This window comes from Phycisphaerae bacterium (assembly GCA_035384605.1).
Classification (GTDB): Bacteria; Planctomycetota; Phycisphaerae; order UBA1845; family PWPN01; genus JAUCQB01.
The window spans coordinates 1-51,251 of the sequence record DAOOIV010000025.1 but is presented as its reverse complement, the minus strand read 5'-3'; the positions used below and the strand labels follow the sequence as shown (position 1 = coordinate 51,251).

Sequence of the window (51,251 nt, the reverse complement as noted above, 5' to 3'; positions counted from 1 at the left end):
CGGGCCGAGCGAGCGAGGGTGCGGCCCGGAAAGGATTCCGGGCCGAGCGAGCGAGAGTGCGGCCCGGAAAGGATTCCGGGCCGAGCGGGTCGGTGGGTTCGTTTGGTCGGAGAGAGTTCTTGGGGTGTTGGCTCTTGGCTTCGGCCGGAGGGGGCTGGTCTTCAGGTTTCAAAGAGCGGGCAAGGGAGCTTCCAGCAATCAGCAATCAGCTCTCAGTCGTCAGCTAGACAAGGGGGGGAACATGAGGGGTGCTCCGGAAAGGGCGGTTGGAGCGGAGCGGCGGCGGGGCTTTGGGCTCTGGGCTGTAAGCTCGCGGCTCTTGGCGGGGCCGGGGGTGTGGGGCCTGTGACAGAAGCGGCGGCACTCCTGGCGGCTGACCCGGTTGTCGCGAACGCAAGCCGAAAGCAGACCGCTTCAGCGGTCTTTCCCGAAGGGCAAACAGGCCGGCCGTTTTACGACTGGTTCACGGTCGGCCAATTCCTCCCTCACGGTGTCACCCCATCGAGCCTGTTTTAACGGGCCTGTCCTTGTCGAGTAAGCCCGTTGAAACGGGCTGAGACCATAGGAAGAACAACCGCGGGCGACCACAACCGGTCATACAACGGTCGGCCTATCAGCCCGCCTTGGGCGGGAAGACCCCCTCAAGAGGGTTGATTGCCCAACCTGGACCGGTCGGCATGCCCGCCCAGACGGTCGCGCACTGCAGGCGGAGCAGAGATCTCTTACAATCTGGCGCATTGCTCGGAGGTGCGCGAGCGTGACAAGACGCGAGGAACATCAAACCAAGCATCGGCGGGTGGTCGAGTACATGGAATCCCATGCCCTCGATGCAGTGGTGCTGGCTCAACGACCGAACTTTGCCTGGTACACCGCCGGGGGGCTCAACCATGTGGGAACGGCCGACAGCACCGGCATCGCCGCGCTGTTGATCACCAGGGAGCGGACCATCTGTCTCACCAACAATATCGAAGCCCCGCGACTGGCCGACGAGGAACTGGCCGATTTGGACATCGAGGTCAAAGCGGCATCCTGGTTTGATGAGGAGGCCCTGAAGCGACTTTGGTTGGCGGAGGTCGGTGGACTTCGGACAGCCTGCGACGTGCCATTTCCTGCCTTGCCGGGCGGGGTGTGCTGTCTGGACACAGACTTCGCGACGCTTCGATGGGTCATGACGGAGGGTGAAATCCGACGCTACCGCATCCTTGCCCGGGACGTGGCGGAGTGCCTTGAGGTTGCCTGCGGCCAAGCCGAGCCTGGCATGACGGAATTTGGTTTGGCCGCCCGAATAGCCCAGACGGCCCTCGCCAAGGGCATTCGCACTCCAGTCCTGCTCGTGGCGGCCGATGATCGCATAAGGCATTATCGGCATCCCATTCCGACCGGTCGGGTTTTTGAACGGTACGGTATGGGTGTCCTGGGTGGTGAACGGCACGGTCTGACTGTCTCAGTAACCCGCCTTTTCAGCTTTGGCCCCATTGACCCGGAACTTCGTCGCAAACATGAAGCAGTCTGCCGAATCGATGCGGCCATGATGGCTGCCACCCGTCCGGGCAAGGCCATGGGCGAGGTGTTGGCTGTTGCTCAGGAAGTCTATGCCCAGCAAGGCTTTACCGACGAATGGACCTTTCACCACCAGGGTGGGCTCACCGGTTACCTCGGGCGCGAAATCCGCGTTGCTCCTGGCTGCCTGATTGCCATTCAGGGGCACCAGGTTTTCGCGTGGAATCCCTCGATTGCGGGGACCAAGAGTGAGGATACCCTTCTGGTCGGTCCAGGGCGGAATGAGATTCTTTCTCTGACGGGGGGGTGGCCCACGATGCCGTTTGCCGTTCAAGGTCAACAGTACTGTCGCTGCTGTGTCCGGGAACTGTGAGTATTCCCGTTCAAAAACGGGAAGGTATGACCGGCGGCACAGAACCGACCTTCAAGCGCGTTTAAGTATTTACTTATCAATTACTTAAGATCTTGCTGACGAGCTATCTCCTACCGCTCAACTTGAGCTTGTTTGGCAATTGGGGACTGCGAGAACGGGTCTTGTCCGCCCCATCGAAAACTCACAGGATTTGGTCAGCCGGTTGCTGGGCGTCCCAAGGACTCCAACGGCCTTGACAAAACCACTCAACTATCATAAAGCTACCGACCGATTGGTACTTTTTGTGGGAGGCGCGCCCATGAACAATACGAACACAGCTCCGGTTCAATCGCGCGGCGAGGCGACGCGAACCGACATTCTTCAGGTCGCCCGCCAGTTGTTCAGCAAGCATGGCTACCACAGGACTGGTATCGCCGACATTCAGGAGGCGACGGGCCTGACCAAAGGTGCGTTCTATCATCATTTCCATTCAAAGGAGGATCTGGCGCTGGCTGTGTTGGAGCGGACCCGCCAGGAATACGCGGAACAACTCTTTGCCCCGGCCATGAAGCAACACACGGCTGCGGAGCGTCTCGAGGCCCTGCTCGACCAAGCGGCCGAGTTGAACAACCGGCCCGAGTGGTGCAACTGTCAGATGTTGGCCACCCTGACGGCCGAGCTGACCCCCGCCGACGGCCGTCTTCGAGAGGCGGTTCAGGACATCTACGACGACCTTCAGGATCGCTGCCGCAAGCTGCTGCGTGAAGCCCGCGATGCCGGCCACACCAGCGACCAGGTCGATCCGGACACAGGGGCCCAGTGGATCGCCAACACGTTGACGGGGTTGAGTCTGGCGAAGAAACTGGGAATCGCCCGCGTGCCGGCGACCAACCTGATTGACGCGATGAAACGCACTCTGATCAAACGCTCAGGCAGGGTGAAGGGACAGGCCTCGGGAAACGGTGAGTCATCCAAGTCACAACCGCGCACGATACCTGGGGGGAGGAGCGACGCATGAACGGCACGGCGGTCTTGAAGGCCCAACTTGACATGAGTCGCCAGTGGCTGATGGCCCTGCTCGCGGACGTCGAGGGGGCGGAAGTCACCGCACCCACGCCTAACGGCGGCAATCATCCCTTGTGGGCTTTGGGCCACATCATCCACTCCGAGGCCGGAATCGTCAACGGTTTTGTCCTCGGTCGGCCAAGCCCCCTGGCCCGGTGGGACAGACTCTTCGGTAAGGGCAGCCGGCCGGTTAACGATATCAGCGTCTATCCTTCTCTGACTGAGCTGCGGGCGGAGTTTGACAGGGTTCGCGGTGAGACCCTCAACGTGCTCTCCGAGATGTCTGAATCGGATCTTGACAGGCCGAGCAAGGCTCCCACGCACCTGTCTTCCCTGTTCGGAACGATCGGCCAGTGTTTCGCGATCATCGGCCTCCATGCTTGTTTCCATGCCGGCCAGATTGCCGATGCACGCCGCGCCGCGGGAAAGAAACCCGTGTTCGATTCTCAGAACTGAACCGGCCTTGTGCTCGCCTGCGCCAGGGCCGTCCTGGTTTCTCACACTGCTGCTGCTATTACGTCTCCACCGCCTGCACATTCCTGGTCAACCGCTGTATGACGCCTGCCTTGGTGACGAAGAAGAACGGCACATTCAGACTGGTCGACGTCGATGCCGTGAACCTTGGCCTTCGGCCGACTATTGGCACGCCTGGGCCGGCATGCACATGTTGTAGCCGCCGGCCGAACAGCAGATGCTCGGAAACTCGCAATCCAGATCGTTATCGCACAGCAAATCGCAGAACGTCGCAATCTGGCACGTTTGCTCGCCGCCGATCGGCCCACAGCATGTCAACCCCGGCGTCGTGCAATCCGAGTCGAAAGTGCAGGCGGCGCCCATTGTTCCTGGCTTTGCCTTGCATGCGACTCCGGATCCGTCGTTGCTACTGCTCCCGTTGCAGCCGCTCAAGAACTCCACCTGCTCGGGTGTGAGGACAAAAGAAAACCCGCCGGAGCAGGTCATTTCCATCCGCCCCGACTCGCTGACACTGACGGTGTACGAGGAGCCCGATGCGGTCGTGATCGTGGTTTCGCTGTCATTGCCGGTGATCGTCCCGCATAATGGGTTACCCTTGGCCGTCGGCCCGTAGACTCTTGTGACAGGTCCTTGAAAGATGGAGAACTCCGACTCCATCTTGGAGCCGTTCTCGAACTCAAGGACAAAGCCGGCACCAAAGGGGTTGAAAGGATCGATCTCGTAGAAGCATGCGCCTTGCGGCGCATAGCACGCATAGAAGTCGCCCAAGCCACTGGCACAGGTGTTCCAGAACGGGTTGTCGGCGATGCTGGCTACCACGCAGGCAGCCTCGTCGATCGGGCCGGGGTCGACGTCTTCGGTGGTGATCACCGGTACCTGGGTGCAGTTCGCGGAGCAGTCGGCCGGATATCCCCCTGCGGCCAGCCCCGAGCCGCTGTGGATGGAGCGCGTCGTCACGCAATAGGAGTCATTCCGCATGGCCGACGGGCAACTGTCCGAGATCGGTGTCCATACCTCGATTCGCATGTCGGTATTACGCTCGACGTACATGCAGAAGTAGCCGTACATATCCGTGTAGTCTGAGGAGATTCTGCCGGCCGACTCCGGGATCGCCTGGACGAAGGCACCGGCCACCGGATTACCTTGCGCATCCTTGACCAGGCCCCAGATACAGGTCGGCACGATGGGCCGATCGATGTTGCACGGCGACAGATGGCCAATGGTGGCGATGTAGCTGTCGGTTTGAGGATCGTAAATGGCGTCACCATGTTCGGATTGGACCCAGAGACTCGTGGCCGCATCGAAGATCCACACCTCCGACGTGTCGGGCTTGTCTCCCTTACTGGGAGCCGGCACCTGCACCGTGATGGTCTGTCCTTGGGCGATCTGCAGCGGCTGACCGTTTTGCGTGACGGTGATGTCCAGGACCCCGTAGGTGACCAGGGGCAGTGTTTCACCGGTCAGCGTCAGACCCCGCAGCTCGCCGGGATAGGCAGCCAACTCCGCAGCCGTCGCGGGATCAAAGGGCGTGAGGCGGACATCGACGTTGCCTGTAACCGGCCGGCCCGAAGCGTTCACGAACGCACCGGGGGGGACTGTGATCGACGCGTTTCGCGCACCCGTGACCACCCCGCCGTCGGAGGCGTTGAGACTCTGCGGCTCGGCCATCGGCATCAGCGTGACAGGCAAGTAGGAACTGCCCGTCTCGTTGACGTCGACGCGAACGCCGGCGGTCACGTACCCTTCGCAGGAGATAACGACAATGTGTTCCTGTCCGACAGGCAGGTCGAGATAGAACATGCCCTCATTGTCCGTCGTAGTGGTAACGCCACCGCAGGCAACATAGGCGTTGGCGATGCGCCGGCCCGCCACGTCTTTGACGGATCCAATGACGTTGGCCTGCCCGTTGGGCAGCGGGCCGCCATTTCCATCATTCGATGGGCAACCGGCCAGAAGACATACGATACCAACTGCCCAGCATTCCCGGACAAGAAGAGATCTCTTTGGGAGCCGGATGACGTTCTTCACGTGTGTCATGGCAAGTCCTCCTTCTGCGATGGCTGGGAGATGACATGCGGCCTGGGACTCCGATTTGCCCGTTCAGCCCGGGGATGCGACGTCGATGAACTCTATTGAACCAACCGTATGTTCTCTGACGTCCTTGCCCGGCCGCGCCCCTTGGCCGCATTCTAATTATACATCACCTGCGACGGCGCCAAAGCTGTTTTCAGTCTTTCTCCGGGTTCAGGAAATGAGGCTTCCGTCCACGCGTGCGAAGAGGGTTTTCGGTCTCCACGGCCGTTGTGGGCACCTTCAAGCCGGGTGTGTTGTTGCAGGCTGCATTCAACCCGTCGATCAGCCCGCCGCACCGGCATGGCATGAACCCGAAAACATCATTGGAGGCTTACTTGGCCGGAGCGGCCGCCGTGAGAAAGAGCATCTTCGTCGGCTGAGCAACGGCAAGAAGCTACTGCGCTTCAAAGAGCAACAACTCGGAGGACATCATGGCCTCCAAGCGGACAGGCAACCCGTCTCGAACCCATTCCATGCCGTCTCGTATTGCCGTTTCCCCCGTGCTATCAAAGGTCGCGCGATAAGTCTTGCCGCGGTCCAACCCGCGGGGTTTGAATAGATAGGTGTCTGTGTCGCTGGTTCCGATCCGAACGATGGTAGCCCATCCTTTGCCGCGGTCCGGAGCCGTGTATTCCATCGCAAACCAGCCGCTTGAGGTGACTCCCCCCGTCGCAGAGACCGGGGCATGGTGATACATCCTGCAAACCGGCAGGATCGGCCGGATGAACGTCTTGTAGAGATTCACGTAATGTGCATAGCGCTCGCGCTGGCGAGGACTGAGTTCACCCAGGCTCGGGGCAACGCCCAGAAGAAGCCAGGGCGTCGAGAGAGTGAAGACGTTCCGCAAATAAGTATCCATGTGGCCGCTGCCATTGACTCCGTGGGCCCCCTCGGCCAGGCCGATGACGAAGACTTCCGGCGGCAGGGCCAGAGACTGACCACTGTAGTTCTGCAGGACCTTGGGCATGGTCAGGCCGTCGGTGAGGTAGTGTTCATGGAACCTGCCCATGGTCCCCAGGTCGTTTCGAGCGCCCCCGGCGGCGCATTGCTGGAGGATCAGGTTGGGGTACTTGGCGCGGATCCGCTCGAAGAGACCGTAGAAGGCTTCATAGTAACGCCAGTAGTTGTCCTCCGTGAAGCCGTGACGTGTCGCGGAAGGTCCTTCACTCGTGGGCAGGGGGTTGTAGTCAAGCCTGTAGAGATCGAGCTTGTATTGGTCAATGAGCCGAGCGAGTTCGGATTCCACGTAAGCGGCGACCTCCGGTTTGGTGAGATCCAGGATGGCGCGGGGTCCTACCCAGTCAGGGTGCTCCCGGGCCACCTTGCTGGTGCCGATATCGTTGCCCACGTTCCATGCATTGACGCGTTCGATCTCGACATACAGGCCGAAGAGCAGGCCCTTCTTGTGAGCGTAATCCACGATGGGCTCGAGACCGTGCGGAAAGCGAGCAGGCGAGGGAACCCAGTCTCCGGGATTGTCCCACCATCCGGCATCGACGATGAAGACGTCCGCCCCGATGGCCGCTGCCAAATCGATGTTGGCCAGTATGTTGCTTTCGTTCATGCCGGCCGTATCCCCGAACTCGTTGGCCAAGTAACCCTGGTCGCCTGTTGCCGAATACTGTACCAGGCAAGCCCGCTCTCGTGGGTAGGCAGGCAGGACGGAGCGGCGCAGGTGATCGTGCACGGCTTGCACGGCGCTGTCGAGGTCGCCTTCGATGTGGCCCAGATGCACCGCCGGCGTCTGAACGGTTTCATCCTGACCGAGGATTCGCTGGGCACACCCTGCCGACGGCCCGATGCCGAAGTGCAGTGCGCCGTCTTGCTCGCACCGGAAAGTCATATGCCAGTTGGCGGACCATGCCAGATGGCCGACGAAGTATTCACCCCTGGCTTCGTTGCGGACGATGAAAAACGGAGCGTCAAAAGCCTGCCCCAGAAGGCTTTGGATCACTGTGTCTCCTGCGGGCAACGGCTTCCACTCAAGCCAGCCTTCGAAACCTTGGTCCTGCCGGGTGAAGTAACCCAACGTATAGTCGTGCTCGATTCCGTGGGGTGGCAGCAGACGGGCATTTGTCTGCGCCCAGAGCCTGCCCGCCCAAGGCGAAACCGTCATCAGTGCAAGCGGTTTCCTGCCGTTATTCGTTATCTCCAGCCAGCGGGTCAGGACAGGGGTCCCGTCGAGCATAGTGTGTACTCTTACCGTGACGGGAGGGGCTTCGCGCGAAAGCTCAACGACGAAGTGGCGCCGGCTCGGGTTGGTTCCCTGTGCTTCGGTCGCCGAGACCCATCTCCAACCCTTGGAGAGCGGGATCAGCGGCGCATCCGGAGCGGGGTCGTCCCTGACCTGAAGTTCAAACGCGTCTTCGGCCCATCGCTGGTACGGGAGATTGATCCGGCCGCTTGGAGTCCAATACCGGCCGACCCATCGATCTTCGACCAGCCCCTCCACGTAAATCGTCGTTCCGGAGGTGTAGCGTACCTCGTGGTCAGGTGCCGGTTTCACGTTGACGTCGATGAACCCTTGTGCGGCCAGCCTGGAATCCACCAGACCCATAGCCGCGACCGCGACAATACCCGCGCGCATCAGCATTGACATTGCCCCCTAGCGAGTGACTTACGCACCTGCGGTTTCACCACCATTTTCTCGAAGGCCGGTTTGGCCGAATTGCCCGGGCCGTCCGGGCGATGGTCGAGCTTGGCGACGCCAATTACTGCAGTAATGTACTGGTGGCATGCCCGTTTATGAAGACGGCGTTGGTAGAGCACAGGGGGTGCGTGATCCGGTTGGTACGGAAACAGCCCTGCCGGGGCTTGTGTCCCGACCATCGTGTCGCATTCCGCCTGAAATCGTTGGCGATGACGAGGGTCGTGACTACGTGGTCTTCGTGAGGCAAGAACGAGCGTGGCGGTGCGGTCTGACCATTCAAAAGAAATCTGGGAATTGACCTTGTATGTTCAAGCTTGGGCCGAGAAGCGCGCAGCGGCTCTGCCCTTCCGGACTCGGCTGAATAGTCGCATCCGAATAGCGGTCCGGCCAGCCCTGGGGGGCCGCCGGTCTCACCCAATGCGCCGTTGGCGGATCAGAACCAACCCGCACAGACCCAGTAGAGTCAGCGCCGCCGGTTCGGGAGTGATGATCACGTTATCGAGATAGAAGTTGACGGGATTCTCCGCTGCCGAATTGCTGCCCGTCCAGAACTGGAACCAAGTATCGCCAGGCTGCCAGCCCATTTGGGCAAAGGTCAGTTCGAAGTGCCAGGTTCGCAAGTCGGACTGGCCCACGTTCTGCCAGGCGTCAATGAGTTTGTCGATCTGTGTCCAGCCCTGAGTGCCGTCGCTGTTGCCGACAGCATTGAACTGATACCACACGCCGCTGGCGGGCGGGAAACTGGTGCCGTCGACCATGACGTCGAACGCGATCTTGGCCGTACCGCTGTTTGCCAGCGCTTGCATCGCAAGCTGTTGATTGGCGCTTCCACCACCGGGTCCCCAGGAGAACTCCTTGGTCATTTGCATCTGCCAGCCGCCGACCGTATGGGTCTGCATCACAGTCGGCGTGTTTCCCCAGCCGGCAGGGGCATTTGCCTGCCAGGACACGTTCTGGAAACCCTCAGCATCGCTGTTGAAGGTGTATACAAGGTCAGCATGAGCCGAAGCGCTGACCATGAACAGAAGGGCCATTCCAATAAAGATCGGTTTCATCTTGTTCTCCTCCAACAAGAAGGTGTGTGGAAAATGACCTCTCTCTCCCCGCTTGCCGGTCATCGTGCGTCGCACTGTTTTCGGCAGCGGAAATCCTCCGAAATGCGTGTCAGGTAGTCTACCGCATCAGTGCCCGGCCGGTCAAGCACAATCTTTTCCGAGACCGGCGGATTCGGTCGGCTCCGGCAGCAACTCTAAATCGTTACCAGGGGCTTGGTTATGGCCGTTCGGCTAATCGTTTCTGCTCGTCATTTCACAGGACGGGCTCGCCGGCTTGACCGCGTTCTCCGGTCCTCGTTGCTCAGTCAGCCCATTTCACCACCGCCAAACTGCGCGGAGCAAGCAAGAGCCTCATTCCATCGCCGCGGACGGCGATCTCCGCGGACTGTGGCGGGATCGACAGCTCCAGTCTGGGAGCCTTCATGCCTGCCACTGTCAGAAGGACCTCGGCGGGGCGATCATTGAAACTCTCGACGGCTGCGACGTTACCTTCGAACAAGTACAAAGCGACTCGCGTGGGGCATTGAACCTGGACTCCGAACGGAGCAGTCATGCGGTCTCGGATCCGCTGCAGCGTTTCGGCCGGCATGTCCATGAGTTTCCACGGGTCGTTCGGGACGTCCAGGATGCTGATCTCGGGCACGGCCCAGTCAACCGAGCCCGCCAGCTTCTCGGCCAGTTGCCTGGTCAGGAGAAGCGGCTTGTGCGCCGCGACCATTGTCGCAATCTTGGACGCAAGACCCGCGTCCGCCGAGGCTTGGAGAGGAAGAAACATCGCAGCAGCGTCGGCGCGGATCTCGACGGCCGGTACGAGCGGTAAACCCAGCAAGCCGATGTAATCGTAGATGTAACGGTTACTGCCTCCGGGGCTGTCGGGCGGCTTTGGGGCGGCAATACCTCGCGGCGTCTTGCCCCGCAGGAGGGCCGCGAGTTCGAAAAGCTGCGGGAACTCGCGGCGGAACGCCTGAACATTGGCTTGCCCCTCCGGACTTTGCAGTGAACCGTAGCAAAACAAGAGGACTTCTCGCGCCCCGGCCAGGACCGTCTGCCGCCCTTGCTCGAGATACACAGCCGGGATGGTGCCGTATGGGTCGAACCATCCACCGCCGCATTTGTCGCCGCCGAGGGTGGCAAGCCAGCGCATGATGAAGTAGGCCTCATACTGCGACTTACGGCCCCACTTCTCGTTGTCGGGGTCGCGGGTCTCGGTGCCGACCCAGATCTTGTCAAACATGCGGGTTTGCCGCAGTACGTCGTAACCTTTTTCGTGGAACTCGTCATACCATTGCGGGTATTTGATGATGAGGCTGACGGCGGGATTGACCCTGCGGGCCGGTTCGAGAATGCGTTGTCGTGAGACGTCAACCATCAGGTCGCAGCGAAAGCGGTCCCACGACCGGTCGCCACGGGCGCGAACACAGTCCTCACATTCGCATCGGGTGGCCAGGAAATCGTCGATCATGATCTCATCGAAGAGTCCCGCAGCGTATTCGAAGATCTGCGTGAGTTTGTCAAGGCCGGCCTGTTCGGTAAAGCAGGGAAACATCCAGCCATTCACGCTCTTACGTCCGATGCCAGTGGTGGTCACGCACCCGCTGACCAGAAATCCCTGTTGCCGGAACCGTTGTTTCGCGGCAAGCAGGGCCGCGCGCTCCGCGGTATATCCGTCGCGGAAGGTTTCCAAGTAGACATGCGTGATTCCGGTTTGCCGGCACCAGGCGATGGCTTTCTCCATGCCGGCGGCATCCGACAGATGCCTTTGGACATCACGTGCAGTGAAGAGCGTAGATATCCGCAGGGTGCCTGCGTGCTGGTCCGCAAGGCTCCAGAGATCCGGTTCATCGCTTGCGGGACGGGTTGTGGTCGCCTGAGGCTCGTCCCCGGCCGCAAGTCCGGCCCACAGGCAAATAACCAGTAAGACGGCATTCCGGATTACATCTCGGCTACGAAAAGCTGAAACCCAAGACATGAGATTACCTCCCGATGGGGCTACCGAAAGGACGGGGTCCTGATCGCGGCTCGCGACCGGCGGGTATGATTCGCCGTGGCAGGGGCGACTCAGCCCGGATACGAGTTGCGTATCCTCCGCGGCGCCGGATCTGCCGGGCCTGTCAGGATGTTCGTCCGCCGGCGCCGGACTGTCAAGCGAAACCACGGCAGGCTTTGCCCGGGGAAAACGAATCACCGGAGAGGTGCTGCAGACCGGCTCGCTTGGGGACGATCCCAAACGATGGCTTGCGCCCCGCTGAAAGGACAGGGCCGTAAAGTCCCTTCCAAGTCCCAAGAGAGAACAGCTTCAGCCCGCGTGACCGGGAAAGTCGAAAAGAGGGTGGGCGCAACCGGAAGGCTTCGGTACGATAGCAGAGTGCAGCTCGGTGGACGGCCGGGCAAGATCGAATGGCGAATGCCGGGCTGGAAACCTTTCCTGCGGACTTGAGTTCGATATGCGCCTGCTCAGCATCATCCTGGCCAGTCTGGCGGCGATCATCGCGGTGACGGTGTGGCTGCAGCGGGAAGCCACGATGAGCGCCGGGCCATCGCCATTTCCACCGAAACTGCTCCATGTCGTTGGTCCGGGCAACACGTTGGCGTCGATTGCCCGGCAGGCCAACAACCCCTTGGTATTCAGCTACGATTCGCAGACACGAACCGCGGTCAGCCGTGCCACGCTGATCATCGAAGGCGAGTTGCAGCTCGGCAAGCCCGGCGATCCGGCATCGGGGGAGTGCCTCGAGATGGCTACCCAGGTGTGCGGCGACCTGCGAATCGAGGTTCGCGCCGGCGGCGTCCTGCGGCTCGACCACTCCACCCTTCGGACGGTCAGTCAGGTGTTGAGTAACACCGCCTGCTCGCGAGGTTACGCATTGTTCGTCGATGGCTCGTTGCTGATGGATCACGCTCGGATCAGCTACCTCTCGGGCAGTACCAGCCAATGTCTTCGCCAGTCGGCTCAAGCCGTCATCCGAGACTCCTCTTTCGCTTACTGCGACGGTAGCGCCCTCAGTTGCGTCAACGTCGACGGCGGCCGGATCATCATCGAGCGAAGCGAACTGTTGTGCAGCGGGAACTACGCCCTGATCGTCCAGGGATCAGGTGGGGCGCCTTTGGTGCTGAGAGACACGGTATTTGACTCACAATTGGGTGACGTTCTTTTGACCGGGGAATCAGCCCAGGTCGTGCTGATAGACTGCGTCTTCGATCCTGCCAAGATCGTGTTCAATCGCGAAAGCGGAGAGCTGACGGTCCAGTGGACCAGGCGATTCAAGGTGATTGAGGCCGACGGCCGACAAGCTGTAGCCGATGCGGTGCTACGAGCCAAACCAAGGAATGGCAGTGGCGACCTTACGGTGGTGGAAGCCAGGACCGATGGTGCAGGCGTTGCGTCGCTGACGCTGACTGATCGTGTCATCCTGCCGGGAGCGCAGGGGCGAAACACCAGCCCACAGGTAAGATATGACGTGACGGTCGTCGGCCCCGGAGGCAGGGGTATGGCGAGGCTGGAAGATCTTGCCGTACGAGGCAAAGAAATCAAAGGATCGGAGCCGATCACGCTTGAATTAAGGTGAGCCATGCTCGGTTGTGGCGTGTCCGCAATCAATGTTCTTCGCATTTCCCGGCCCGGCCGTGACCCCGAGGGGAAAAGCTTGTTGATCAAAGATCGCATGCGGGTTGTCGAGCGGCCTTGGACCTGCGATTCTGATCAGGCTCCCGACAGTCTGCGGTCGGCGGTGGACGCCGAAAGCCGCTGGTTGCCTGCTGCCGGCAGTTTCGGAGACGGCAATGTCCGATGAGAGATCGGGTCCAGTGGTGCCGTCAGTCATTTCGGTCGGCCGTCCGCGGTCCAATTGGATTCCTCTGCCGCGACAGCGAATCATCTCCATGCTGGTCGGCGCCGCAATCCTCGCCCTAGTGCACTTGCTGGTCGGTTCTGCATGGGCCCGTATCACCGGGAGCGCGGACCAGCCTGGCGGATCGCTCAGGCCGCAGATCAATCTCGCCCTGTTTGTGGCCAATCTGGTTGTTCTCGGGTCCGTCCTGCTGAGCCACCGGTCGCTGAACTGGCCGCGCGTGATCGCGTATGCGGTCGGCTATGCCGTTATCGTGTGGCTTCTCTGGCCCCTGATGCGGATCATGCCGGAAAACGCTTTGTTGCTCGTGCTTTCTCTGGTTGCCTACGCAGGCTTGCTCGGTCATCCCTGGCTGGTGGGGTACCTGTATCTCTTCCTGCTATCGCAGCGGTTTATGCCCGCCTACCTGTATTCGGCGTTCCTGCTTGCCGCCCTGTTCTACACGACCCTCCCGCCGGCGGTCCGGGCGTGGCATCACGGGCGGGAGCGGTTCGTTCCCTTGTGTCATTTGGCGGGCATGATGTTTCTGCTGCTTCTCTTGCTGCCGATCATCTATTTCTGCACCCTGACTTCCGCTCAGGACATTCACGCCCGGCTGAAAGAAGCAGATGTCCTCTCCGCCCTGGCAGTAAGCCTCAGAACCTCGGCGATCGCCGCTGCGGTGGTCATGCTGTTCGGTGTGCCGCTGGCTTATGCGATGGTTCGGCGCTGCTTTCCGGGGCGTGCGCTGATCGATAGTCTGATCGATCTGCCGATCGTTCTGCCGCCCCCGATTGCGGGCATCACCCTGCTGTTTTTCTTAGGCCCCAAAACGCCGCTGGGCCGGTTTCTTGATCAGCATTTCGGCCTGCAGTTCTTCGACAGTGAGTGGGGCATCATCGCGGCTCAGGTCTTCGTTGGTTCGCCTTTCCTGATCCGCGCCAGCATGGTTGCTTTTGAGGCGGTGGACGTTCGTTACGAGAAGGTGGCTCGGACGTTGGGGGCCTCAACGGCTTCGGCCTTCTTGCGGGTGACCTTGCCGATGTCCGTTCGTGGTATCCTGATCGGTACCATCCTGACGTGGTTCAGGGCCATGGCGGAGTTCGGTTCGCTGAGGGTTCTGGCCAACCGGCCGCGAACGATTCCCGTGCTGGCTTACGAAAGGTTCATTGAATTCCGCCAATCGGAATCGCAGTCGGTTGCCGTGCTGGTATTGCTGTTATCGCTGGGGGTCATCGTGGGAATGTGGATCATTCGGGCCATGCCGCGTCTGCTCGGCAGGGCGATAGGAGCTGCCAATGCTGCGCGTTGAAGGGCTCCGTCGAAAGGCCGGCGATTTCCGTCTATGCGTGGACCGCTGGGAGGTTCCGGCGGGGACGTACCTGGTACTCGTGGGGCCAAGCGGAGCCGGCAAGACGATGCTGCTGGAGACAATCGCGGGGCTGGAGCAGCCGTCGGAAGGCCGAATCTGGATCGGTGATCGCCTGGTTACCGATCTGCCGTCGGAGTCGCGCGGGATCGGGTTCGTATACCAGGATTGTTGTTTGTTTCCGCACATGAGCGTGCGTCAGAACATCGACTTTGCCCGCCGTTATCATCGCGGCGGGGATCGGCAAGACGGACCGGCCACGACCGAACTGGCGGAGATGCTGGGAATCGGCGGCTTACTGGATCGCCGACCGGACAGTCTGAGCGGCGGCGAGCGGCAACGCGTGGCTCTCGCTCGGGCCCTCAGTATTCGCCCCAAGCTCATGTTTCTCGATGAGCCGCTGGGGATGTTGGATCCGGTCTCGCGGGAAACCGTTGCCACGGAGTTGCGCAATTGCCACCGGCGATTCGGGACAACCACCATCCACGTCACGCACGATCATGCCGAAGCCCGGAGCCTTGGCGATGAAGTGGCCGTGATGCTTGCCGGTCTGCTGGTTCAGTCCGGCCCGGCCGAAGAGGTCTTTCGGAAACCCCACACGACGGCCTTGGCCCGGTTTCTCGGCTGCGAGAATCTGTTCGAATGTCAGGTTGTTCGGGACGCGCGTGCGGGACAGGTTGAACTGTCGCTGGGCGGGCAAGTACTGAGGTTTTCCTCGGCCATCAGCGGACGAGCGATCGCTTGTGTGCGATCAGAAGAGGTTCGGGTCCAGCCCTGGGCAGGTGCGATGCCTCAGACCGCTTCGTGCGCAATCTTACCCGGTACGCTGATCGAATCGTCGTTACGTGGTCCCCTGATCCGCATGGTGGTGGAGACCGACGGCATGCGATGGGTCAGCCTCGCCGGGCGTGCGCTGAGCGATGCGGAGCGGTGCCGCGTGGGGATGAAAGTCGCCGTCCTTGTCGATGCCAAGGCCGTGCATCTGATTCCGGCGGAGACGTGACGATGGCACTGCTTGGATTCATTTTCAAGATCTTTCACGAACCGTTGGTCCCGGTGGCGGGGACGGTGGACCTGGCCCCGTTTCTGGTCATGGTATCCCTGCTGAGCGTCGGGGCCGTCTTCATGCGGCTGCGGCCTGCCTGGCGACGCCAGTGGTTGCGGCGGATCGTCCAGTCCGTGGGCTTGTTGGCTTTCGTATTCGGGCTGCATCCGTGTGCCTGCATGGTTCGCGACCTGTTGCGAGGCGGCGCCTGGATCAACTACAACAACGTCTGGGCGTTTCAGTCGATGATGCTAGTCGTGCCGGTGCTTGCGTTTGGAATGGCATGGGGAAGGGCATTCTGCGGATGGGTCTGCCCAATCGGCTTTGTTCAGGAGCTGGTGGGCAAGTTAGGCGAGCCCCTCTGCCGCGAAGGGAGTTCCAGAGGCGTACTATGGGTACGCTTTGTCATGGCGTGCTCGCTCCTGCTCGGAACCCTGGCTGCATACGCTTTCATTCGACCGCACAACGAGCCGCTGCTGCAGGGCATTCCGGCCGCATATCTGATGGTCCTTTCGATCCTGATCACCTTCAGTGTGGCGGATCGTCAATGGGAGGTCGGCCTGCGGAGGGTGCGTTATGCGTCGCTTGCCTTCTTCGTGGGGGGAACCATCCTGAGCATTCACATGCAGGCCGCTTTCTGCGTGCTTTTCACCAATGATCGCCAGTACACCATGTTATTGCTATTGGCGGGTGTCCTGGCCGCAGCGGTTATCCTTTCGTCGGCCTGGTGCCGATTCTTGTGCCCGGAGGGGGCTTTGCTCAGCCTGGTGACGCGCGTGAGCGGTTGGCGGGTGCGGTTGGAGCCAAGCCGCTGCACGAAGTGCAACGCCTGCCGGCAGGTCTGCCCGACGGACGCGATCGAGGCGGGTCATGTGGATGACTCTGCCTGCCTGGCCTGCTGTCGCTGTATCGACGCGTGCCCGTCCGGGGCGCTCGACGTCGAAGAAGCGGCGAGCGATCAGAGGTCTTCCCCGGAGCCCGTGGAACCCGCCAAGGCAGCTCGAGCATGATCAAACGACATCGATTCACGTTGGCCTGCTGCCTGTTGCTTTCTTCGGCCTCCTGTCGGCAGAAGGCAGTCCCCGTCGAGAAACCGCTCCTGGCCGAGGAATTGCCGCAGTTCGACCAGCCCCTGTTGTATGCGGCGTGGAATCAGGAGGGAAGCTGGCCTCAGTTCTGCCATGACCCCCTTCACAGCGGGCGATCAGACGTCGATCTGGGTTCGGCGGAGATGGAACTCGCGTGGCGATTTCGGCCGACAACCCGGGCATGGACGTATCAGCCGGGCTTTGCGGTCTGGTCATCTCCTGCGTCGGGGACGATCGCGGGTCGGCCTCTGGTGGTTTTGGGTTCCCAGGATCGAAACGTCTATGCGGTGGATGCCCGTACCGGCGAGAAGGCGTGGGAGTTTCGCCCTGGTGCGCCCGTGTTTGCGGCGCCTGCACTGGGAGTCGTCGGCGGACGGGCGATGGTGTTCGCTGCCTCACTCAACCGATCGATCTACGGACTGGATGCCGTCGACGGCAGCCGTATCTGGCAGTGTGAAACAGCGTCGTGGTCATTCACCGCCGCCCGAAGCGTGATGGCCTCGCCGACGGTTGTTGTGGACAATCGTGGTGAGGTTCTCTTGCTCGCGGGCGTATGGAACGCAGATCGCTCTGCGACGCAGAACGTGCAATCAGGTGAGTGCCTGGCCATTTCGGCCGCCAACGGCGAGGTCAAATGGCGTCGGCGGCTCGGGAGCGTGCCGGTCAGTTCACCTGCATTCGCCAGAGTACATGGTGTGGAAACGGTTTTTGTCGCCTGCGGAGATGGGACGGTCCATGCGCTCGCTCTGGCGGACGGTGCCGTTTTGTGGACGGCGGTGCTGAATGAGGAATCCCATTCATCTCCTTCCATCGGGCTGGTCGAAGGGTTGGCCCAGGTTTGCATCGGCAGTCGGCTCAACAGCGTGTTCGGTTTGAGTGCCTCATCGGGTGCCAGAAGATGGCGGGCTGAGACGGGCTATTGGGTTGATGCCACCCCGGCATGGCTGAAAGAGCCGAGCGATGGCGGTCCCCGGGCGGCGGTCGTGGCCGGTTCATATGACCGAAGTGTCTACAAATGGGACGCGCATGACGGAACGTTACAGTGGCAGGTCCTCACTGGGAATTACGCCTATTCAAGTTGTGCATTGGCGAGAATAGGGCAAACACCCGTCGTTCTGGCGATGTCATGGGACGAACACCTCTACTTGTTCGAAGCCGGCAGGGGACAGATGCTCTGGCGGTATCAGGGCGGCCCCCTTCTATGGTCACACGCGTACATGGGGGACTCACTCTGGGCCTCGCCTGCGGTGATAAAGGCCGAAGGCCGACCGATGTTATTGTTTCCCGCTTTCGATGGCGTGCTCTACGCCTTTCGGCCGATTCAACCCACAGCGGCGTCAAGATCTGCCGACCCGAGACACTGAGCGCCCGACAGCGGTTCAGGAAAACGATAAGCATAGGCAATATTTGCAGGCGGCCCAGCAATTTCCCAAGTCTTACTAGGGACTTGCCTGATACAACTCCAGGGGTTAGACTAATAGTGCATGGTCGAGAGTCGTATCCGCGATGCGGCGTGTTGTTGAATGAGAGTTCTTCGCGAGTGTCTCGAGCTGCGCCGGCAGTTCGATGTGGAGTCGCGGTTGCAGATCCGGTCAATTGAAGAGGGAACACTCATGTACGTCCATTGCATTCCCGGCAGATCGAAAAAGGCTTTCACGTTGATCGAGGTCTTGGTCGTCGTCGCCATCATGGCTTTGCTCATGTCGATACTGCTGCCCAGCCTGCGCAACGCTCGGGCGCTGAGCAGGGCGGTGGTTTGCAGTACGCAGTTGAAGCAGATCTTCAACGCCACCGTGATGTACTCGCAAACCAACGACGATCGGCTGCCGTACTTCGGCTGGTACGAGGCCGCGCAGTCTGGTCGCCATTGGTGGATCACGCAGCTTGCCAAGAATCTCGGAAACGAATACGCGATCTACAAGTGCGCGATAGATGAAGATCCTGCCAGGATGGCGGTCGTCCGCGAGAAAGGTGTCTTGTACATGTCGCAGGGCAACGAGCCCAACAGATTCAGCATGGACATTACCTATCGCAGCGCGTGCGACACGCTGGAGCATTACAAGTTGCGGGACGGGACCACGGGATACCGCGCCCGGAAGATCACGTCGTACAAGCGACCTTACTGGTCCATCCTGATGGTTGAGGCCAACAGCAAGAGGGACGAGTCGACCAGCGAGTGTTTTCGCTTCAAGGACGACCTCCAGTACATTGCCGACCCGGTGTATATCCGAAACTATCCTTTCCTGAAGGGGTTTCAGAGGCACCTGGGCAAGTCGAACCTGATGTTCGCTGACGGACATGTCGAGCGACTTACTCCCAAGCAGATCGCCGCCGCGGCGATCAAGCAGGAGCATTATCTGGATTAAGGAGCTCACGCAGGCATCGAGGTGTGTGCTGCGGGATGCGAAAACACCCTTTTCCGGTGTGTGTCGGCAGGGAGGTGTGACCGTGAGAGAGTTCATTTCCGCGCTGTGGCAAAACGTGGCGACATCCTTCCGGGATGGCAAGGGGCCGGCCCGCTGGGTCGTCATGGGCACGGGCGGAGCCGTCGTCGTGCTCTTCCTGGGGTGGCTGATCTTCGCGAAATCTGCGGAGGATTTCCTTGACGTTCCGGACTTGAGCGAGGCCCAGATTCGAAGAATCGCGACCGAGCTCTTGTTGAGTGAGAATCCGATCATCCGTGAACGCGCCGCCGCGAAGCTTACAAGCGCCGGCAGCAAGAGTGTGCCGGTGCTCGACCAAGTGGTTCTTGAATTGGATGACCTTCGGCTTTCCGAGGCCGCTTTGTGCGTGCTGCTCAGCGTGGATCGGAACGCGGCCGCGAAGACGATCGAGAGCCTGATGGCCAACGCGGATGTCGAGGTTCGACGAATGGCGGTTCGATCCGCGGGCACCTGCGACGACCCGAAGATGGCGGCCATCCTGTCCAAGGCCCTGCGCGATGCCGACAGCGGCGTCCGGCTGGCCGCAGCCAACGGCATGGCGCGGCAGAAGAGCCGCACCGGGGTTGCGGATCTTGAGAGAATGCTCAATGACCAGAGCCCGACGGTGCGGAGGCATGCCGCCAGGGCTCTCCAGAACCTGACCGGAAGAGACTACAGTCAGCGAGCACGCGCTCCCCAATAGACGGTTGCTTGGGTTGGCGAGGAAACCGCCGAACTGCGGAAGCCGGGGCCGGCTCTCGCAAGACCGGAATCGGCAGGGTTCCCCTGTGTGTGAGCGAGTTTCGGCGGGCCGGCGCGACGGCCGGATGGTCGCGTTCCCCCTTCCTTTGCCGGGTCTGATTTCCTGGGCCGTAGGCCGTCCCGGGATCGTCGCGATGATGCCGGAGCAAGCGGTTCTCAGTCCGCGACCTTCGGTATTCCCGAAACAGGCGGGGACGACAGCCAGGGAGCATAATCGACTGCTCCCCACTCGCCGTTGACCGTCTGATCCTGGATGACTGCTTTGACGCCCTTTTCATCAGCCGTTCCCCACCAGTTTCCCCCAGCCTGTATTCCGCCCGGTCCTTCGTTTCGCAGGGCGGCCGTGCCGTTCTTCTCGAAGGCATTATTCTTGAAGACGGCCGGTTGAGCGTTTTGCAGCAAGACCCCCAGTCGACGGTTTCCGGCGAACGAATTGAGAGTCACCTCCGGATCGCAGTCCAGGCGAAGCACCAGGCCGTGTTCCTCATTGCCGTCCATGCGATTGGACGTGATTCGGCCGGAGCAGCGTCCCTCGGCCACGAAGCCGCTGTGTTTGTTGCCCACGAATGCGCAACTCGCTACGGAAAGCTGAGATTTGTCTTTTACGAGCATGCCGTGCTTGCCGTTTTCTTTGCATGCCGTCGCCGTGACGATGGGACTGGCCTCGTCGATGGCTTCAATGCCGTTGACAAGATTGCTCTGAAGCCGGCACTCGCTGATGACGGGTGAGCAGCGATTCCGAAGAAAGATACCGTTGCGTCCGCAGGCGTTGATGCTTGTGCGGTGTATCCGCGTCTCTTTGCCTGTGCCCTGGAGCAGCAGGCCATGACTGGTCGCGGCGGTGATTTGGCATTCGTCCATCACGAGTACGGATGAGCTTTCGGCCTCGACCCCGACGCGCCGGGCCTGTTCAATCTTGCAGGCTCGCATGGCGAGGCGACCGCCCTTGCCGACCTTGACGCTCACCCGGCCGCAGCGGTCGAACACGCAATCGCTGAGCTCTGCGGCTCCGCCCATGGTTTCCAGGGCGGTCTCCGCGCCAGCCATTCGGCAGTGACTGAAGCGACAGGTGCTTCCGGCTTCGGCAGGCTGATACCGGATCCCGAACCACCAGTCGCGATCCGGATCACCATCCAAGGGTTCCATGATGATTGGCCTCTCGGACGTGCCCGTTGCCTCGATGCGACCTTTGACAACGATGCCGCCACGAACGCCGAAGTGGATTCTGACGCCGGGTTCCATTCGCAGGGTGGCCCCCTCGGCCACCGCAAGCAAATCCGTCACCACGTAAGGGCGAGAGGCCGTGAGCGTGGTCTCGCCGGCACCGATCTTGTCAAGCAGAACGGCATTCTCGGCCGTCATCTTCCCGACGCGTTCGGCCTGAGCGGCCTGGTGCTTGTCCGTCAGGGATTTCACCTGCTTTTCGGCCCAGCTACGCTGGGTGTCCTCCGAACCAGGGTAATCCAGAATGATACGGTCCAGAGTGACTCGCGTCAGACCGATCTGCCCGAAACGCTGGTGTGCCGCGGCTTTGGCGACGAGCGCTTCCTCACAGATCCTCGGCCAGATGTCCGTGTGCGTCCGGACCAGTTCATCCAGGATCCGAATGGCAACCTCGCCCTGGCCGTCCAGACTGAAGACTTCGGCCTTTGCCATCTGCGCGTTGGGCAGATCTTCTGGAAGCGGACACTCGGCGATGATCCGATCCAGGCGTTTGAGAGCATCGGGAATCTGCTTGAGGTTCGCCATGGCCAGCGCGGCTTGGATGTCGGCGTCCCACCTGTATGAGGCGTTGGTGGATTCGCGGATAACCTCCTCAAACACGGCAAGGGCCTCGGCGTGTCGTCCCTCGCCGGCCAGCTCCTTGCCCTTGCAGAGCTTCTGATAGATTGCCACCTCAGGCACCGTTGTGCCTCCTGGCTGGTCTGCAATCGGTTTTTCGGATCTGACGCCGGAACGTTGCCAGACAACAAAGCCGGCACCAAGCAGCAGAATGACGATGACGCCGATGATGAATTGGTTTCTATTTCCACCTGGTTTCGAAGACATGCCTTGGTACCTCCCAGTGACCCGGTGTCCGATCGGGTGCTATACGATAACGCGCGTGCCTCGATACCGCTATGATTCGGGCCGACAGGATCGGTGACGAGTCTTCGTTCGTGAGAGGACCATCGAGTTGTTCGCTCGCGGCTGATGTGCGATTTGTGCGTATGTTTTTGGGTCACAGGGCGCTTGGGTTGCGGCCGAAAGCCGCCTTGGAACCTCTCGGGATTCTGAAAGAGCCGCCTGGACCGTCACGGCCCCCTTTTCAACAATGCCTTCGCGAACCGTTGACATGCTTTCCGCCTTCAGGTAACCTATCATCAACGTGCGCACCTGCCCAACAGGCTCGCACGCTCAGGTCAATACAAGGGCGGCTGCAATTCTGATTCGCCGGAGGTCGAGGCACCGGGCCACTACACCAGTCATCAACATGACATCCTGGCTTCAACGTGCTTGGGTTGCGGCTGGTGTTTGAGGTGGTGATTCTGATGATCTCACAGGTGGTCGCGGCAGGGTTAGCTGTCAGCGCGCCTGTTTCCATGTTACGGACGTTTTCCTGAGGCTGTCTGCTGAGATCATCGAAGTATAGCCCGGGTAGCACGTCGGTCCGTGAAAGGAGGAGTACGATGCGCAAGCAGTTTACATGTTGTGCGGGTCTGGTTTTGGTGTGCGTTTGGGCCTCAGCGGCTTACGCCCAGACGATCGGTGATTGGGAAGGCGTGATGGACGGGTGGGCCATTGCTCCGACAGCTCCGCCGGGCACCACGGTCGCGTTCAGTACGACGGGGGTTACACGGAATGCTTCGTCCCTCAAGGTAACCGTACCGGCAGGCGGGTGGCAGCGGGCTGTGTACATATCGCTCAATACCCAGGAGTTGCGGGACGCCTTCTTCAGCAACTATGAGTTCGCCGTCGACGTGACTCGCATAGCGGCCGAATGGGCCGGCACGGAAACCTGGACCAACGGGGTCCAATTGATCATCAACGCGGGATCCAATTCGGGAACTGCCTGGGGTATCTACACCGATCTTGGCTGGAGGGCCTCGTGGAACTTCGCCAACGGCAACAACACCACCACGGCATCATGGGATTATCGCCACGTTCTCCCGACCATCAATCGGAACAACCTCGAATGGCTGGAACTGATTTTCGTCACGAACTACAGTGATACAGCCTATACCCAGACCGGTTCCTACTATCTGGATGATGCGCATTTCTTCCCGGGACTCCCGCTGCTCGGCGACTGGGAACAGCGCAGGGACGGTTGGTATTTCTGGGAACCCCCTCAGGTCACCCATGACTACGACGCGGTTGGGGCCACGCTGCACGATTACAGCTTCAAACTCACCGGCACGCAAGCCGGCTGGAGAAACGGTCCTGTTCTCGACATGGCCGCCAGTGCCGCACGAATCGACGCCTTCCTGGCCAATGACGTTTTCTCGGTGGACCTGACCCGGCTGGCAAGCGAGTGGACGCCGGATCCCGCCGTACAATGGCCCGGTTGCACGATTCATTTCATCGTCAACGCGGGTTTCGATGATGGCACCGCCAGTATTTGGGGCGACTGTGGCGGAGCCGGTAACTGGGACAGCCGAAACGGCGACTGGACAACCACACTGAGCTGGAACTACTCGGCGTACAAACAGACCATCAGCGACCATCGGACGGCAATTTCGTGGTTCCAGCTTGTCATGTGCTTGAACAATTGGGGTTACACCGCCGGTTTTGTTTACCATCTCGACAATGCCCGGTTAAGCCCGCCGCCGCCTCAACCGCAGGGCTTCTACACCATCAACAACTTTGACACGGCCGACGAGGTGGTTGACCCGACGACCCAGGCGGCCATCTGGTTCCAACAGAACCCCGAGACCGGGCCGCCTACCACCTTGGAGTGGGATCCGACGGTGGACGCCGACAACAGCCCCACGTCGGGTTCTCTGAAGGTGACCGTCGCTTGGGACCCCAACAGCCCGCCCGCGGAATGGCAGACGCTGGTTGCCCGTGACGTCTTCCCGGGCGGCGAGAACATCCCTTCGGGCGCGGACCTCAGTGCTTATAGTTATTTCCGCGCGAAGGTGAAAGTCGACCCGAGCTCACCAATGGACGTGTGGGGCGCGTTCGGGTGGAGCAACTGGGTATTCCGGAGCATAGGCTGGTCGTGGGATCAATGGGCCGGTTCCGGAGCCAACCTGGACACCGACGGTCCCCTTGTCGACGCGAACGGCTGGATGAGTTTCAACGTGTTCATGTCGGGCGACCCCGCGCCGGTGCCGCCTCGGGACCTGTTCCGAGCGCTCACGTACCAGCTTGGCGGCAGCGGCGAACGGGACGGTACACCATGGACCCTCGACGGCACGACCATTTTCTGGATCGACAGCATCAGCGTCGGGCGGTTCCAACCATGCCACGACCAGTACCATTGCGAGATCTGTAACAACAGGGTGGACGACAACGATGACGGATTGGTCGACTGTCTCGACTCGGATTGCCCCGGTACGACCGTCTGGTGTCCCCTGGAGACCGTCTGTGACGACGGCTTCGACGGTGAAGATCTCGATGGGCTGGTCGACTGCGCCGATCCCGACTGTGCCGCAGACCCCAACTGCACGCACAACGATCCGTTCGCGGACATGGACAATGACGGCGACGTGGACCACAACGACTTCGGTCTCGTGCAGGTGTGCTTGTCCGCCGCACCTGTGCCTCGCGGTTGTGGTTTTCTCGATCGGGACGCCGATCAGGACGTCGATGGCCAAGACCTCCTGGCATTCGAGGCCTGTGCAAGTGGACCGGGGATCCCGGCCGACAAGGCCTGCGACGACGAACGGTAGCCCTTGGGACGCTCGGTGAGCGAGTTGCGTACGCCACGTATGCGCCAGAGTCGCGGGGTGTAGTCCGAGCCAGTGCCGGCATCGGAGACCTGTCGGCGAAGCTTCAAGAACCGGCAAGTCTCTTCGGCTGCGGCGGGCTTTGGATGCGCTTTCGGCATGTCGGACGGCCATCGGGAGGCAGGATAAGGGGATCTGAGGAGTATGAAGATGTTGGAGAACTTCCGGCGGGCCGCCTTGTTCATCCTCGCCGTTTTCATTTGTCCAGCCGCCGCTTCGGGTCAGCAGAACCAGGCGATCTACATCGATGCTCTGGGAAGCGGCTGGCAGGACTGGTCGTGGAACACAACAAGGGATTTCAACAACGCGAGTCCCGTGCACGGAGACGGCGGCAAGTCGATCGCCGTCACCTACACGGCGGCTTGGGCCGGGCTTTATCTGCACAACAACACCAACGTTCTGCTCACTGATTACAGCGCCATTCGTTTCTGGATCCACGGCGGCACAACCGGCGGGCACTTGATACAGGTGCTTCCCTTCGACTCGGCCGGCCATGCCGGCACCGCAGTCGGCATTCCTGCCACCACGGCCGGTACCTGGACGAACGTGGAGATCGCGATTTCCTCTTTTGCGTTTCCGGCCTTCAGCGGTTTTGCCTGGCAGGACCGCCGAGGGGCTGCCCAGCCGGTGTACTACCTGGATGACATCGAGCTTGTCGCGGCGGGGCCGCCCCCGCCCGGGCCGGGCCCCGCCCTGAGTGTGGATGTGGCCGCCGACCGTCACGCCATCAGCCCGTTGATCTATGGCTGGAATTTCGCCGGGGCCCAGATGGCGGCTGAACTGAGCCTGCCTATCAATCGCTGGGGCGGGAACGCGACCACGCGGTACAACTGGCAGTTGGATACATCCAACCGCGCGAGCGACTGGTATTTTGAGAATATCCCCGACAGCAACCCCAATCCCGGTCAATTGCCCAACGGCTCGAACGCCGATCGCTTCGTCGAGCAGAACCTTGCCACCGGCACGGATTCGTTGATAACCGTACCGCTGATCGGCTGGACTCCGAAGGATCGGGCTTATGCCTGCGGCTTCAGCGTGGCCAAGTATGGCCCCCAGCAGAAAACGGATCCCTGGCGGCCGGATTGCGGCAACGGCGTCCGGACGGACGGTACATACATCACCGGCAACGACCCCGCCGACACCAGCATCGCCATCACACCCGCTTTTGTGAGTGACTGGATCGCTCACCTGGCCGGGCGATACGGCACCGCCGACCAGGGTGGCGTGCGGTTCTACGACCTCGACAACGAGCCCATGCTCTGGAACTCGACGCATCGCGATGTCCACCCCGGCCCGACCACCTATGAGGAGATCCGCGACCGAACGATTCAATACGCGTCGGCTATCAAGGCAGCGGATCCGGCCGCTTTCACGCTCGGCCCCGTGGTGTGGGGTTGGTGTGCGTATTTCTACTCGGCCCTTGATGGCTGTGGTCCCGGCACGGATTACGCTTCGCACGGCAACGCTCATTTCGTGCCCTGGTATCTCCGGCAGATGCGGGCGTACGAGCAACAGCAGGGTGTTCGGATCCTGGACTACCTTGACATGCACTACTATCCGCAGGGCAACAACGTGGCTTTGAGCAGCGCCGGCGACGCCGTCACGCAGGCCCTCCGGCTGCGATCGACCCGCTCGCTGTGGGATCCCACCTACGCGGACGAAAGCTGGATCGCCAACGTCCAGGACGGTCCTTATGTGCGCCTGATCCCTCGCATGAAGCAGTGGGTGGCGGAGAACTATCCCGGTACGAAGCTGGCGATCACCGAATACAACTTCGGCGGGCTCGAGCACATCAACGGGGCACTCGCCCAAGCCGATGTGTTGGGTATCTTCGGACGCGAAGGGCTCGATCTGGCCACCCTTTGGGATCCGCCCCAATCGGCCCAGCCGGGGGCCTTCGCGTACCGGATCTACCGCAACTATGACGGCGCGGGCCGGAAGTTTGGCGAGACCTCGGTGCGAGCCGTCAGCGAAGACCAGGGACGCGTCTCGATTTATGCGTCGCAGCGATCGGACAACCGGCTCACGATCATTTTGATCAACAAGACCAACGGGATTCTGACCAGCAGCCTGTCGATCAGCAGCTATCCGTCGGCGGCCTGTGCCCAGGTTTACCGTTACAGCGCGGCCGATCCGGCCCGTATCGTCCGCGAACAGGACGTGGCCGTCGCGGGAGGCACCGTTTCAATCCAGATGCCGGCCTCGTCGATCACCCTACTGGTGGTGCCTCCGGCGCTTGCCCAGGCCGACTTTGACGGCGACACCGACGTCGACAGAGATGATTATAAGCACTTCCAGCAGTGCAGCACCGGCCCGGGTCTTGGTCCGCCCTCCAGCGGCTGTGCGAACGCAGACCTGGACGGCGACGCGGACGTCGACCAGTCCGACTTCGGCCTGTTCCAGAGGTGCCTGAGCGGCCCCTACATCCTCGCTGATCCGGGCTGCACCAGCCGGTAAGAACGTGTCCCGATCGGCCGCCCATCAGCCTTTTCCGTCGCGACGGGTGTGCCTTCTGCGCGTGTGTTTCCGGATCGCAGGGTGTTTGGGTTGTGGCCCATACAAAGGCGGTCCGCCTTAGGGCCGACGCCCTCCTGGGCACCGCCTCAAAGGTCACGGTCAGGGCCGGTCCGAGCCGTGGGTAGCTTTCGGCAAGCCCGGCGGGCAATACCGATCTGCCTCCTGCAGCCTTGATTGCCCCCCCGCCCGGCCCTCGCCGCCGGTTTGCTCCACATGCCGGTCGTCCGCCCCCAAACCGTACTGCCTGGACTACTCACAGGCCGTTCCTCCCTCGACCCGGTCTGAACGTGCCGCGAAACTCACAGACTCCTTCGAATCTGCTTGGATTTCTTGTTGATTCCGGCTACATTAGCCGATTGTGAATCGGGAAGAGCTGCCTTCACCCGGCCAGGGAGGGCTCGGCAAATTCCGGACGCACGGAGGTTGCGCACACGCATGTTCCTTAAACGCTTGACCTGCCAGGGCTTCAAGAGCTTCGCCGACAAGACGGACTTCGACTTCCTGCCCGGGGTGACCGGCATCGTCGGTCCGAACGGCTGCGGCAAGAGCAACGTCGTCGATTCCATCAAGTGGGTGCTTGGCGACCAGAGCGCCCGCAGCCTGCGCGGCAAGCAGATGATGGACGTCATTTTCAACGGGTCGGGCACCCGAAAAAGCGCCGGCATGGCCCAGGTGGATCTGCTCTTTGACAACACCGATCGCAAGCTGGCTCGCGATACCGACGAGGTCACCATCACCCGTCGGCTCTACCGATCGGGCGAGAGCGAGTACCTCATCAACAATGAGCAGTGTCGGCTGCGGGACATCCGCGAGCTGTTCTTGGATACCGGCGTCGGCGTCGGGGCGTACTCGATCATCGAACAGGGCAAGGTGGACATCCTGCTCCAGGCGAACCCTATCGACCGGAGACACATCTTTGAAGAGGCGGCGGGCATCAGCCGCTACAAGGCCCGCAAGAAGGAGGCCGAGCGGAAGCTGGAACGGGTCGAGCAGAACCTGCTGCGGCTGGAGGACATCGTCGAGGAGGTCGAGCGACGGCTGCGAAGCATCAAGTATCAGGCCGGCAAGGCCCGGAGCTTCCAGGAATATGACCGCAAGCTGCGCGAGAAGCGGGCCGCGTTCTCGATGGCCGAGTACCATCGCCTGTCGGAGAAACGCGCCCTCCTGGCACAGGAGGAAGCCCGGCTGGAGGACGAGGTCACCCGGCTCAGGACGGCGATCAGCTCGGCCGAAACCCGCAGCTCCGCCCTCGACGGCGACCTGATGGTGCTGGACGGCGAGGTGCGACAGATCGAGCAGCAGATCCTGACGAACGCCTCGGAGATCACGGCGAATACCGAGCGTATCGAGCAATCACGACAGCGCATCGAAGAACTCATCGAGGTACGCTCGCGAGCCCAGCAACGACATGCGATGGAACGACAGCGAGCGGCCCGGCTGCGGCAGCAGCTCGCGGCCGAACAGGCGGACCTCGATCAGCTCGAAGACCGGATCAACGCCGCACGTGCGGCGGTCGAAAGCCTCGCCGTGCAGGACCGTCAGTTGGCCGAGCAGCTCACCGGCATGCGGGCCCGCAGCGACGATGACAAGGCCGGCGTTATTGACCTGATGAGACGCAGCGCTCAAATCAGCAACGAGATTCAGGCGCTCGCCCAGCGCCGCCAGCACCTGGAAGCGGAGAAGGCCCGCCTCCAGGCCCGCCGGCAGCAGGTCGAGACCGAGCTGGCGGGACTCAGGGATGCCCGCGGAGGAATCGACGCTCGTGCTGCGGAGGTCGCGGAGGAGATTCGCTCGCGCAATGAGCAACTCGACGAACTCAAGCAGCGAGCCGCCCAGCTTGACCTCGACCGTGCCGAACTGAACGGTCGGATCGCCGCGGCCAAGGAGTATCGCAGCGGCCTGCTCAGCCGGCGGCAGGTTCTGATGGATCTCGAGCAGCAGCTTGAAGGCGTCGACGCCGGCGTGCGCGAGCTGCTGCACCGCAAGGAGCGAGACGCGACCGGCAAGGCTTTTGCCTACGTCCGCGGAATGGTGGCCGACCTGATCGCCGTTGACGTGGCCAACGCCACGCTCATCGAGATCGCCCTCGGCGAGTATGACCAATACCTGGTCGTCGAGGACAGCGAGGCGTTTTTCCGGGATGCCGAACTGTTCGCGGATTTTCCCGGCCGTGTGAAAGCGATCTGCATCGACCGTCTGCCGCCATTCGTCGACGGCCGCGATTTCACCCAGCAGGAAGGGTTCGTGGCCTATGCGATGGACGTGATCCGTTTCCAGAAAGACGCCGAGCGGCTTGTTCGGCACCTGCTGGGCAAGACCATCATCGTCCGAACGCTGGCCGACGCGATACGCATGGCCGGACAGAACCCCCCGGGTTATCGCTACGTGACGCTGACGGGCGAGTTGCTGGACCCGCTCAAGGCCCATTGCGAAATGGGACCGGCCGGCGGTCGAACCGGCCTCATATCTCGCAAGAGCGAGCTTCGGGAAATAGACGTGCAGCTCGAAGAAGTGGACGAGAGAATCGACTCCGAATCCGGCCGGCTGGAGGAAACCTCGACCGAAATGGTGCAGATCGAGCAGGCGATCGAAGACCAGCGGCGGCTGCTCAATGAGTCGCTCCGGGCCGAGGTCGAGATCGACAGCCTGCGCCATGCGAACGAAAACGCCGTGCAGCGTCTGATGCAGGAGCAACCCCTGATCCATAGCGAGATGGCCGCAATCGATCGCCAGATTGCCGAGGCGACCGAAAAGAGCAATCACTGCTCGCAAGCCCTGTCCCGGCTGGAAAGCGAGAACGTGGATCGAGAAGAACGAATCCGCCGGCTTGACGCACAGATCGCGGTTCTGAGCGAAGAGCGGTCGCGGCTGAGCGAACAAATGACCCAGGCCAGGGTTGCCGTCGCCGAGCTGATGCAGCGTCGAAGCCTGATGGCCGGGGCGCTGCACGGCACGCGGGAGGCCTGCCAGGCCAGCGAAGAAGCCGTTCGCAGCGCGGCTCGTGAGTCGGAAGACTCCGCCGGGCGGATCGCCCAGGCCGAACGGATGATCCTGAGCGCCGAAAGCCGTCTGGCCGAACTGTACTCGTTGAAGGAACAACGGGACGCCGACCTGCTTGCCCGACAACGGCGACGACAGGAGATACGGCTGGAAATCGAGCAGTTGGCAGCCCGGACCAAGGTGGAACGAAGCTCGCTGAACGAATGCGAGGAAAAGCTGCACCTCTTGCGGATGGAATCGCAGGAGGCTCGCATCCGGATTGAAGACCTGGTTGCCCGCGTCCGCGACGAACTGGGCGTCGACCTTGCCGAGAGCTACGCCAACTATCAGCACCGGGAGCAGGAACAGGACTGGGCCGCGGTCGAGGCGGAAATCGAGGAGCTCAAGCTCAAGATCCAACGGCTGGGCAATGTGAACCTGGATGCCATCGCCGAGCAAGAGGAGCTTGAGAAGCGGTCCGACTTCCTCGGCCAGCAGCGCGCCGATCTGCGGACCTCGCAGAAACAGCTCACGGAGCTGATCGAGCACCTGAATCAGGAATGCCGCGAGCGATTCACGCAGACCTTCGAGACCGTTCGGGGTCACTTTCAGGAACTGTTTCGCAAGCTGTTCGGCGGCGGTAAGGCCGACATCATCCTGGAACAGCCGCCCGAAGGCCAGCCGCTGGACGTTCTTGAGGCTGGCATTGAGATCCAGGCCCGGCCGCCGGGCAAGGAGCTGCAAAGCATTTCGCTGCTCTCGGGCGGCGAGAAGACCATGACGGCCATAGCCCTCTTGCTGTCGATCTTCCGGAGCCGGCCGTCACCGTTCGCCATTCTCGACGAGGTGGACGCGGCGCTGGATGAGGCCAACAACGAACGGTTCAACCGCATCGTCGGCGAGTTTCTCGACAAGTCGCAGTTCATCATCATCACGCATTCGAAGCGGACGATGGGCATCGCGGACGTTCTCTATGGCATCACCATGCAGGAGGCGGGCGTCAGCAAGCGAGTCAGCGTGAGATTTGACTCGACTGAAGACCACATAGCCGCGGCATAAGAAGCATTCAGCTTTCAGCGGTCGGCTATCAGCAAAGAACGACGGACGCGAGAGTCGGGTTCTCGCGTCCGTCTGGTTGTCCCGCTCACAATGCTGTTGGGGACTGATCTGCCGCATGTCCTGGCCGACGAACCACCGGCGGCACCCGCCGGTCAGTAGCCGTAACCATAACCGCCGCCGTAACCGCCACCATATCCGCCGGTGTATCCGCCCAGATAGCCGGTCGTCGTCGTGCCGGTAGTGGTCGTCGTCGTGCCGCTGCCCCCGCTGCCCAACTGGCCAGGTTCAGTCGGAGGCCACGTCGTGCCGCACTGCCCGGGAATCACGCACGTCGGGTCGGCACTATAGTCAGGATAATCCCCGCTGTGGAACATCCAATCCCATTCGGTTGGATTGCAGTTCAGGATCGTGCCGCACGGGTTGATGTTGCGGGCAACCTTACTGAGGCAACCCGTGATGCAAGCGGCCTGGAACAGCGAAAGATACATGACCAGCCGCACTGCCGACTTCCAGAATCGATTCTTGGTCTTCATGTTTGCCTCGCAACCCAAACCAGTCTTGTTGTTCCCCAAAACCGATGATTCTGTCCGCCTTCGGCGGCAACCCGCCTCAGTTTGTGGTGTTCGTGCCGCTCGTATTGTCCGTGGTGTCCGTGGTCGGCGGCGTATACGTGTCGCAATCTACCAGGAACGCACCGGCGGCCGAGTTGCACGGATCGATCAACCCGCCGAAGAAACCATTCTGGCAATCCAGCAACCAACAGAAATCGATTGAGTTGCCGATGGAGTTGGCTGCGAACCTCGTGCAGCCGTAGTACCCCGTCCCGCTATCACCGCTGACGGGATACATGGGATAAGTCTGGAAGAGAGTTGCGCCGGTGAAAGCCATCGTCAGCCAGACCAGAAAACGATATGCACGCCGTTTCATACGCAATAACCTCCGTCGTGCGGTTTACCTTTCTGTCGGAAAGACACCTCTCGCAGGTCAGTCACGCGCGGGGTTGCCCACTCGGCAACGCTGTCAGTATAGGACGGCCCGAGTGTCACTGCAACCCGGGCCCGGTGCCTTGTTTCTGCCCCTTTCGCGAAAACGATCTTCCAACTCACGCTTGGTGAGTGGACCGCGTTTCAGCCGCCATATCTATTCTTCGGCCAACCCACCGGAGATGGCCGAACCACGGGCGACCGGTCTCCTTGCCTCGTCACAGGTCATTTATTGACAAGGCCTTACATTCAGCAGGCTGATCCCAGGCTGACGAAATGATCTCGCAGACTGCGGTATAAGGCTTGGTAGGTCGGGTACAGGTCGTCATAAACCCTGGCGCTGGCCTGTTTAGGCTTGAGGGTCTCGGTCACTCGGATCGCCGCTTTGCAGGCTTCAGGTACGGTGGCGTACTCGCCAGTGCCGACCGCTGCCAGAAGCGCAACACCCAGGGCACCACCCTCGCGCGTGTTGATCGTGACGACATTGGCCTTGTACATGTCCGCTTGCATCTGTCGCCAGAATCGGCTGGCCGCTCCCCCGCCGCTGGCACGGACTTGGGTGATCGCGACGCCGCGAGAGCGCATGATCTCAATCTGATCGCGCATCCCGAAGGTGATGCCCTCAAGCACGGCTCTGATCATGTGAGATCGCTTGTGTCGGACGGTGAGGCCTATCCACGCCCCGCGGGCCTGCGGATCGGGATACGGGCAACGCTCGCCGGTCAGGTAAGGCAGAAAGATCAGCCCCTCACAGCCGGCCGGAGCCTGCGCGGCCTCCTCGATCATCGCCGGGTAGAGCTGACCAAGATCTTTCTTGGTCCGGCGAAGCTTCTCGATCTCCTTGTCAAACAAGGTGTTACGCAACCATTGCAGGCTGCCGCCGGCCGAGAGCATGCACCCGAAGACACACCATTTCCCGGGTACCGCATGGCAGAACGACTGAAGGTTGCCATCTGCGTTGGGTACCGGATTGTCGCTGTGGGCAAAAACGACGCCACTGGTTCCCATGGTGGCCGAGACGATCCCAGAAGTGACGATGCCGTTGCCGACCGCCCCAGCAGGCTGGTCGCCCGCACCACCAACAACGGGGGTACCCGGCGTCAAGCCCGTCAGCTTGGCTGCCGCGGCTGAAACCTTGCCGCTTACCTCCGGAGACTCATACACCGGCGGCATGAGATCCTTGTCGATTTCCAGCCTTTCGAGCAGGCCCAAGTGCCAGGTCCGATTGCCAATGTCCAACAGCAGCGTTCCGGCCGCATCGCTCACCTCCGAGGCATACTCGCCGGTCAGCTTGAGCCGAATGTAATCCTTCGGTAACAGTATTCGGTGAGTCTTGCCGTATGTCTTGGGATCGTTCTTGCGCACCCAGAGGATCTTCGGGGCGGTAAACCCCGTCAGGGCAACATTCGAGACCATGGAGATGAGTTGGTCTCGTCCACCGGCTCTTTGCTCGATTTCGGCGCATTCCGCACCCGTTCGCTGATCATTCCAGAGCAATGCTCTCCGAAGCGACTTGCCGGACTTGTCCACGAAGACGCTGCCGTGCATCTGGCCGGACAAGCCGATCCCCGTGATCGCCGAGGCCTTGACTTTGGCCTTCTTGCAAGCGGCGGCGATCCCTTGAACGGTCGCCTTCCACCAGTCCTCCGGTTCCTGCTCCGACCAACCCGGCTTGGGCGTGTAAACGGGGTACTCCGTGCTGGCCGTGGCCAGCACTTTTCCATTGGGTCTGCACAACAAGACTTTGGTTGCCGATGTTCCGATGTCGATTCCGCACAGAAGTGACATGGTCTGTGTCCTCGCAAAACCTCTGATTCGCGCTGCTTGAAACGGCCGCAGTATACTGGCCCACCAGACGAGGTCAAAGCGGCGAGGATCGGTCCGCGAAAGGCTCTGCGGCATGCCCAACGGCGTCGGGGCTGCGTGATCATGCCTGCCGTCGCGCGGATGAGCGAAAAGCTATGATAATGAATCCCGGGACCGGTCCGGCGACCGATCCCGGTCGATGCAACAGTTCAACAGGCACAAAAACCCGATCGATCAGGCTCGCCGTCGCCTGTGACACAGAGCAGACAGACCCGCGACGGCAAACAAGCCTGCGCTTGCGGGTTCTGGAACGCACCACGTATCGATGACAACCTGATCAATGAATGCCGTCCAGCCACCTGGACCCACGTAAACCCAGTCGAGCGCGATGACTTCCCACGCCGGGTTAGGCTCGATCACCAGATCGTAGGCATTCGTCTGCCAACCGTCCGGATGCGCATAGCTCGCTGACACCACCGCATCGATCCTGGTCCACGGCCAGGTGGGCGACCACGGCACGGTCGTAGGCGGATCCGAGCCGCTGCCGGTGTAGAAATCGACGACGCCGCTTCCCTGGAAGGTGATTTGGATTCTGATCCTTTTCTCCGGGTTAGGCCAATTGTAGTTCAGCAGGCCGAACTGGACCGGACCCAGCCCTCCGCCAGGATTGATCTCGAGAACGCTCTGACGCCCGTTCAATACATCATGCACATAGACGCTGCTGTTCCAGTATGCGTATGCCACTGGCTGCATTGGGTCAAACCCACCTGGATTCGCCACGATCTGCCCGGGATACAAAACGCTGTTACCGGGCCCCTGGCCCGGCTGACCCCAGTAGTCCCATTCCGCCGTGATGGTGCCGTAGTTGCCGCGCCAGTCGGGCGGCAGCACGTCATCCGCCCAGACGGGTCCTGCCATGAGGAATCCGAAGAGACATCCGGCAAGAAGCATCGGTGTGTTTCGCATCTCCATTCTCCCTTCTATGAAAGGCCTCTGCGTGGCTCCCGCGTTGCCTCCACTTGGCGGCAAAAGAGTCGTACGAGAACACGCAACACATGATGTTCGGCAGGTTCCGGCAGACTGCGACCCCGCAACGTCGGGCAGGGTCGACTGCGGCAGATCCAATCAATCGCCCGTGGTCGGGGAATCGTGATATCCTCCCTTCCCCGCCCTGGTGACTATTCGAGTTGAAATACAAGAACTTATTGCATTTGTTGATCAGCAAGCATTGTATCTCATTTCGTCAACCGCGCCAAGCCCGATCTTGTGACGTTCACCGCGTCCTTTCCAAACCGGCCGGCCGGCCGACCTGGCCAACGGCGGCCCTACCACGCCGGGTCCGGCAGGCCGGGAACCCGCACCGGCCTTGAGTGCCTGTTTCGGTAGGCTGTGTGCAAAGGGTCCGGGACGGTCTGGAACCTTACGGCCAGAGAGACGTGCGGCCTGCGCGCATGTTTTCGGATCGCAGAGCGCTCGGGTTGCGGCCGGCAAAAAGGCGCTCCGCCTTGGGCTTAAGGCTGTAGAGTGCAGGCTCAAGGAAGGAGTATCGACCTTTCTCCAGCCTCTAAACTATAGTCTCCCGCCTACTATACACATACCCGGCGGAAGTTCGAGATGACCGACCGGGGCTGAGGATTCGACGCGGTCGTTAACCCAGGCCGAAGTGTGATGCGCCGTACCGGCGGGGCCGAAAACCTTTGCACCAATCAGCGCTGTAAGATACGAGAGTGGTGACACACGCGTTTGCTTCTCGTATGATTGTTCCGACCCTTGACACGATGCGTCTCGCGAAGCGAGACCCGTGGCATCGCGACGGCCGGGCATCGCCCGGTGCAGCGAGTCAAGGGTGGGCCGGCGGGTTCGCAAAGAGGTGTTCACTTACGACAACGGCCACTCCGGCGAACGATTCAAGCCGGTGATCCCGCACACTTCCCTGGCGGACGACTGGCGTTCGGGCGCGGTCGACGGCGACAGCTCACGTCGCCGGGGCGCGCCGGCCGAGCCTCTTGAACCGCAGTGGTACGGCGGCGGCCCATTCCTGCGGCAATTGCCTTCGGGCGGGACGCTGCTGTCATATCAGGAGAGCGCCGACGGAACCGTGGACCGCTGCCGGATGGCCGTGTGTATCGGCGACGAGAACGCGAGGAACTTCACCAACAAGACCTACCCCATCCCCCTCGGCCCCGTGCGGAATCAGGCATGGAACTCGCTGTTCGTGAAGGATGCCCGCACAGCGACCGCCGTCTCAACCGCCACCATCAACGGCGTCCGCGGCATCTGGGCCATCGATGGCCGAGTGGCAAGGCAAGCGAAAAGCGAGTGAATCTGCTTCAGGTAGCCGCTCCTGTCCGTGTGTCGCTGCAGAGATTCCGCCCTCATTCGATCTCCGGTATGCCCCGGGCGGCATGCCAGATTCTTAAGATGTGGACGTTCTCTCGACGTTCCTCGACGAGATAGATGATTCGATACGGTCTGAGGATTGCCTCGCGGATCGATGAATCACCCTTTTCGGGCACCGTCCGGTTGGCCCACGGAAGGGCGGATGCCGCCTCCACATGCTGAAGGATTCGCTCGGCCAGCTTGGCGGCTGCATCTCGGTTGTCACGAGCGATGAACTGGACGATCTGCCTGAGGTCGTTGGACGCCGACTCTGTCCAAATCACTCTGAAAGCCATTGTTTCAGACTTTCTTTGACGTCCTCGTGGGGTATGACCCGGCCGTTCTTGACATCATCCAGCCCTTTGTCGATGGCTGCCAGGAACTGGATCCGTTCTTCGATGTCAAACCAAGTGGCGGAATCCGGCAGTTTCTGGATCGTCTCAATGGCCAACTGCTTGCAGGTCATGACACTAGTTTAGCAGGCAGCCGTGGCGACTTCAAGCGATCGAGAAAGCTCGTGCTGATAAGGGCGGACGCTGAAACCACCTGCTGCGCGCGCGGAATAAACAAACCGCTCCTCGCCCGGCTTTCACATCCACCCCGCCAGGTCCTTGGCGAAGTAGGTGATGATCAGATCGGCCCCGGCGCGGGCGATGGCGGTGGTGGTTTCGAGGGCGGCGGCTTTTTCGTCGATCCATCCGTTGGCGGCGGCGGCCTTGATCATGCTGAATTCGCCGCTGACATGGTAGGCGGCGGTGGGCATGCCGAACCGCTGCTTGACCCGCCAGATGATATCGAGGTAATTCACGGCCGGCTTGACCATGACGATGTCGGCTCCTTCCTCGATGTCAGCCGCCACCTCGCGCAAAGCCTCATCACCGTTGGCCGGGTTCATCTGGTAGCTCTTGCGGTCGCCGAAGCGGGGCGGCGACTCGGCGGCGTCGCGGAACGGGCCGTAGTAGCTGCTGGCATACTTGGCGGCATAGGCCATGATCGGCAGGTGGGCAAAGCCGGCCTCATCGAGGGCCCGGCGGATGGCTCCGACTCGCCCGTCCATCATGTCGGAGGGAGCGACCACATCGGCGCCCGCCGCCGCGTGAGACAGGGCCTCCTTGACCAGCAGCGGCAGTGTCGCGTCGTTGTCCACGTCCTTGCGCCCCGCGCGTTCGACGATTGCCCCGCAATGCCCATGATCGGTGTACTCGCACAGGCAGACGTCCGTGATGATCACCAGATCGGGACAGGCCTTCTTGATCTGCCGAATCGCCCGCTGAACGACGCCGTTGTCGTGCCAAGCCTCGCTGCCAACGGCGTCCTTGTGCGAAGGGATGCCAAACAGCAGAACCGCCGGAATGCCCAGATCGGCGATCCGGCGACATTCCTCGACCGCCGTATCCACCGAGAACTGAAAATGCCCCGGCATCGACGTGATCTGGTTGCGAATGCTCTCGCCCGGACGCACAAACAACGGATAGATCAAGCGGTCAAGGGACAGGCGGGTTTCGCACACCATCCGCCGCAATCCCGGGTTCATCCGCAACCGCCGAAGTCGGTGTATTGGAAAAGCCATGTGTCTTCTTCCGTCAGCACAGATGCCCGCATCACAAGCCGGTCCACATCACAAGTATGATCGCAACGAGGATCGCCACCACCACCGGCCAGAACCAACCGCGAGCGCGGCCGGCTGCGGTCGAGGCCCCCGTAAGCCATTCGCCGCAACTGGGACAGGCGATCCATTGCCCACAATACGGACAACGGCCGACCGACTCAGGTATCGACTTCCCGCAGTTCGGGCAATCCTCGAAATCCGGTGCGCCGCCTTCCTCAAGGTCAATGTCCTGCGGGTCGTCGATGCTGTCATCCTGCCGGCTCATGCCCTCGAAGCTCCTATTCAGGCCTGTTGGCAAGGCACCGCTCCGGGAATCTCCGACGGTCTATCGGGCCCGGGCGCGAGTGCTCCGGGCTCGAATCTGAAATGCCAGTTGCTCCAACTGAAGGCTGAGTTCGACCGGAACCACGGGAACCGGCTCAGGTACCGCCAGCGAGGCCGGGGCAAAGTTCAGTATTCCCTTCACGCCGGCGGCCAAGAGCGCCTCGGCGACTTCCTGCGCCGCTTCGGCGGGCACAGCCACGATGCCCAGCCGAACCTCCTGCGACGCGACGACTTCCGGCAGGCGATCCAACGGGAGAATCTCCACACCGGGCGGATCGCCGATTCGCTGCCCGACTTTGGCAGGGTTGTTGTCGAACACCCCGACGATCCGGAACCCTCTTTTCAGGAATCCCCGATAGGTGGACAAAGCCTGTCCGATGTTTCCGGCTCCCACCACGACAACGTTCCAGATCCTATCTGTACCGAGAATTCCCCTGATCCGGGCGATCAGCTCCTCGACTCCGTACCCGATGCCCGGCTGGCCGAAGTGGCCGAAATACGCCAAGTCTTTGCGCACTTGGGCGTCGGTGTATCCCAACGTCCGGCCCAGATCCTTGCTGGACACCGTCAGCCGACCCCGAGCCAGCAACCCCTCCAGTTCGCGCAGGTACAAGCAGAGACGACGCACTGCGGGAGCTGGAATGCCATCCCACGCGGGGTGATCCTGGGGATCATGACGGGAACCGGCGGCTGACGCGTCGCTTGCCATGATACGGGGACTGTACAGAAGCGAGGCGGCCAGCGTCAAGCGGAGGACCCATCAGAACCCGCATAAGCTCTTTGCGCAGCGACCTTTGGCCGGACCGGCGGGGCCCGATTCCTTGACTTCGGCCGGGGCGGCGTATACCGTGACTGCATCGCGGCATTGGTCCCGGTGCTTCCGGGCCGTATCTGCGGTGGAGCTTCGCTTGCGACGAGTTACCCGCCTCAGTCGCCGCCGCCCCCGCGTGGGGGTACCTGGGCGATCACCCATTGGATGCGGTTGAAGAATCCGGGTCAGCCATGGGTGGTTCGACGATCTGGGAGCCGTGAGACTGATGAACAGCACCATGGGTATACGAGGCTTTGGCCGCGGAGTCTTGACCGGCTGCCTGGTTTTCGCCTGCGCCGCGGCGGCCACCGGACAGGAACAGCAGCTCAATCTGGCCGACATACGCAAGAACAACTTCGGCACCATCGACAGGCAACGAGTAGAGGACTGGTGCCGGCAACGCATCAGACTGATCATGGCCTCCAAGGAACCCTTGAAAGATGCCCCGGCTTTCATAAGCGAGATCACGGGGCATATTCAGGCCGCTGACGCGACCAGTGCTTTCAAGGCCGGCATGGTCGAGAGCATGGCAACGGCGTTCGCTGCGCTGTACAAGCCGGCGACCGACGGCAAAGATCCCGTGGCTCTTGGCAATGTGGTACTGTTGGCCTTTCTCAGGCGGCATGACAGCCCTGCCGCCACAGCTTGCTACAAACTGGCAATCAACGACGCATTCTCCGGCATGCGATTGGTGGCTGCGGAGGGATTGCTCAAGAGCAAGCTGTCGCCGCAGGACTGGGAAGAATTACTCCCGGCCCTGCAAAAGCAGGCGTCTATCGAGACGGACCCCGCCACGATGGATCGCCTCTATCGCGTCTTGACCATGAACGGCGGGCCGGCAGTTGACCGCGTGGTGCCGGTGCTATCGGCCATTTTGAACGCGCGGCTGACCCGCTTCGAGCAGAAGGGCGAATTCCCTGCCGTCGCCGACGCCAATGTGACAATCTGGCTGGCAGGCAAGTTCGCCCAGATCAACAATGAACAAATGAAGAATGATATCGTCCGGGGAACCGCGCGTCTCTTGGCCGACGCGGTATACCACTACACCAAGACCCAAGCAGGGCGTGAAAAACGCGAGCAGTTGGAGCGCGTGGTGCTGATCACCGAGGCCCAACTCAAGGCAATGGTGAGACCGTCCGGCGGTCAGACGCAACCCGATGTAACCAGCGCCATGACGGAAGGCGGAACCGAGCGTAATGCCAAGATGGAAAAGGCGATGGACGCCTGGATCGGGACGGCCGAGGTGGCCGGCATCCTGAACGGTGCCCCCTACAACTTCCAGCGGGGCCTGGGCATCCAGCGGCCTGCTCCCACCAGCGGCCCGGCCAGTGCTCCGGCCGCGACCGCCCCAGTCCGTTGATGCCGCCGCCGTCCCCATGATCGTTTGCAGGAACTGACTTCTGACGGTTCGCGGAGGCCGACAACCCATGCCCTTGCCGATGGTTGCCATTGTCGGACGCCCGAACGTGGGCAAGAGTTCGCTGCTCAACGTGCTCGCCGGCCGCCGGATCAGCATTGTCGATCCCACGGCCGGAGTCACCCGCGATCGCGTCCAAGCTTTGTGCGAACTCGAAGGTATCTACTTCGACCTTGTAGACACCGGCGGTTATGGCGTCGTGGACCGTGACGACCTTGGCGAGCAGGTCGAGCAGCAAATCCGCTATGCCGTCGACCAGGCAACGTTGATTCTCTTCGTGGTCGACGCCCAAGAAGGAGTCAATCCGCTCGATCAGTCGGTCGCCGACTGGCTCCGCCGCTGCTCCAAGCCCGTCATCCTGCTGGCAAACAAGGTCGACTCCCCCGCCGCCCGCACCGAGCTGGCCGACCTGGTTCGTCTCGGCTTCGGCGAGCCGATGCCCGTCTCCGCGGTCCATCATCTCGGACTGAGCGAACTCAAGACACGGATCGCCGAGATCGTCCGGCCGTTCAGCGACGGCGCGGCCCCGCCCGACCCGACGATGAAAATCGCCATTGTCGGCCGTCGTAACGTGGGCAAGAGTTCGTTCATCAATGCCCTGGCCGGCCAGGAACGCGTCATCGTTTCGCAAGTGCCCGGCACGACGCGTGATGCCGTCGACGTACGTTTCGAACGCGACGGGCATGTCTATGTGGCCATCGATACCGCCGGAGTCCGCAAACGAAGCAAGATAGCCGACGACATCGAGTACTACGGCTACCACCGCGCGCAGCTTTCGATTCGTCGGGCCGACGTCGTTTTGTTGATGATTGACGCAACCGAGGACGTCAGCCACGTGGACAAGACTCTTGGCGGGTACATCGTCGAGCAGTTCAAGCCCTGCATACTGGTTGTGAACAAGTGGGATCTGGCCAAAGGCAGAGCCGTCACGGGGGATTACGAAGAATACCTCTACAAGACGCTGCCGGGACTGGATTTCGCCCCCATCGTCTTCACCACCGCGACACAGAACCGCAACGTCCAGGCGGTGATCGACGTGGCCGCTTCACTGTTCAAGCAGGCCCGCACCCGGATCCCCACCGGTCAGCTCAACCAAGTCGTCAACGAGGCTATGAACGCCAACCCGCCCAAGCCGAAGCGAGGGGTCGGACCGGTCAAGGTCTTCTACGCGACCCAGGTGGCCGTCTGCCCGCCAACCATCGCCTTTTTCGTCAATGACCCAGGGCGCGTAAACCCAGGTTTTGAAAGGTTCCTTCTCAACCGCCTCCGCGAACAGTTGCTCTTCGAGGAAGTACCCATACGCCTTCTGTTCCGCAGCCGGAGACCCAAACCTCCGCCCGGTGACAGCCCGCACGGCTCGGCGTAGAAGGCGCATCAGATGCTGAATTCCGGCGTGAACCGCCTGGAAGCCGAGTCTCATTTTCATTCGACGATGTGACGGGCGGAATCCGATCTACCGGTCTGCTCCTGCAAGCCTATCCCCAATCGCCGAAAACCGATCTGTCGCGACCCCGTCCCACAGGTTCCGGCATAGCTTCTATGCAGACCCGAGGAATCGATCAAGTGCATCACCCTGCATCAGTTCAAAGGTTTCGTGCGTCAGGTTCAGGATGAGACCGATACGACGTGGAGGATGGTTTGTGGCGTCCTCGAATACGCGATAGAAATAATCCACTCCTTCGCGGGTTTCCCGCTGCTTTTCCTGCCGGCGAACGTTCAGCCAACAGGCGGCCTCGGGATGATTCCCGACTTCCAGCAGCGTATACAAGGCCTCGGTCGTTGATTCGGCCCCTGCGTTGTAATTGATGCGTCCTTCCTGGTGCAAGCCGTCGTATCCGCGGCCGGTGGCCCGATCGTACATCGGTTTCCCCGCCAGGTTGTTGCCCAGAAACCATGAGCCCGCCAGCCCGGCCATGATTGCATAGCGCTCGTCGCCCGTGGCCTCGAACAAGCGGACCAGCCCGACCGCCACAGCCCGCACGCCGTAGGCGATTCGCTCGAAATAACGGATATTGTGCAGATCGTCGAAGGTAAATGAGTGCAGGTAGCCCTCGACCAGAAGGCGCGGGTAGAAGTGCTCAGCCTCCATTTTGGCGCTGGTGAGAATCCCGGCCTCGGCCAAGGCCTGCGTCTGCGAGTTGCCCCAAAGATGCCAGCCGTCGCGCCAAGAGGCGTGCATGCCGTAGGGTGACTGATTCATGGACCCGTACCGCATCATCGAGATGCCCTGGGCGAAGCGGCTGATCATCGTCTGAATCTCGGACGACGGCCGGGCCTGGTGATACGCGGTCAAGCCGAGCAGCAACTCGCTGGTGGCGTCCGCGCCATCATTGTTGACCAACCACGTCGGAATAACCCGCCCGCGATGGTTCTCGCATTCCGGGTAACGCTCCAACAACCGTGACAAGGCCGGCAGGCAGCGACGCAAGCTTTCCTCGCACTGGGCTGCAATCGTTGGATTGGCCTTCCATAGAGCCCGCACGCCCGTGCCCAACGCCCAGATAGCCCGCACCATCCACCAAGTTACGCCGTCGGCCCGGCTGCGCTCATGAGTCGTGTTGATGTCCAGCCGGTTGGTGTGCACGAAGTTATAGAAGAGGCCTTCCGGCGTCTGCATGTACAGGATGAACCGGAGCAACCCCTCGGCCTTGATCCGCGACTGCTCGTCGCCGGTGATCTCGAAATGCCGCAGGTACACCACGGCCGCCCGAGCCGCGTCGTCCACGCAGGCCGTCCCTTCCTCGGGATCGGCCGTTCGGTTGTAGTCCGGGGCCGGACAATAGATGTGGACGATCCGATAGGCCTCACCGTTGCAGACAACCTCCTCGCAGAGATGGTCCAGATGAGCAAAGTTGACCAGATTGTGATGAGACAGTTCCATTTGCTCGCCCGGACCGCGCATGACGTCGCATTTCCGGGATGGTAAGAGACTGGAATCGGCCCCAGGTGTCAAGCCTGCAACCCGACCCGGCAGGCGGTCCGACGGTCGTTCACCTCATCCGCCGCTGGAAAACGCAGCGATGGTCGCCTATCCTCAGGGCGGCTGAGAACCATGTTTTGCGTCGCGAAAGGCAAAGGAGATCTGATCATGATCCGGATGCGCGTTCATCCAACCCCAGGTCGATCCCGGTTCCTCGCCGGGACGCTCGCTGTTTTTCTCCTGACGGTGCCTGCCGCCTATGGCGCCGACTTCCACCGCCTGTCAGTGAGGGATTACCGGGACAAGATGAAAGCGGGTTGGATCGGCCAGATCGCCGGCGTTTCTTGGGGCGCACCCACCGAGTTCAGGTTTGCAGACAGGATCATCCCCGAGGACCAGATGCCCGTGTGGAAGCCGGAAATGATCAACAACGCCTTCGGCCAGGACGACCTGTACGTCGAGATGACCTTCCTTCGATCAATGGAGCAATACGGCCTCGATGTTTCGATTCGCCAGGCCGGGATCGACTTTGCCAACAGCAAGTACCCGCTGTGGTGCGCGAACAACGCGGGGCGAAACAACCTTCGCGACGGCATCGCACCGCCGGATTCGAGCCACCCGAAGTTCAACAAGTGCCCCAACGACATCGACTACCAGATCGAGGCCGACTACTCGGGCCTGATCGCCCCCGGTCTGCCCAACGTCGCCATCAAGCTTGGCGAGAAGTTCGGACGCCTGATGAACTACGGCGACGGCGTCTATGGCGGCCAGTTCATGGGCTGCATGTATGCCGAGGCGTTTTTCGAGGACGACCCGGTCAAGATCGTCGAGGCCGGCCTCAAGTGCATCCCTGAAAAGAGCCAGTACGCCGAAATGGTCCGCGACATGTTGAAATGGTACCGCGAAGACCCGACCGATTGGGAGAAGGCATGGCACAAGGCTCAGAAGAAGTACCGCGAGGACCCGGAGTACCAGAAGGCCTCCAACGGCGGCATCGATGTCAAGATCAACGGGGCCTACGTGCTGATGGGCCTGCTGTTCGGCAACCGCGACCTCGACAAGACGATCATCATCTCCTGTCGATCCGGCCAGGATTCGGACTGTAATCCATCCAGCTCCGCGGGGGTGTTGTTCACCACGATCGGCTTCTCCAAGCTGCCCGACCGGTTCACCAAAGAGCTTGATCAGACCAAGGTTTTCAGCCACACAGCCTACAATTTCCCCGCCCTGCTCGAAGTCTGCGAAAAGCTGGCCCGCCAGGCGCTCGTGCAGGCGGGCGGGCGGGTCGAGAAGGACGCATCCGGCGAGGAGTTTTTCGTCATCCCCGTACAGGCACCCAAGCCCAGCCCGCTTGAATTGAGCTGGGAACCCGGCCCCATCGCCGGCAGTATGTTCAGCGCGGACGAAATGGCCAGGATTACCGCGCTTGGTCCCAAACGGGCATTCGAGAAGTTCGCCCCGGGCTGGAAGATCCGCGACTGCGGCCGGGAAATGAACCCGGGGCTGCATGACGAAGTCCGCGGCAGGAAAAACGTGTATGTGAGTCATCCGCTGAACAAGAAAACCGGCTGCACGCTGTACCGGTCGGTGGACATCCCTGCAAACAAGAAGACCACCTTGCGGCTCGTGGTCGGCCACCACGAAGAAGGCGATTGGCTGCTGGTCGTCAAGGCCAACGGCGAAACGCTCATCGAGAGACTGGTCGGCAAGGAATCGACCACCGAAGGCTGGATGACGATCAAAGTAGACCTCAGCAAGTTTGGGGGCAAGAGCGCTGAGCTTGAATTGGTCAACCAACCCGACGACTGGCAACACGAAGGTGCCTATTGGGCGGAAATCGCATTGGATTCGCAATAGGCGTGCACCGCGAATCGGGTGTGGGACCCGCATCTTGCCGGTCTGAACCCGCCTTGGACCGTTTCGCCATGTGACTCCGGCAAATCCCCCTGATGACCGCCAGTCCGTCTGCCGGCAGCGCATCTTGTTCTGTGGGCCTTGGCGTGATCCGTGTCCCTACTCTTCAGCCGGAGCGGTCCTCGAGGCGGCCGGGGCAACAGGTGTTTGTCCGGTCCGGTTAGCCGACTCGAACAGGCAGCCCACCAGGGAAGACCCCGCAAAGACGAACGGCCGGGCAGTCTCGGAAAAGTCGTTGCCGATCACGCTGATCCGTTCACACCCTTCGTCGATCCAGGTGAAGACCGGCGCGTCCGCAGGAGCCACACATTCGCTGATCAGCGCGCGGCTGACAGCTTTCATCGCGATTGTTGCCCGCGTTCCGCCGGTGCCTTGAGCACGCAGGCCACTGACCGCCAGATTCCGGACATCATCGAACACCAGAGCCGGCCGTTGGTCCGGCTTGGCAAATCGAACCGCGACATCGCGAAGCGTCAGGCCGTCGACGTGCCGGCAGTAGAAACCGTAGGCCGGCAGGGCGCCGAACATGTTGTGTTCAGGATAGCCGGCCGGTTGCTCAGGGATCTCGGCGGGGATCTGGGCGACTGTCACCCCTCCCGCGTACGTCAGGTTGACGTTTGAGAGCGTCACGTTCTCGATGAGATGGTCCGGAAGACCGACAATCGACGAGCCCGTTCGCTCGCACCCCGTGGCGACGATGTTACTGATTGCCACGTTGCGGAATCGGCCCACACCCGGCGAGGGCATGTTGTCCTTGAACGGCCGGGCGCGGTTGCCCAAACGCAGAAAGATGGGCGACCCCGCGTTTCGCATGGTCACGTTGCTGACCGTTACGCCATCCAGCGTGCCGCCGTCCACGATCAGCAGCGCGATCCCGGCCAGATTGACGTCATACATGGCGCAATTGGTGAGAGTGACGTTCTTGAATCCGCCGTTGGTCTCGGTGCCGAGCTTGAAGCCGTTGCAGGCACTGCTCAACACACAGTCGCTGATAACGATGTTCTCGCAGGACCGGTCGGCAGTGCTCTTGAGGCAAAGCGCATCATCGCCGGAGGAGATGTCGCACCCCGTCACCCGGACGTTTCGGCAACAATCGATGTCCAGCCCGTCGTTGTTGTTGTTGGCGCGGCTCCGGACGGTCACGCCGCGAATGGTCAGGTTGTCGCATGCCAGGTAGTGCTGCACCCACATGGGTGAATCGCGCAAGGTTACATCCTCGATCAGAACGTTTCGGCAAGAGACCAACCGGATGATGTAGGGCCGCTTGCGGAAACCCCAATCAGGTGCCGAGGCCGAGAAAGCCCGGTCCGCTCCCTGCCCCTTGATGATCCCTTTGCCCGTGATCGCGATATCGTGCAGATTTTCGCCGGCGATGAGGCTCTGGCAAACGTAATGGTCGGTGTACGAGCGAAAGGTCACTTGGGTGGAAGGATAATCCGCCAGATCGGTGCTACCCAACAATGTCGCCCCAGGCAACAGGTGCAGCGTGACATGGTTGCGAAGGTGGATGGTGCCCGTCAGGTAGATCCCCGGCGGAATGAGGACAATCCCCCCACCCGCCTCGTTTGCCGCATTGATCGTTTCTTGTATTGGCTGAGTGTTCTTTGTCTTCCCGTCGCCCACCGCCCCGAAGCGGGTGACGTCGCAGTATCGCACCTGAGCAGCGGCCGGAGACCCCGGGGTCGTGGCCGGGCCGCTTGCGGGGGCATTTGAAGCTCCAGCCAACCAACCGCTCAGAACCGCAACCGACGCCAACCAGATACGGAACATGAAAACCTCCTGAACGCGAAATGCGAACAGGCAGGATATCGCCTTCCGGAATGGACACAAGCGCCTTGGGGCTGCCCTCGACGCCGGAGAGTTGCCGCAGTACACTCCCGTTGCCCCATGAAGACAACCCGCCGAAGCATTGCCACGGCGGTCTTTCGGGAGTCAGGACCATGAGTGATCAAGCAAGCGTGATTCAGTTTGAGGACTTTGCCAAGATCGACCTGCGGGTGGCCAAGGTGCTCGAAGCCTCCAACCACCCCAACGCCGATAAACTGGTGGTTCTCAAGATCGACCTGGGATACGAACAACGGCAGATCTGCGCCGGCATCCGGGGGCATTACGACCCGGCCAGCCTGGTCGGCCGGAACATCGTCGTGGTGGCCAATCTGGCTCCCCGCGTGATGAGGGGAGTGGAAAGCAAAGGGATGCTGCTGGCCGCCAGCACCCCGGACCACACACGTATTATCCTGCTCCAGCCCGATGCTGACATCGAACCCGGTTCCAAGGTGACCTGATGGGCTCCCGGGCCTGGAAGCGTAAGGCCTTGCCTCTACGAGCTTTAGGTGCGGTCCAGGAGCCTGCGGCGGACGGCCTTGTTGCGGGCCGCAACCCCCGGGCACTACGTTCCGGAAATATGCGCGCAAGGGGTACAGATGCCCGGACCTGAACAAGTTTGCCGGGCGAGATATTGGGAATTGCGGGACAACCGGGGACCGGGGAGGTGAGCTCAAGGTTGCCCAACCCCTTTCCCCCTGACTTCGGGGTCCTTGACACGTGCGGCGGGGATCTACCGTGGGAGGCACGGGCGACTTGCCCGCTTTTGGGGGCCGTGAAAAACGCCGGCAGACTGACGGCCGGCGGGGTCCCGCCTCGACCGCTCGGCGGCAGAATGGGCCGCCTTGACCTGAGGCCATCATCGGCTAAACTATGGGGCTCTGCCTTGTAGGCAGGGGAAATGGTCAGCAGAGAGTCCCCAAGATCGGGTGAGGGAGTGGTTTGCACCTATGTATACCGCAGCAATGAAGAGTTATGTCGCCAAGCCGGGAGACGCCGGCGGCCAGTGGCACCTGGTTGACGCCGACGGCAAGGTCTTGGGACGCTTGGCCGCTGAATTGGCAACCATCTTGATGGGCAAGCACAAGCCGACCTACACCCCCCATGTCCTGAGCGGTGACTTCGTTGTGGTCATCAATGCCGAGAGAGTCAAGCTGACCGGCCGCAAGTTGGAGCAGGAAACCTACGACTACTACACCTATTATCCCGGCGGACACAAGATCGTCCCGATCGCCAAGTTGATGAAGGCTCACCCCGATCGGGTTCTTCGGCTGGCGGTCCGACGCATGCTGCCCAAAAACAAGCTCGCCGCCGGGATGCTCAAGCGACTGAAGATTTACCGCGGCAGCGAGCACCCGCATGCGGCCCAGCAACCCAGGCCGCTGGAACTTACGAGGGTGTGATTTCGTGAGGATTGATGATCGGTCGCCTCGCGAGGCGGACCGAGCGGTTTACCAACGGATGTCTGCATCGATGAGCGAAGAAGTCAAAGAAAAGGCGACACCAACGGCAGGTTCGGCAACCATCCCCGAGCCGGATCCGAAGAAGAAGTACTTCTGGGGCACCGGCCGTCGGAAGAAGGCCGTGGCTCGGGTTCGGATCCGTCCGGGCACCGGCAAGTTCGAGGTCAACAAGCGCCCGATGGAGCAGTACTTCAAGGAGGAACGCGACCGACAGGATTGCCTGGCGCCGTTGCGGGCGGCCGACCTGCTCGGCAAGGTCGACGTTTTCGTCAACACCAGCGGCGGCGGTCCCACCGGCCAAGCCGGCGCGGTCGTCCTGGGGATCGCGCGGGCGATCAAGGTCGCCAACAGCGAGTTTGACGCGGTGCTTCGTGGCGGGGGCTACCTGACCCGCGACAGCCGCATGAAGGAACGTAAGAAGTACGGGCAGCGCGGCGCCCGCCGCAGGTTCCAGTTCTCGAAGCGTTAAATGGTTGAGGCGGCGTCTGGAAACGCAACGGCCCCGGCCATGCCTTGCCGGGGTCGTTTTCTATGCCGACCACAGGTGCTCATGACCAATGGAGAAAGAGACCCCCAAGAAGCCGTCAGTTGTCGGTCGTCAGTATTCGGTTGGCGCTCGCAAACGCGACTGAACACCGATGACTGATCACTGACAACTCGTTTTTGTCATTCGGCTTCCAAGGCCATGTTTCTTCGGCGCAGGAATCGAAGACGTGCAGTACGGGAACAGTCCCATGCCAAACCAGAAGATTCGCGTAGCCGTCATCGGAGCAACAGCCTACACCTCGCGCGAGGCCATTCGCTGGTTGCTCCGCCATCCGCAGGTTGAAATCGCCGCCCTGTGCGGGCGGAAAGACTGGATGTGGCGACCGCACATTCATGAAGTCTTTCCGGAGTTCGTCGGCCGGATCGAGCTGCCGGTCGAGGAGATTGAACCCGCATCGCTGGCGGGACGGGCGGATGTGGTCATGCTTTGCCTGCCCCACGCTGTGTCCACCCAGTTCGTGCCCACGCTGCTGCAGGCAGGGCTTCGCGTGATCGATTTTTCCGCCGACTACCGGCTGAAAGAACCGGCCGACTATGAACAGTGGTACAACAAGAAGCACACCGATCTGGAAAACCTGGCCCACGCAGTTTATGGCCTGCCCGAGTTCTACCGCGAGAAAATTCGCGACGCCCGCCTTATCGCCAACCCCGGCTGCTACCCGACATCGGCCGCACTAGGCGTCATACCGTTGCTCAAAGCGGGTCTGATCGACCCGCACGAGGTCATCGTCGACTCCGCCAGCGGCATGAGCGGGGCCGGACGTGAGCCCAAACCGGAGCACCATTTCCCCGAACGAAACGAGAACTTTGAGGCCTACGGCGTGGGCACGCATCGCCACATGGTGGAAATCGAGCGTACTCTCGATGCGTACGTTCGGAACGGCAAGTCCTCGGTGATCTTCACCCCGCACCTGCTGCCGATCGAACGAGGCATTCTCTCGACTATTTATCTCAAGCCGCTCCAACCCGTTTCACCGGAGCATGTCAACCAGGTCTTTGCTGAAGCTTACGCCGGCGAACCTTTCGTGCGGCTGCGTAAGGACCTTCCGCGAACATCGCTGGTGACTCACACCAACTTCTGTGACATCAGCGCCCGAGTGGTCAAGTCGCGTATCATCGTCATTTCGGCTATCGACAACCTGATCAAAGGCGCCGCCGGTCAGGCGATCCAGAACATGAACATCATGTTCGGCCTGGATGAAAGGGCAGGATTGTTGTGACCTGCCGTTCCCCAAAGACCTGCATCTTCTATGCACGCGCAACGGGGTAAGCTCCGAGCTCTCAGGGCGGCGAAAGGCATCCGCGTGCTCCCCCGGCCACGGCAAGCTTCTGATCTCAACCCGGGCAGAAGCCGGCTCAACCGCTCCTGCTTCTTTTCAAAACTGATTTCAGGCAGCCAGACTGAATCCGGTCGGGCCATCGACCAGCGAGCACCCACGGGGCGTCCTTGACGGCATTCGCATATGGCACGAGAATGCCATCTCGACATGTGATAAGCCCGCCCGCTAGCATACGAACGCAGGCGGCGCAGGATGGAGCCGGGGCAAGGATTGGTCTTATCCGCTGACCGGCAGCGGTTTGGTGGGTGATCTCTCCTGAGTGTTTCAAATCGGACTCTACCCGGAACGGATCTTGGGTTCAGTCATGACGAGGAAGACTCTGTCTGCAAGAAAGGTGACAACGAGATGAATACAAAGGTGTTGTTGGACGAAAGCGAAATCCCGCGGCAATGGTACAATCTGGCGGCAGACCTGCCGAACCCGCTGCAACCGCCACTGGGGCCCGATGGCAAGCCCATCTCCCCCGACATGCTGGCTCCGGTCTTCCCCATGAACCTCATCGAGCAGGAGGTCAGCCAAGAGCGATGGATCAACATCCCGGACGAGATCCTCGAAATCCTTTATCTCTGGCGTCCCAGTCCGCTGTATCGCGCGCGGCGTCTGGAGCAGGCCTTGGGAACACCCGCCAGGATCTATTACAAAAACGAGGGTGTCAGTCCTGCCGGCAGTCACAAGCCCAACACCGCGGTTCCCCAAGCCTGGTACAACAAGCAATTCGGCATTAAGCGCCTGACCACCGAGACGGG

The 51,251-nt window shown here is 61.3% G+C and carries 39 protein-coding genes; 23 read left to right on the top strand and 16 right to left on the bottom strand.

The genetic code is table 11. The features are described 5' to 3' along the window. Positions 1-757 precede the first annotated feature (757 nt). The 3 genes from PLL20_08160 (at position 758) to PLL20_08150 (ending at position 3,373) form a co-directional block, all read left to right on the top strand. Positions 758-1,873: a M24 family metallopeptidase gene (locus PLL20_08160; protein HPD29952.1), complete on the top strand. Its 1,116-nt coding sequence runs from the start codon at positions 758-760 to the stop codon at positions 1,871-1,873. Positions 1,874-2,171: 298 nt separating this feature from the next. Further along, positions 2,172-2,870 (top strand): TetR/AcrR family transcriptional regulator, encoded by a 699-nt coding sequence (locus PLL20_08155; protein ID HPD29951.1) that lies wholly within the window; start codon positions 2,172-2,174, stop codon positions 2,868-2,870. Beyond that, complete coding sequence (locus PLL20_08150; GenBank protein ID HPD29950.1) at positions 2,867-3,373, top strand: DinB family protein; 507 nt, start codon at positions 2,867-2,869, stop codon at positions 3,371-3,373. Before PLL20_08155 ends, PLL20_08150 begins: the two co-directional genes overlap by 4 nt. A gap of 180 nt (positions 3,374-3,553) precedes the next feature. On the opposite strand, the gene PLL20_08145 is transcribed toward PLL20_08150, so the two are convergent. Next, positions 3,554-5,428 carry a carboxypeptidase-like regulatory domain-containing protein gene (locus PLL20_08145; GenBank protein ID HPD29949.1) on the bottom strand — a complete coding sequence of 625 codons (1,875 nt, stop codon included), beginning with the start codon at positions 5,426-5,428 and terminating at the stop codon, positions 3,554-3,556. 233 nt (positions 5,429-5,661) lie between these two features. Here PLL20_08145 and PLL20_08140 point away from each other — a divergent pair, with 233 nt between their 5' ends. Beyond that, on the top strand, positions 5,662-5,844 hold the full coding sequence (locus PLL20_08140) for a hypothetical protein (GenBank protein ID HPD29948.1): 183 nt from the start codon (positions 5,662-5,664) through the stop codon (positions 5,842-5,844). Positions 5,845-5,858: 14 nt separating this feature from the next. Here PLL20_08140 and PLL20_08135 read toward each other — a convergent pair whose 3' ends face one another. From PLL20_08135 to PLL20_08125, 3 genes are all read right to left on the bottom strand, one after another. Continuing rightward, the gene (locus PLL20_08135) at positions 5,859-8,057 is read right to left on the bottom strand and encodes an alpha-galactosidase (GenBank protein ID HPD29947.1); all 2,199 of its coding nucleotides are present in this window, start codon (positions 8,055-8,057) and stop codon (positions 5,859-5,861) included. A 467-nt stretch (positions 8,058-8,524) separates the two neighbouring features. Continuing rightward, positions 8,525-9,169, bottom strand: coding sequence for a hypothetical protein (locus tag PLL20_08130; protein ID HPD29946.1), 645 nt, complete (start codon positions 9,167-9,169; stop codon positions 8,525-8,527). Positions 9,170-9,470: 301 nt separating this feature from the next. Beyond that, positions 9,471-10,904 (bottom strand): hypothetical protein, encoded by a 1,434-nt coding sequence (locus tag PLL20_08125; GenBank protein ID HPD29945.1) that lies wholly within the window; start codon positions 10,902-10,904, stop codon positions 9,471-9,473. A 709-nt stretch (positions 10,905-11,613) separates the two neighbouring features. Here PLL20_08125 and PLL20_08120 point away from each other — a divergent pair. The 7 genes from PLL20_08120 (at position 11,614) to PLL20_08090 (ending at position 19,624) form a co-directional block, all read left to right on the top strand. Further along, positions 11,614-12,735, top strand: a complete 1,122-nt coding sequence (locus PLL20_08120; protein ID HPD29944.1) for a hypothetical protein — start codon at positions 11,614-11,616, stop codon at positions 12,733-12,735. A gap of 214 nt (positions 12,736-12,949) precedes the next feature. Beyond that, the gene (locus tag PLL20_08115) at positions 12,950-14,308 is read left to right on the top strand and encodes an ABC transporter permease (protein HPD29943.1); all 1,359 of its coding nucleotides are present in this window, start codon (positions 12,950-12,952) and stop codon (positions 14,306-14,308) included. Further along, positions 14,295-15,368, top strand: coding sequence for an ABC transporter ATP-binding protein (locus PLL20_08110; GenBank protein HPD29942.1), 1,074 nt, complete (start codon positions 14,295-14,297; stop codon positions 15,366-15,368). Before PLL20_08115 ends, PLL20_08110 begins: the two co-directional genes overlap by 14 nt. Positions 15,369-15,370: 2 nt before the next feature. Beyond that, positions 15,371-16,420, top strand: a complete 1,050-nt coding sequence (locus tag PLL20_08105; GenBank protein HPD29941.1) for a 4Fe-4S binding protein — start codon at positions 15,371-15,373, stop codon at positions 16,418-16,420. Then, positions 16,417-17,862, top strand: coding sequence for a PQQ-binding-like beta-propeller repeat protein (locus PLL20_08100; GenBank protein ID HPD29940.1), 1,446 nt, complete (start codon positions 16,417-16,419; stop codon positions 17,860-17,862). The genes PLL20_08105 and PLL20_08100 overlap by 4 nt, the downstream gene beginning before the upstream one ends. Before the next feature lie 159 nt (positions 17,863-18,021). Then, positions 18,022-18,864, top strand: a complete 843-nt coding sequence (locus tag PLL20_08095) for a prepilin-type N-terminal cleavage/methylation domain-containing protein (GenBank protein HPD29939.1) — start codon at positions 18,022-18,024, stop codon at positions 18,862-18,864. Positions 18,865-18,946: 82 nt separating this feature from the next. Next, entirely contained in the window at positions 18,947-19,624 is a 678-nt protein-coding gene (locus tag PLL20_08090; GenBank protein ID HPD29938.1) for a HEAT repeat domain-containing protein, read from the top strand. A gap of 215 nt (positions 19,625-19,839) precedes the next feature. On the opposite strand, the gene PLL20_08085 is transcribed toward PLL20_08090, so the two are convergent. Further along, positions 19,840-21,588: a right-handed parallel beta-helix repeat-containing protein gene (locus PLL20_08085; GenBank protein ID HPD29937.1), complete on the bottom strand. Its 1,749-nt coding sequence runs from the start codon at positions 21,586-21,588 to the stop codon at positions 19,840-19,842. Between the two features lie 764 nt (positions 21,589-22,352). On the opposite strand from PLL20_08085, the gene PLL20_08080 reads away from it, so the two are divergent. From PLL20_08080 to smc, 3 genes are all read left to right on the top strand, one after another. After that, a complete protein-coding gene (locus PLL20_08080; protein ID HPD29936.1) occupies positions 22,353-24,557 on the top strand; it encodes a hypothetical protein in 2,205 nt (734 codons plus the stop codon). Between the two features lie 207 nt (positions 24,558-24,764). Continuing rightward, a complete protein-coding gene (locus PLL20_08075; GenBank protein ID HPD29935.1) occupies positions 24,765-27,071 on the top strand; it encodes a glycoside hydrolase family 44 protein in 2,307 nt (768 codons plus the stop codon). Between the two features lie 495 nt (positions 27,072-27,566). Beyond that, positions 27,567-31,169, top strand: a complete 3,603-nt coding sequence (smc, locus tag PLL20_08070) for a chromosome segregation protein SMC (GenBank protein ID HPD29934.1) — start codon at positions 27,567-27,569, stop codon at positions 31,167-31,169. 152 nt (positions 31,170-31,321) lie between these two features. Here smc and PLL20_08065 read toward each other — a convergent pair whose 3' ends face one another. The 4 genes from PLL20_08065 to PLL20_08050 all read right to left on the bottom strand — a co-directional run bounded on the left by PLL20_08065 (position 31,322) and on the right by PLL20_08050 (position 34,924). Further along, positions 31,322-31,702 (bottom strand): hypothetical protein, encoded by a 381-nt coding sequence (locus PLL20_08065; protein ID HPD29933.1) that lies wholly within the window; start codon positions 31,700-31,702, stop codon positions 31,322-31,324. A gap of 76 nt (positions 31,703-31,778) precedes the next feature. Further along, positions 31,779-32,096: a hypothetical protein gene (locus tag PLL20_08060; protein HPD29932.1), complete on the bottom strand. Its 318-nt coding sequence runs from the start codon at positions 32,094-32,096 to the stop codon at positions 31,779-31,781. A gap of 305 nt (positions 32,097-32,401) precedes the next feature. Then, on the bottom strand, positions 32,402-33,940 hold the full coding sequence (xylB, locus tag PLL20_08055) for a xylulokinase (protein HPD29931.1): 1,539 nt from the start codon (positions 33,938-33,940) through the stop codon (positions 32,402-32,404). Positions 33,941-34,192: 252 nt separating this feature from the next. Beyond that, complete coding sequence (locus tag PLL20_08050) at positions 34,193-34,924, bottom strand: PEP-CTERM sorting domain-containing protein (protein ID HPD29930.1); 732 nt, start codon at positions 34,922-34,924, stop codon at positions 34,193-34,195. Positions 34,925-35,759: 835 nt separating this feature from the next. Here PLL20_08050 and PLL20_08045 point away from each other — a divergent pair. After that, positions 35,760-36,281: a hypothetical protein gene (locus PLL20_08045; GenBank protein HPD29929.1), complete on the top strand. Its 522-nt coding sequence runs from the start codon at positions 35,760-35,762 to the stop codon at positions 36,279-36,281. Between the two features lie 52 nt (positions 36,282-36,333). Here PLL20_08045 and PLL20_08040 read toward each other — a convergent pair whose 3' ends face one another. The 5 genes from PLL20_08040 to PLL20_08020 all read right to left on the bottom strand — a co-directional run bounded on the left by PLL20_08040 (position 36,334) and on the right by PLL20_08020 (position 38,979). Then, complete coding sequence (locus tag PLL20_08040; protein ID HPD29928.1) at positions 36,334-36,633, bottom strand: type II toxin-antitoxin system RelE/ParE family toxin; 300 nt, start codon at positions 36,631-36,633, stop codon at positions 36,334-36,336. Then, the gene (locus tag PLL20_08035) at positions 36,618-36,803 is read right to left on the bottom strand and encodes a hypothetical protein (protein ID HPD29927.1); all 186 of its coding nucleotides are present in this window, start codon (positions 36,801-36,803) and stop codon (positions 36,618-36,620) included. The genes PLL20_08040 and PLL20_08035 overlap by 16 nt, the downstream gene beginning before the upstream one ends. A 123-nt stretch (positions 36,804-36,926) precedes the next feature. Further along, positions 36,927-37,907 carry a porphobilinogen synthase gene (gene hemB, locus PLL20_08030; GenBank protein HPD29926.1) on the bottom strand — a complete coding sequence of 327 codons (981 nt, stop codon included), beginning with the start codon at positions 37,905-37,907 and terminating at the stop codon, positions 36,927-36,929. Between the two features lie 31 nt (positions 37,908-37,938). After that, entirely contained in the window at positions 37,939-38,211 is a 273-nt protein-coding gene (locus tag PLL20_08025; protein ID HPD29925.1) for a zinc-ribbon domain-containing protein, read from the bottom strand. Between the two features lie 60 nt (positions 38,212-38,271). Then, on the bottom strand, positions 38,272-38,979 hold the full coding sequence (locus PLL20_08020; GenBank protein HPD29924.1) for a redox-sensing transcriptional repressor Rex: 708 nt from the start codon (positions 38,977-38,979) through the stop codon (positions 38,272-38,274). Positions 38,980-39,307: 328 nt separating this feature from the next. Here PLL20_08020 and PLL20_08015 point away from each other — a divergent pair, with 328 nt between their 5' ends. Together PLL20_08015 and der are read left to right on the top strand one after the other, a co-directional pair. Beyond that, the gene (locus PLL20_08015; protein ID HPD29923.1) at positions 39,308-40,441 is read left to right on the top strand and encodes a hypothetical protein; all 1,134 of its coding nucleotides are present in this window, start codon (positions 39,308-39,310) and stop codon (positions 40,439-40,441) included. A gap of 67 nt (positions 40,442-40,508) precedes the next feature. After that, complete coding sequence (gene der, locus PLL20_08010; GenBank protein HPD29922.1) at positions 40,509-41,864, top strand: ribosome biogenesis GTPase Der; 1,356 nt, start codon at positions 40,509-40,511, stop codon at positions 41,862-41,864. Positions 41,865-42,035: 171 nt separating this feature from the next. Here der and PLL20_08005 read toward each other — a convergent pair whose 3' ends face one another. Further along, complete coding sequence (locus PLL20_08005) at positions 42,036-43,400, bottom strand: hypothetical protein (GenBank protein ID HPD29921.1); 1,365 nt, start codon at positions 43,398-43,400, stop codon at positions 42,036-42,038. Positions 43,401-43,586: 186 nt separating this feature from the next. On the opposite strand from PLL20_08005, the gene PLL20_08000 reads away from it, so the two are divergent. After that, entirely contained in the window at positions 43,587-45,275 is a 1,689-nt protein-coding gene (locus PLL20_08000) for an ADP-ribosylglycohydrolase family protein (protein ID HPD29920.1), read from the top strand. A gap of 156 nt (positions 45,276-45,431) precedes the next feature. Here PLL20_08000 and PLL20_07995 read toward each other — a convergent pair whose 3' ends face one another. After that, positions 45,432-47,102, bottom strand: a complete 1,671-nt coding sequence (locus PLL20_07995) for a glycoside hydrolase family 28 protein (protein HPD29919.1) — start codon at positions 47,100-47,102, stop codon at positions 45,432-45,434. 170 nt (positions 47,103-47,272) lie between these two features. Between PLL20_07995 and metG the strand changes: the two genes are divergently transcribed. The 5 genes from metG to PLL20_07970 all read left to right on the top strand — a co-directional run. After that, a complete protein-coding gene (metG, locus tag PLL20_07990; GenBank protein HPD29918.1) occupies positions 47,273-47,617 on the top strand; it encodes a methionine--tRNA ligase subunit beta in 345 nt (114 codons plus the stop codon). 504 nt (positions 47,618-48,121) lie between these two features. Next, positions 48,122-48,559, top strand: a complete 438-nt coding sequence (gene rplM / locus PLL20_07985; protein HPD29917.1) for a 50S ribosomal protein L13 — start codon at positions 48,122-48,124, stop codon at positions 48,557-48,559. Between the two features lie 70 nt (positions 48,560-48,629). Then, on the top strand, positions 48,630-49,088 hold the full coding sequence (gene rpsI / locus PLL20_07980) for a 30S ribosomal protein S9 (protein ID HPD29916.1): 459 nt from the start codon (positions 48,630-48,632) through the stop codon (positions 49,086-49,088). A 265-nt stretch (positions 49,089-49,353) separates the two neighbouring features. Beyond that, positions 49,354-50,385, top strand: a complete 1,032-nt coding sequence (argC, locus tag PLL20_07975) for an N-acetyl-gamma-glutamyl-phosphate reductase (GenBank protein ID HPD29915.1) — start codon at positions 49,354-49,356, stop codon at positions 50,383-50,385. A gap of 465 nt (positions 50,386-50,850) precedes the next feature. Further along, positions 50,851-51,251: TrpB-like pyridoxal-phosphate dependent enzyme (locus PLL20_07970; protein ID HPD29914.1), on the top strand; the 401-nt coding region annotated here is incomplete at its 3' end.

Bases quoted from the DNA above. Each gene is read 5' to 3' on its own strand.
- PLL20_08060 (HPD29932.1), bottom strand. From the start codon at position 32,096: ATGAAACGGCGTGCATATCGTTTTCTGGTCTGGCTGACGATGGCTTTC.
- rplM (HPD29917.1), top strand. From the start codon at position 48,122: ATGAAGAGTTATGTCGCCAAGCCGGGAGACGCCGGCGGCCAGTGGCAC.
- PLL20_07995 (HPD29919.1), bottom strand. From the start codon at position 47,102: ATGTTCCGTATCTGGTTGGCGTCGGTTGCGGTTCTGAGCGGTTGGTTG.
- PLL20_08125 (HPD29945.1), bottom strand. From the start codon at position 10,904: ATGGAGAAAGCCATCGCCTGGTGCCGGCAAACCGGAATCACGCATGTC.
- PLL20_08115 (HPD29943.1), top strand. From the start codon at position 12,950: ATGTCCGATGAGAGATCGGGTCCAGTGGTGCCGTCAGTCATTTCGGTC.
- xylB (HPD29931.1), bottom strand. From the start codon at position 33,940: ATGTCACTTCTGTGCGGAATCGACATCGGAACATCGGCAACCAAAGTC.
- smc (HPD29934.1), top strand. From the start codon at position 27,567: ATGTTCCTTAAACGCTTGACCTGCCAGGGCTTCAAGAGCTTCGCCGAC.
- PLL20_08155 (HPD29951.1), top strand. From the start codon at position 2,172: ATGAACAATACGAACACAGCTCCGGTTCAATCGCGCGGCGAGGCGACG.
- PLL20_08080 (HPD29936.1), top strand. From the start codon at position 22,353: ATGCGCAAGCAGTTTACATGTTGTGCGGGTCTGGTTTTGGTGTGCGTT.
- PLL20_08065 (HPD29933.1), bottom strand. From the start codon at position 31,702: ATGAAGACCAAGAATCGATTCTGGAAGTCGGCAGTGCGGCTGGTCATG.
- PLL20_08150 (HPD29950.1), top strand. From the start codon at position 2,867: ATGAACGGCACGGCGGTCTTGAAGGCCCAACTTGACATGAGTCGCCAG.
- PLL20_08110 (HPD29942.1), top strand. From the start codon at position 14,295: ATGCTGCGCGTTGAAGGGCTCCGTCGAAAGGCCGGCGATTTCCGTCTA.
- PLL20_08020 (HPD29924.1), bottom strand. From the start codon at position 38,979: ATGGCAAGCGACGCGTCAGCCGCCGGTTCCCGTCATGATCCCCAGGAT.
- argC (HPD29915.1), top strand. From the start codon at position 49,354: ATGCCAAACCAGAAGATTCGCGTAGCCGTCATCGGAGCAACAGCCTAC.
- PLL20_08005 (HPD29921.1), bottom strand. From the start codon at position 43,400: ATGCGCGGTCCGGGCGAGCAAATGGAACTGTCTCATCACAATCTGGTC.
- PLL20_08035 (HPD29927.1), bottom strand. From the start codon at position 36,803: ATGACCTGCAAGCAGTTGGCCATTGAGACGATCCAGAAACTGCCGGAT.
- PLL20_08040 (HPD29928.1), bottom strand. From the start codon at position 36,633: ATGGCTTTCAGAGTGATTTGGACAGAGTCGGCGTCCAACGACCTCAGG.
- PLL20_08135 (HPD29947.1), bottom strand. From the start codon at position 8,057: ATGCTGATGCGCGCGGGTATTGTCGCGGTCGCGGCTATGGGTCTGGTG.
- rpsI (HPD29916.1), top strand. From the start codon at position 48,630: ATGAGCGAAGAAGTCAAAGAAAAGGCGACACCAACGGCAGGTTCGGCA.
- PLL20_08105 (HPD29941.1), top strand. From the start codon at position 15,371: ATGGCACTGCTTGGATTCATTTTCAAGATCTTTCACGAACCGTTGGTC.
- hemB (HPD29926.1), bottom strand. From the start codon at position 37,907: ATGGCTTTTCCAATACACCGACTTCGGCGGTTGCGGATGAACCCGGGA.
- PLL20_08075 (HPD29935.1), top strand. From the start codon at position 24,765: ATGTTGGAGAACTTCCGGCGGGCCGCCTTGTTCATCCTCGCCGTTTTC.
- PLL20_08100 (HPD29940.1), top strand. From the start codon at position 16,417: ATGATCAAACGACATCGATTCACGTTGGCCTGCTGCCTGTTGCTTTCT.
- PLL20_08025 (HPD29925.1), bottom strand. From the start codon at position 38,211: ATGAGCCGGCAGGATGACAGCATCGACGACCCGCAGGACATTGACCTT.
- PLL20_08120 (HPD29944.1), top strand. From the start codon at position 11,614: ATGCGCCTGCTCAGCATCATCCTGGCCAGTCTGGCGGCGATCATCGCG.
- PLL20_08095 (HPD29939.1), top strand. From the start codon at position 18,022: ATGAGAGTTCTTCGCGAGTGTCTCGAGCTGCGCCGGCAGTTCGATGTG.
- PLL20_08050 (HPD29930.1), bottom strand. From the start codon at position 34,924: ATGCGAAACACACCGATGCTTCTTGCCGGATGTCTCTTCGGATTCCTC.
- PLL20_08145 (HPD29949.1), bottom strand. From the start codon at position 5,428: ATGACACACGTGAAGAACGTCATCCGGCTCCCAAAGAGATCTCTTCTT.
- metG (HPD29918.1), top strand. From the start codon at position 47,273: ATGAGTGATCAAGCAAGCGTGATTCAGTTTGAGGACTTTGCCAAGATC.
- PLL20_08015 (HPD29923.1), top strand. From the start codon at position 39,308: ATGAACAGCACCATGGGTATACGAGGCTTTGGCCGCGGAGTCTTGACC.
- der (HPD29922.1), top strand. From the start codon at position 40,509: ATGCCCTTGCCGATGGTTGCCATTGTCGGACGCCCGAACGTGGGCAAG.
- PLL20_08130 (HPD29946.1), bottom strand. From the start codon at position 9,169: ATGAAACCGATCTTTATTGGAATGGCCCTTCTGTTCATGGTCAGCGCT.
- PLL20_08000 (HPD29920.1), top strand. From the start codon at position 43,587: ATGATCCGGATGCGCGTTCATCCAACCCCAGGTCGATCCCGGTTCCTC.